At 50.6% G+C, this 57671-nt stretch carries 51 protein-coding genes, 1 rRNA gene and 1 riboswitch (1 of these 53 running past the window's edge); of the genes, 7 read left to right on the top strand and 45 right to left on the bottom strand.

The features are described from left to right. The 15 genes from ACOZB4_RS17580 to purE form a co-directional block, all read right to left on the bottom strand. Positions 1-220 carry the 5' portion of a sugar ABC transporter permease gene (locus ACOZB4_RS17580; RefSeq protein ID WP_076325595.1) on the bottom strand. The gene continues 623 nt to the left of window position 1, outside the view, so the window shows 220 of its 843 coding nt (coding positions 1-220); it begins with the start codon at positions 218-220; its stop codon lies beyond the left edge, outside the window. Beyond that, complete coding sequence (locus tag ACOZB4_RS17575) at positions 220-1533, bottom strand: sugar ABC transporter permease (RefSeq protein ID WP_339292417.1); 1314 nt, start codon at positions 1531-1533, stop codon at positions 220-222. Before ACOZB4_RS17575 ends, ACOZB4_RS17580 begins: the two co-directional genes overlap by 1 nt. Positions 1534-1630: 97 nt before the next feature. After that, positions 1631-2941 carry a sugar ABC transporter substrate-binding protein gene (locus tag ACOZB4_RS17570; protein WP_076325597.1) on the bottom strand — a complete coding sequence of 437 codons (1311 nt, stop codon included), beginning with the start codon at positions 2939-2941 and terminating at the stop codon, positions 1631-1633. A 540-nt stretch (positions 2942-3481) separates the two neighbouring features. Then, positions 3482-4750, bottom strand: coding sequence for a phosphoribosylamine--glycine ligase (gene purD, locus ACOZB4_RS17565; protein ID WP_379406742.1), 1269 nt, complete (start codon positions 4748-4750; stop codon positions 3482-3484). Positions 4751-4968: 218 nt separating this feature from the next. Continuing rightward, on the bottom strand, positions 4969-6516 hold the full coding sequence (gene purH, locus ACOZB4_RS17560) for a bifunctional phosphoribosylaminoimidazolecarboxamide formyltransferase/IMP cyclohydrolase (RefSeq protein ID WP_379406741.1): 1548 nt from the start codon (positions 6514-6516) through the stop codon (positions 4969-4971). A 151-nt stretch (positions 6517-6667) separates the two neighbouring features. Further along, positions 6668-7279 (bottom strand): phosphoribosylglycinamide formyltransferase, encoded by a 612-nt coding sequence (gene purN, locus ACOZB4_RS17555; RefSeq protein ID WP_339270486.1) that lies wholly within the window; start codon positions 7277-7279, stop codon positions 6668-6670. Continuing rightward, positions 7279-8319, bottom strand: a complete 1041-nt coding sequence (purM, locus tag ACOZB4_RS17550) for a phosphoribosylformylglycinamidine cyclo-ligase (protein ID WP_076325606.1) — start codon at positions 8317-8319, stop codon at positions 7279-7281. Before purM ends, purN begins: the two co-directional genes overlap by 1 nt. A gap of 410 nt (positions 8320-8729) precedes the next feature. Then, positions 8730-10208, bottom strand: a complete 1479-nt coding sequence (gene purF / locus ACOZB4_RS17545) for an amidophosphoribosyltransferase (RefSeq protein WP_379406740.1) — start codon at positions 10206-10208, stop codon at positions 8730-8732. After that, a complete protein-coding gene (gene purL, locus ACOZB4_RS17540; protein ID WP_379406739.1) occupies positions 10193-12436 on the bottom strand; it encodes a phosphoribosylformylglycinamidine synthase subunit PurL in 2244 nt (747 codons plus the stop codon). The genes purF and purL overlap by 16 nt, the downstream gene beginning before the upstream one ends. Further along, positions 12414-13103 (bottom strand): phosphoribosylformylglycinamidine synthase subunit PurQ, encoded by a 690-nt coding sequence (gene purQ, locus ACOZB4_RS17535; protein ID WP_076325609.1) that lies wholly within the window; start codon positions 13101-13103, stop codon positions 12414-12416. The genes purL and purQ overlap by 23 nt, the downstream gene beginning before the upstream one ends. Before the next feature lie 4 nt (positions 13104-13107). Further along, a complete protein-coding gene (gene purS / locus ACOZB4_RS17530; RefSeq protein WP_006208285.1) occupies positions 13108-13353 on the bottom strand; it encodes a phosphoribosylformylglycinamidine synthase subunit PurS in 246 nt (81 codons plus the stop codon). 50 nt (positions 13354-13403) lie between these two features. Continuing rightward, on the bottom strand, positions 13404-14294 hold the full coding sequence (locus ACOZB4_RS17525; protein ID WP_379406738.1) for a phosphoribosylaminoimidazolesuccinocarboxamide synthase: 891 nt from the start codon (positions 14292-14294) through the stop codon (positions 13404-13406). Between the two features lie 266 nt (positions 14295-14560). Beyond that, entirely contained in the window at positions 14561-15856 is a 1296-nt protein-coding gene (gene purB / locus ACOZB4_RS17520) for an adenylosuccinate lyase (RefSeq protein WP_098742011.1), read from the bottom strand. 3 nt (positions 15857-15859) lie between these two features. Then, complete coding sequence (gene purK / locus ACOZB4_RS17515; protein ID WP_379406737.1) at positions 15860-17047, bottom strand: 5-(carboxyamino)imidazole ribonucleotide synthase; 1188 nt, start codon at positions 17045-17047, stop codon at positions 15860-15862. Next, positions 17044-17529, bottom strand: a complete 486-nt coding sequence (gene purE / locus ACOZB4_RS17510) for a 5-(carboxyamino)imidazole ribonucleotide mutase (protein WP_009592351.1) — start codon at positions 17527-17529, stop codon at positions 17044-17046. Before purE ends, purK begins: the two co-directional genes overlap by 4 nt. Before the next feature lie 196 nt (positions 17530-17725). Further along, positions 17726-17827: riboswitch (purine riboswitch) on the bottom strand. A gap of 600 nt (positions 17828-18427) precedes the next feature. Between purE and ACOZB4_RS17505 the strand changes: the two genes are divergently transcribed. Next, the gene (locus ACOZB4_RS17505) at positions 18428-19039 is read left to right on the top strand and encodes a histidine phosphatase family protein (protein ID WP_379406735.1); all 612 of its coding nucleotides are present in this window, start codon (positions 18428-18430) and stop codon (positions 19037-19039) included. Positions 19040-19073: 34 nt separating this feature from the next. On the opposite strand, the gene ACOZB4_RS17500 is transcribed toward ACOZB4_RS17505, so the two are convergent. The 9 genes from ACOZB4_RS17500 to ACOZB4_RS17460 form a co-directional block, all read right to left on the bottom strand. Then, positions 19074-19352 carry a hypothetical protein gene (locus tag ACOZB4_RS17500; protein ID WP_379406734.1) on the bottom strand — a complete coding sequence of 93 codons (279 nt, stop codon included), beginning with the start codon at positions 19350-19352 and terminating at the stop codon, positions 19074-19076. Between the two features lie 188 nt (positions 19353-19540). Continuing rightward, positions 19541-19975: a universal stress protein gene (locus tag ACOZB4_RS17495; RefSeq protein WP_076325615.1), complete on the bottom strand. Its 435-nt coding sequence runs from the start codon at positions 19973-19975 to the stop codon at positions 19541-19543. A 120-nt stretch (positions 19976-20095) separates the two neighbouring features. Next, positions 20096-20359 (bottom strand): DUF1294 domain-containing protein, encoded by a 264-nt coding sequence (locus tag ACOZB4_RS17490; protein WP_076325616.1) that lies wholly within the window; start codon positions 20357-20359, stop codon positions 20096-20098. Between the two features lie 235 nt (positions 20360-20594). Continuing rightward, positions 20595-20732, bottom strand: a complete 138-nt coding sequence (locus tag ACOZB4_RS17485; protein ID WP_012819087.1) for a hypothetical protein — start codon at positions 20730-20732, stop codon at positions 20595-20597. Between the two features lie 139 nt (positions 20733-20871). After that, the gene (locus ACOZB4_RS17480; protein WP_379406733.1) at positions 20872-23007 is read right to left on the bottom strand and encodes a DNA topoisomerase III; all 2136 of its coding nucleotides are present in this window, start codon (positions 23005-23007) and stop codon (positions 20872-20874) included. A 62-nt stretch (positions 23008-23069) separates the two neighbouring features. Beyond that, a complete protein-coding gene (locus tag ACOZB4_RS17475; RefSeq protein ID WP_379406732.1) occupies positions 23070-24236 on the bottom strand; it encodes a bis-aminopropyl spermidine synthase family protein in 1167 nt (388 codons plus the stop codon). 358 nt (positions 24237-24594) lie between these two features. Beyond that, entirely contained in the window at positions 24595-25020 is a 426-nt protein-coding gene (locus tag ACOZB4_RS17470; RefSeq protein WP_379406731.1) for a GNAT family N-acetyltransferase, read from the bottom strand. A gap of 26 nt (positions 25021-25046) precedes the next feature. Then, positions 25047-25730, bottom strand: coding sequence for a sigma-70 family RNA polymerase sigma factor (locus ACOZB4_RS17465; RefSeq protein ID WP_379406730.1), 684 nt, complete (start codon positions 25728-25730; stop codon positions 25047-25049). Between the two features lie 283 nt (positions 25731-26013). Beyond that, positions 26014-27030, bottom strand: coding sequence for a zinc-dependent alcohol dehydrogenase family protein (locus tag ACOZB4_RS17460; RefSeq protein ID WP_379406729.1), 1017 nt, complete (start codon positions 27028-27030; stop codon positions 26014-26016). A 196-nt stretch (positions 27031-27226) separates the two neighbouring features. Here ACOZB4_RS17460 and ACOZB4_RS17455 point away from each other — a divergent pair, with 196 nt between their 5' ends. Beyond that, positions 27227-27451: a hypothetical protein gene (locus ACOZB4_RS17455; RefSeq protein WP_379406728.1), complete on the top strand. Its 225-nt coding sequence runs from the start codon at positions 27227-27229 to the stop codon at positions 27449-27451. Positions 27452-27706: 255 nt separating this feature from the next. Then, complete coding sequence (locus ACOZB4_RS17450) at positions 27707-28162, top strand: hypothetical protein (RefSeq protein ID WP_144023514.1); 456 nt, start codon at positions 27707-27709, stop codon at positions 28160-28162. A 266-nt stretch (positions 28163-28428) separates the two neighbouring features. On the opposite strand, the gene ACOZB4_RS17445 is transcribed toward ACOZB4_RS17450, so the two are convergent. The 7 genes from ACOZB4_RS17445 to ACOZB4_RS17415 form a co-directional block, all read right to left on the bottom strand. Further along, positions 28429-29364: an NAD(P)/FAD-dependent oxidoreductase gene (locus tag ACOZB4_RS17445; RefSeq protein ID WP_379406727.1), complete on the bottom strand. Its 936-nt coding sequence runs from the start codon at positions 29362-29364 to the stop codon at positions 28429-28431. 552 nt (positions 29365-29916) lie between these two features. Then, on the bottom strand, positions 29917-30732 hold the full coding sequence (locus ACOZB4_RS17440; RefSeq protein ID WP_379406726.1) for an MBL fold metallo-hydrolase: 816 nt from the start codon (positions 30730-30732) through the stop codon (positions 29917-29919). 87 nt (positions 30733-30819) lie between these two features. Continuing rightward, positions 30820-32748, bottom strand: coding sequence for an FtsX-like permease family protein (locus tag ACOZB4_RS17435; protein ID WP_379406725.1), 1929 nt, complete (start codon positions 32746-32748; stop codon positions 30820-30822). Next, positions 32723-33493, bottom strand: coding sequence for an ABC transporter ATP-binding protein (locus tag ACOZB4_RS17430; RefSeq protein ID WP_053489936.1), 771 nt, complete (start codon positions 33491-33493; stop codon positions 32723-32725). Before ACOZB4_RS17430 ends, ACOZB4_RS17435 begins: the two co-directional genes overlap by 26 nt. 448 nt (positions 33494-33941) lie before the next feature. Beyond that, complete coding sequence (locus ACOZB4_RS17425; RefSeq protein WP_379406724.1) at positions 33942-34928, bottom strand: sensor histidine kinase; 987 nt, start codon at positions 34926-34928, stop codon at positions 33942-33944. 9 nt (positions 34929-34937) lie between these two features. Beyond that, positions 34938-35630: a response regulator transcription factor gene (locus ACOZB4_RS17420; RefSeq protein WP_076325631.1), complete on the bottom strand. Its 693-nt coding sequence runs from the start codon at positions 35628-35630 to the stop codon at positions 34938-34940. A gap of 62 nt (positions 35631-35692) precedes the next feature. Beyond that, complete coding sequence (locus tag ACOZB4_RS17415; RefSeq protein ID WP_379406854.1) at positions 35693-36427, bottom strand: acyl-[acyl-carrier-protein] thioesterase; 735 nt, start codon at positions 36425-36427, stop codon at positions 35693-35695. A gap of 196 nt (positions 36428-36623) precedes the next feature. On the opposite strand from ACOZB4_RS17415, the gene ACOZB4_RS17410 reads away from it, so the two are divergent. Next, a complete protein-coding gene (locus ACOZB4_RS17410) occupies positions 36624-36881 on the top strand; it encodes a GlsB/YeaQ/YmgE family stress response membrane protein (RefSeq protein ID WP_076325633.1) in 258 nt (85 codons plus the stop codon). 185 nt (positions 36882-37066) lie between these two features. Here the strand turns inward: ACOZB4_RS17410 and ACOZB4_RS17405 are convergent, their stop codons facing one another. Next, the gene (locus tag ACOZB4_RS17405; protein WP_379406723.1) at positions 37067-37960 is read right to left on the bottom strand and encodes an SDR family oxidoreductase; all 894 of its coding nucleotides are present in this window, start codon (positions 37958-37960) and stop codon (positions 37067-37069) included. Positions 37961-38090: 130 nt separating this feature from the next. On the opposite strand from ACOZB4_RS17405, the gene ACOZB4_RS17400 reads away from it, so the two are divergent. Beyond that, positions 38091-39044, top strand: a complete 954-nt coding sequence (locus ACOZB4_RS17400; RefSeq protein ID WP_379406722.1) for a helix-turn-helix transcriptional regulator — start codon at positions 38091-38093, stop codon at positions 39042-39044. 229 nt (positions 39045-39273) lie between these two features. On the opposite strand, the gene ACOZB4_RS17395 is transcribed toward ACOZB4_RS17400, so the two are convergent. The 12 genes from ACOZB4_RS17395 to ACOZB4_RS17340 all read right to left on the bottom strand — a co-directional run bounded on the left by ACOZB4_RS17395 (position 39274) and on the right by ACOZB4_RS17340 (position 55164). Further along, the gene (locus tag ACOZB4_RS17395; protein ID WP_379406721.1) at positions 39274-40245 is read right to left on the bottom strand and encodes a ring-cleaving dioxygenase; all 972 of its coding nucleotides are present in this window, start codon (positions 40243-40245) and stop codon (positions 39274-39276) included. Positions 40246-40562: 317 nt separating this feature from the next. After that, positions 40563-42161 (bottom strand): response regulator, encoded by a 1599-nt coding sequence (locus ACOZB4_RS17390; RefSeq protein WP_379406720.1) that lies wholly within the window; start codon positions 42159-42161, stop codon positions 40563-40565. A 24-nt stretch (positions 42162-42185) separates the two neighbouring features. Further along, positions 42186-43529, bottom strand: a complete 1344-nt coding sequence (locus tag ACOZB4_RS17385) for an ABC transporter substrate-binding protein (protein WP_379406719.1) — start codon at positions 43527-43529, stop codon at positions 42186-42188. Between the two features lie 16 nt (positions 43530-43545). Beyond that, positions 43546-45267: a cache domain-containing sensor histidine kinase gene (locus tag ACOZB4_RS17380; protein ID WP_379406718.1), complete on the bottom strand. Its 1722-nt coding sequence runs from the start codon at positions 45265-45267 to the stop codon at positions 43546-43548. Positions 45268-45347: 80 nt separating this feature from the next. After that, the gene (locus ACOZB4_RS17375) at positions 45348-46211 is read right to left on the bottom strand and encodes a carbohydrate ABC transporter permease (RefSeq protein ID WP_379406717.1); all 864 of its coding nucleotides are present in this window, start codon (positions 46209-46211) and stop codon (positions 45348-45350) included. Then, the gene (locus tag ACOZB4_RS17370; RefSeq protein ID WP_098741984.1) at positions 46208-47164 is read right to left on the bottom strand and encodes a carbohydrate ABC transporter permease; all 957 of its coding nucleotides are present in this window, start codon (positions 47162-47164) and stop codon (positions 46208-46210) included. The genes ACOZB4_RS17375 and ACOZB4_RS17370 overlap by 4 nt, the downstream gene beginning before the upstream one ends. 115 nt (positions 47165-47279) lie before the next feature. After that, positions 47280-48632 carry an ABC transporter substrate-binding protein gene (locus ACOZB4_RS17365; protein WP_379406716.1) on the bottom strand — a complete coding sequence of 451 codons (1353 nt, stop codon included), beginning with the start codon at positions 48630-48632 and terminating at the stop codon, positions 47280-47282. Between the two features lie 211 nt (positions 48633-48843). Continuing rightward, positions 48844-49824: a ketoacyl-ACP synthase III gene (locus ACOZB4_RS17360; protein WP_179090724.1), complete on the bottom strand. Its 981-nt coding sequence runs from the start codon at positions 49822-49824 to the stop codon at positions 48844-48846. Positions 49825-49999: 175 nt separating this feature from the next. Continuing rightward, positions 50000-51310: an MBL fold metallo-hydrolase gene (locus ACOZB4_RS17355; RefSeq protein WP_379406715.1), complete on the bottom strand. Its 1311-nt coding sequence runs from the start codon at positions 51308-51310 to the stop codon at positions 50000-50002. Continuing rightward, positions 51307-52950: an ABC transporter permease gene (locus tag ACOZB4_RS17350; protein WP_379406853.1), complete on the bottom strand. Its 1644-nt coding sequence runs from the start codon at positions 52948-52950 to the stop codon at positions 51307-51309. The genes ACOZB4_RS17355 and ACOZB4_RS17350 overlap by 4 nt, the downstream gene beginning before the upstream one ends. Before the next feature lie 86 nt (positions 52951-53036). Then, positions 53037-54104 carry an ABC transporter substrate-binding protein gene (locus tag ACOZB4_RS17345; RefSeq protein ID WP_076325645.1) on the bottom strand — a complete coding sequence of 356 codons (1068 nt, stop codon included), beginning with the start codon at positions 54102-54104 and terminating at the stop codon, positions 53037-53039. 22 nt (positions 54105-54126) lie between these two features. Continuing rightward, a complete protein-coding gene (locus ACOZB4_RS17340; protein ID WP_379406714.1) occupies positions 54127-55164 on the bottom strand; it encodes an ABC transporter ATP-binding protein in 1038 nt (345 codons plus the stop codon). 173 nt (positions 55165-55337) lie between these two features. Here ACOZB4_RS17340 and ACOZB4_RS17335 point away from each other — a divergent pair, with 173 nt between their 5' ends. Beyond that, positions 55338-56243 (top strand): LysR family transcriptional regulator, encoded by a 906-nt coding sequence (locus ACOZB4_RS17335; RefSeq protein WP_379406713.1) that lies wholly within the window; start codon positions 55338-55340, stop codon positions 56241-56243. Positions 56244-56400: 157 nt separating this feature from the next. Further along, entirely contained in the window at positions 56401-57273 is an 873-nt protein-coding gene (locus tag ACOZB4_RS17330) for a hypothetical protein (protein WP_379406712.1), read from the top strand. 167 nt (positions 57274-57440) lie between these two features. Here ACOZB4_RS17330 and rrf read toward each other — a convergent pair. Beyond that, positions 57441-57557, bottom strand: a 5S ribosomal RNA gene (rrf, locus tag ACOZB4_RS17325). Positions 57558-57671 lie beyond the last annotated feature (114 nt).

Below are 57671 nucleotides of genomic sequence, written 5' to 3'. Positions count from 1 at the left end.
TATACCACGTGCCAAACAGAAAGCTTTGGGACGTAAACAATTCTTTATAATGACTGAGCGTAAAAGATTCTGGAATCAAGGATTTGCTGTACAACGACTTTCCGGGACGGAAAGAGGCCAGAATAATCCAGAGCGCCGGGTAAATACAACCGATCGCGATGATGACAAGCGTGATATAACTTGCCGTCAGACGAATCGCATTTCTCATTTTAATTCCCATTATTGGATCATATCCTCCTCTTTAAAGGATCTGGTTCTGCGATAATTGTAAATCGAGAAGGTCGCAATAATCATGAAGATGATAATACCGATGGCCGATGCCATGCTGTAGCGCTGCTGATCCAGCGTCAGTTTATAGAGCCAGGTTACCAGCAGGTCCGTCGCGCCCGCGTATTGATAGTCACCCACAACCGGGTTACCGTTCGTCAGGAGGAAAATCAAGTTAAAGTTATTGATATTACCGGCAAACTGCGTAATCAGAACCGGTGCCGTCGAGAACATAATCATCGGCAGGGTGATGATCTTGAATTTCTGGAATCCAGTTGCCCCATCTACATCGGCCGCTTCATAGAGATCTTTCGGAATCGTAGTCAGGACACTCATGACAAGAAGCATGGATACCGGGATACCTACCCACATATTAACGATAATAACGGTCACTTTGGCCCAGACCGGATCGGTCAGCCATGGCAGGCCTTCCAAACCGAAATATCTTAAATACTGGTTGATCGGTCCGAATTGCCCGTTAAACATATTACGCATCACTAGCAAAGAAATCAGCTGCGGAATCGCATATGGAATGATCAGAATGACACGCCATACGCCTTTGAAACGAATTCCCTTTTGTTGAATAAGCAGTGCAACAAGCACACCGCCAAAATACGTCGTTACTGTTGCCAGCACCGCCCAGATGATCGTCCAGGTCAGGACGCCGAAGAAGGTGTGGCTCCATGATTTCAATGCAACGAGATTGGTAAAGGTTTTGAAACCAACCCAGTCAACCAGATTCGCCGGCGGCAGATTGTTTGGAGCGGAATAGTTGGTAAACGCCAGCATGACCATGAAGATAATCGGCATGACCGTAAAAAACAAAATACCGATCGCCGGCAGTGTCAGGAAAGATTGCGCGAATTTCCATTCAAAAATATAATAAAGGGTCTGTCTGAAATTGTTGGGTTTTCCACCCTGTTCCCTTAGTTTTCCAGCGTTATATGCGTTTTTGATATTGGCATAATATCCGATAAGAAAAATCGCAAACATAATCATGGTGATAAGTCCTTCAATCAGGAGATTGATGGAATGGTCACCTGCTACCATTTGGGTTAAACCGTTGACTTTCTCTAAATGGCTTCCCTGTTCCCCCAAAGTTGTCATTCCCCAGATGGCATCACCCAGGTTGTTGATGAAGTAATACAGACTGAATATACCTACGATAAGTAAAAGAACGCCTTTGATCCATTGTCGGTTGTAAAGCTGACCCAGACCCATACAGATGGCTGATAATACGGCTGCTGTCGTACGATGTTGACGCATGCTCCCTCCATTCTCCTCTCCATATAATCGAGGAATCACCCGCCGGTTGTTCGGCGGGTGAACTTCTTCATCTTTCTCGTATTATATAAGAACGTAATTACTCGCTAGCTCCACCACTGTTGAGATCTTTCACTTGATTTACAGCTTTATCAAGCGTTTCTTTTACGTCTTTGTTGTTATCCCAGATCTCAGCCAATGCAGCACCTACAGGAGACCATACGTTAGCCATTTCAGGAACGGATGGCATCGGTTGGGAAGATTTGAATTGCTCTGTGAATGCGGATACATACTCGTCATTCTTGATTTGATCGTCTTCTTGAGCTTCATTGTTTGTCGGAACCGATCCAACCAATGCGCTCAGTTTCAATTGAGCTTCTTTGCTTGTTGCAAAGTCCGCGAACAAGCGAGCGGCTTGCGGGTATTTCGTGAACGAGCTTACGTACCAAGCTTTGATACCGGAGAACGATACAGCAGGCTGGCCGCCGATGGTTGGGATTGGAGCAACGCCAAGCTTGTCGCCAAGCGCTTCTTTATATCCGCCAAGCTCCCAAGGTCCGTTAATGTCCATAGCCAGATCGCCGGATGTGAACAGTCCGCGTTTAATATCAGGCGTAATGTCGCCGGATTTAACAGGAAGGATTTCTTTCAGGCTTGCGTAAACTTCCATACTCTTGACTGCGCCTTCATTGTTGAGGCCGATATCGTTGACATCTGCGCCGCCGTTACCAAAGATGTAGCCGCCATTGGAAGCAAGGAATGGATAGGCGAAGTACAGGTTACCTGTTTCGAACATGAATCCATATTTGTTCTTGGATTTATCTGTGAAAGTTTTGCTGAACTCAATAACTTCTTCCATCGTTGTTGGAACTTCTTTTACCAAGTCTTTGTTGTAGTACATCAGGTATGTTTCAGCAGCGCGCGGGTATCCATACAGAACGCCGTCATAACTTACGCCTTGGATAGCGGCTTCCGTGTTGCTGCTCTTCGTTTTTTCTTCGAAGTAATCATTTGGCAGAACCAGGTTTGTAGCTACGGCTTTACCCAGGTTATCGTGAGGGAACAATACAACGTCAGCACCCAATCCGGATGGTCCGTCTTGTTGAAGCTTGGTCACTTGGTCGGTTGGAGACAATTCTTCGATCGTTACTTCAACACCGTATTTTTCGGTAAATTCTTTAGCAACCGCATCCGTGTAGGCTCTTTCGTCTCTACTTTCCCATACGATCAATTTAGCGCCTTCCTCTGGCTTAAGTTCCGGTGCTTCTGTATTTTCGGCCGGCGTCTCCTGTGCCGGTGGATTCTCAGCAGGTGCCTCAGCAGCAGGAGCAGGTGAATTTCCTCCGCACGCTGTAATGGAGAACGCCAACGTGAAGGTTGCAGCTAGCGTAAGTAGTTTCTTCATCTTCATTCCATGATTACCCCTCTCAATAAATGATCAGAAAATGTTGGAAATCTGCGCAAACGATTTCAGAAATTTTCAGCGTCTCTTTTTCTATGTAGCATCTGACGAGATACTTAGGAAAAATCCCGTTGAGAAAGCGCTTCATTCACTGAAAACATCATACAACATTTAATATCGAATGTAAAAACGTTTGCACAGATCATTTTTACCCGTTTTAAGCATATAATCTCTTATTACCTTCACTATTCACTCTATTTCGTAAGTTATCGTAAAAATAGTTGTGCATATGCTGTGCAATCCTGTCATTTCGCACGTTGTTTGAGACAAGAATGCATAATAAATGGTTGCTTATTGAACAAACGTTTGCACAATAATGCGAATTAGAAACGATTAAACCCAACCTACCAGGAGGCGGTCTGAAATCTTAGCTTAGTTTCCCCATGTATTTTCGATAATTGCAAAAAAGGACTACCGCTCATGATCTGTGGATACAGATCTGCGGCAGTCCTTTAATTTTTTGTATGGATGTTAGCGAATGAAGCTTGCTTATTGCAGCGCCTTCAGCGCAATATCCGTCCGGTTTTGCTTGCCTTCAAATGCAATCGCTTCTGCCCGTTCATAGGCTTTCGCACGTGCTGAAGCGATATCAGCCCCTAAACCGACAACGCCGAGGACACGTCCTCCATTCGTTCTCCACGTCCCATCAGCATTGCGAGAAGTGCCCGCATGAAATACAATCGTCCCGTCCTGCTCATTCTCCAGCCCAGTGATCGCAATTCCTTTCGGATACGATGCAGGATAACCGCCAGAAGCCAGAATGACACATACAGCCGCTTCGTCACTCCACTCCAGCTCAAGATCAGCCAGGTTTCCATTTACGGCAGCAAGGAAAACGTCAAGCAGGTCGGTCTTCAGACGCGGCAATACAACCTGCGTTTCCGGGTCGCCGAATCTGGCGTTAAATTCGATGGTCTTCGGTTTGCCGTCCGGCGTGATCATCAATCCGGCGAACAGAACGCCCCGGAACGGACGCCCTTCGGCTACCATCGCTTTTGCCGTAGGCTTGATGATCGTCTCAATCGCCTCTTCGATGATGGATGGCTGAATATGAGGCAATGGCGAATACGTTCCCATCCCTCCCGTGTTCGGTCCCTGGTCTCCATCATAAGCCGGTTTATGATCCTGTGCCGCCGACATCGGCTTCACGGTTTCACCATCCACAAAGGCGAGGATCGACATTTCCTGGCCTTCCAGGAACTCCTCGATGACCACCCGGCTTCCGGCATCGCCAAACACCTTCGATTGCATAATGTCGCTAAGCGCCTGCTCGGCTTCCTCGATCGTCCTTGCAACGGTAACGCCTTTGCCGGCTGCGAGCCCGTCCGCTTTCACGACAATCGGCGCGCCTTGCTGGCGCAAGTAAGCAAGCGCCTCCTCATAATTGTCGAACTTCGCGTAAGCTGCCGTCGGAATGCCGTATTTATGGAGCAGATCCTTCATGAAGGTTTTGCTGCCCTCGATTTCGGCTGCATTTTTACGCGGACCAAATACCGGGATGCCTGTAACGTCAAACGCGTCTACGATACCGTCAGCCAGCGGATCATCCGGACCGACGACAATGAGTCCCACTTGCTTCTCCACTGCGAATGCTGCCAGCTTATCAAACTCTGATACCGCAATCGGCACGCACTCGGCCAGCTGTCCAATGCCAGCATTGCCAGGTGCACAGTAAATCTTATCCGCTTTTGGGCTCTTTGCCAGTGCCCATACGATGGCATGCTCTCTTCCGCCGCCTCCGATAACTAAAATATCCATGGTTTTGCCTCCCGATTCATTTCAATTTACCGATAAAATTTCATAACATAAATGATTTACAGGGCGAAGCGTGAGGTAGCCTTTACCTTCTTGTCCCTTTAAACTTAAAGGCGGCGCGCTCGAAAGAGCGGCGTCGCCTCTATATGTTGCTGGATGAAAGGTGATCCTTCAGCTGCAGCCTGACGGATGTAGCGAAGCTCCCATTTTATGCTTATGAATTAGTGCTTAAAATGTCTCACGCCAGTGAACACCATGGCAATACCGTATTCGTTGGCAGCCTTGATGGATTCCTCATCCTTAATGGAGCCGCCCGGCTGAATGATGGCGGTAATGCCGGCTTTCGCTGCAAGCTCTACGGTATCTCCCATCGGGAAGAACGCATCGGAAGCAAGAACGGCGCCCTTGGCTTTCTCTCCTGCCTGTTCCACCGCAATGCGCGCCGAGCCGACACGGTTCATCTGACCTGCGCCAACGCCAACGGTCATGTCGTCTGCTGCCAATACGATCGCATTGGACTTCACATGCTTTACAACCTTCCAGCCGAAGAGCAGCTGCTTTAGCTCCTCTTCCGTTGGTTTGCGATCTGTTGCAACTTGCAGGTCAGCGGCATCCAGGGAATGCACATCGCTTTCCTGCACAATCATGCCGCCTTCGATAGTTGTCACGGCAAGCGTGCTTTGGCGCTCCTTGGCCGAGCCGAACTCGCCCATCTTCAGAAGACGGATGTTCTTCTTCTTCGTCAGAATCTCCAGCGCCTCCGGCGTGAAGTCCGGTGCCAGGATAATTTCAAGGAAGATATCCTTCAGCAGATCCGCCGTCGGAGCATCAATCGTCCGGTTCGCTGCCACGATGCCGCCAAAGATGGATGTCGGGTCGGCGTTATAAGCCTTTTGATAAGCTTCCAGCACATTCGTCCCGATGCCAACGCCGCAAGGGTTCATATGCTTCACGGCCACCACGGTCGACTCGTCAAACTCCTTCACGATCTGCAGGGCTGCGTTCGCATCATTGATATTGTTGTAGGAGAGCTCTTTGCCATGCAGCTGCTCCGCTGTCGTCAAGGTACCCGCAGGTGCCAGCGGTTTACGGTAAAAGGCCGCTTTTTGATGCGGATTCTCGCCGTAACGAAGGTCCTGAATCTTCTCGTAAGTCACGCTAAAGCGCTCAGGAAGCGGATCACCCGTTACATTCGACAAATAGTCGGAAATCAACGTATCGTAGGCTGCCGTATGACGGAACACCTTGGCTGCAAGACGTTTACGGGTTTCCAAGGTCGTGTCGCCGCCGCCGCGGATTTCCTCAATCACGCTGCCATAATCCGCAGCATCGACAACCACGCTCACAAAAGCATGGTTTTTCGCAGCCGAACGCAGCATCGTTGGACCGCCAATGTCGATATTTTCGATTGCATCCTCATACTCGACATCCGGCTTCGCAATCGTTTCCTGGAATGGGTACAGGTTAACCACGACCATATCGATATAATCGAGGCCCAGCTCCTGCATCTGACGCTGATGCTCTTCGCTGTCACGAATGGCAAGCAGACCGCTGTGCACGGCTGGATGAAGGGTTTTGACGCGTCCGTCCAGAATCTCCGGGAATCCGGTCACATCGGAAATGCCGATGACAGGAACTCCTTCTTTGGCGAGGAGGTTCTTCGTTCCTCCTGTCGAAATGATCTCTACACCCAATGAAGACAACTCGCGGCAAAATTCCACGATGCCGGTTTTATCCGAAACGCTGACCAAAGCTCTTTTGATACCCACGTTCATACCCCCTATTTTGAATGAAAATCAACTAAGTAGACCTGTCTTGATTCCGTATATGCTGTCGAAGATCCATAATTGCAAATTATTTCCCGAGAAATATCGAACATGTCGATTAACAGAAAAACCTTGTCCGCTTTATTACAATAGCTTATTCGGTAATCGTCACATTCCGCCCGTTCAGCGAAATCCGCCCCTGGGCAAACCAGGAAACGACTTCGGAGTATAGCTTCTGCTCCACCGCGTGAATACGCTGTGCCAGCAATTCCGCCGTATCGCCTTCCTTGATCTCTACAGCTTTCTGAGCAATAACCGGTCCGGTATCCATGCCGCCATCAACGAAATGAACCGTGACACCGGTCATCTTCACGCCATAATCCAGCGCTTGGCCAATCGCGTCTTTACCAGGAAAAGCAGGCAGCAGCGAAGGATGAATGTTAATAATCCGGCCGCTATAGAACTCGACAAAGGACGGACTCAACAACCGCATATATCCTGCAAGGACAATTAATTCGACACCACGCTGCTGAAGCTCTACCGCAATTTCACGTTCGTAATCTTCCTTCGTAGCATATTCCTTCGGCTGAAACGCGAATACATCCACATTCGCCGCTTGAGCCAGCTCCACGACGGGAGCCTGCGGCTTATCGCATACCAGAATGCTGATTACGCCGCCCAAAGCCCCCCTGTGCTGCGCGTCTGCCAAAGCCTGAAAGTTGCTGCCTCTGCCGGAAGCGAAAACCGCAATCCGAAACGGTCTCATTACACCTCAGCTCCCGTGAAGGTTACGAGACGCTCGCCTTCGGTCACGCGGCCGATCACATAAGCCTCTTCGCCTGCGGAGCGGAGGTATTGAAGCACCCCGTCTGCATCCTGTTCCTTAACGACAAGCACCATCCCGATTCCCATATTAAATGTCGTAAACATATCCTTGTTCGAAATGTTGCCTTTTTCCTGCATCAGCTTAAAGATCGGCAGAATCGGCCAAGAGCCGTATTCGATGTCGACATTGACGCCATCCGGCAGCATGCGCGGAATGTTCTCGATGAATCCGCCGCCCGTAATATGCGCCATGCCCTTTACTTCGATCTCTTTCAACAGTCCAAGCAGCGGCTTGACATAAATTTTTGTTGGTGCGAGCAGCACGTCCCCAAGACGTCCGCCCAGTTCCGGAAGCTCTTGCTGCAGGGAGTAGCCGGCATCCTCCAGAAGCAGCTTGCGGACAAGCGAGAAGCCATTGCTGTGCACACCGCTGGATGCTAGACCAATCACCGTGTCGCCTGCCGCGATATTCGACCCGTTGATCATTTTGCTTTTGTCGACAATGCCTACGGTAAAGCCCGCGATGTCATACTCGCCTTCGCTGTACATGCCTGGCATTTCCGCCGTCTCTCCGCCGATCAAGGAACAGCCTGCTTGATTGCATCCGTCAGCGATCCCTTTGACAATGGACTCGATTTTGGCCGGAATGACCTTATCACACGCTAAATAATCGAGAAAAAAGAGCGGTTCTGCGCCTTGCACCACAATATCGTTCACGCACATCGCTACCGCATCAATGCCGATGGTATCATGTTGGTCCATCGCGAATGCGAGCTTCAGCTTTGTGCCGACGCCATCCGTGCCTGAGACGAGTACCGGCTCTTCATATTGGTCTTTATTCAGCTTGAATAGTGCGCCAAAACCCCCGAGGTCGGTCATGACTTCCGGTCTGAAAGTCGTTTTGACATGCTTTTTCATCCGCTCTACCGCTTCGTTGCCTGCAGCGATATCCACGCCTGCTTGTTTGTAAGTATCCGACACGCGCTCAACACTCCTTTTTCGTTATGACGAAAGTATCCGTTCACATATCATTTATGGGCTTAATCAATAATCAGCTTAAAGAGGTTGTTCAAAAAGCTCTCTTTTGATAAGAAAACCAATCGAGGCAATCAAGGATGAGCAACCGCGATTCAAAGGTAGGTTTTCTTGCGATATAGAATTTCATCAGCTCTGCTGATAACGAATAAATTCTATATCTAACACGAAGTGAATCAGGAAGCCACTCCGCATCGAATCTTAAATTCAACCGGGCCTCCAGGTGCTCACGTACCAAACGTACGATCCGCTCCTGACGTCCCTGCTTCATCCAACCTTCTCGGTGCTGAAAACCGACCTTTTTGAACATTCACTTAAAGGATAAAACCTAGAAAAAATGGCTGTCCACTGCAGAATCAGCAGCTGCAGCCCATCTTCTCTTCCCCGTTAAAATCAATCTGCGTCGGGTAATCATTGTCAAAGCAGGCCATGCACAAGCCGCCTTTAGGGCTGTGCTCATCATAACCGCCAATGGCGGATATGAGTCCTTCCGGGCTCAGGAACGATAAGGAATCCGCGTTGATCTCCCGGCAGATTTCCTCGATGCTTTTCTCGGAGGCGATCAGCTCCCTGCGGTCCGGCGTATCGATGCCGTAGAAGCAGGGATTCTTGAACGGCGGTGACGTAATCCGTACATGCACTTCGGTCGCGCCCGCTTCGCGAAGCAGATTGACGATCCGACGGGACGTGGTTCCCCGTACAATGGAGTCATCAATCATGACCACCCGTTTGCCTTCGACCACACGCCGTACCGCGCTCAGCTTCATCTTCACGCCCTGCTCGCGCAGCTCCTGGCTCGGCTGAATGAACGTCCGGCCCGTGTATTTATTCTTGATCAATCCCAGCTCATAAGGAATGCCCGTTTGCTCGGCATAACCGATAGCGGCCGAGATGCTGGAATCCGGTACGCCCGTAACCACATCCGCATCCACGAACGATTCCAGTGCCATCTTGCTGCCCATCCGTTTGCGGGCCGAATGCAGGTTGGAGCCGTTCAGATCGCTGTCTGGACGGGAGAAATAAATATATTCCATCGCACACAACGCTTTGCGTCCCGCTTCCGTATACCGCTCTTCCCGAAGCCCGTTCCGATCGAGAATCAGCAGCTCCCCGGGAGCGACATCGCGGATCGCTTCCGCCCCGATGACTTCAAGTGCACAGGTCTCGGAGGTTAAGATATACGCATCGCCCAGACGGCCTATCGTCAGCGGACGGAGTCCGTTCGGGTCCGAGGCGACGAGCAGCTTGTCATTGGTCATGAGCAGAAAGGCAAACCCGCCCACCAGACGCCGCAAGGCATCCTTGGCAGCCTCGACAAAGTCCTTCGGCGACCGTGCAATCAGATGCGCAATGACCTCCGTATCGCTGGTCGTCTGGAAAATGGAACCCTCCATCTCCAGCTCGCGCCGAAGCTTCGGCTCATTGACGATGTTGCCGTTCGTTGCGATTGCCAGATTGCCTTCGCGGTATTTAAAGACGAGCGGCTGCGCATTCGTCAGCCCGCTGTCCCCGCTGGTTGAATAACGAACATGCCCGATCGACATGCTGCCCTTCAGCGATTCCAGCTTGTCTTTATCAAACACTTCTTTTACCAGTCCCATACCGCGATGATAATTGAAGTTCTCGCCATCGGCCACGCAGATTCCTGCGCTTTCCTCGCCGCGGTGCTGGAGGGCGTGAAGCCCGTAATAGGAAAGGGAGGCGGCATCGGGATGCCCAAACACCCCGAATACGCCGCACTCTTCTTTTAATGTATCGAAAATATCGCTCTGACCTGTTCCCTCATTGTAGTAATCCCCTGTCCACAGTCCTTCGGGTATCAGTTCATGAGACATGGAATGGCATCCTCCCAGACGGATTTCAAAGCCTCCACGGATTCTTCCAGCGCAGAAGCACCGTTAATGTTAATGCTAAGCTTATTCCCGCCGACTACGCCAAGCGCGGTAAATGGAACACCCGCTTCTTGCAGGAGCTTCTCCAGCGCATTCTTATGATCTGGGGACACCGACAACACGATCCGGGATTGGCTCTCGCTAAAGAGCGCTACGTCGTGACGCAGATCGGTTGACCATTGTACGCTCGCCCCAACGTTGCCGCTGATACAGCTCTCCGCCAGCGCGGCTGCAAGTCCCCCCTCCGACACATCATGCGCGGATTGTACCAGACCGGATTGGATGGCCTTCAGTACGCCGCCGAGCAATTTCTTCTCAGTATCCAGGTTCAGTTCAGGCGGTCTGCCTTCCGACACCCCGTGAATGATCGCTTGGAACTCGCTGCCCCCAAGTTCCGCACGGGTATCACCCAGCACATAGATGGCATCGCCTTCCGCCTTGAAGCCTTGTGTTGTAATATGATCCGTATCATGGATCAGGCCGACCATGCCGACAACCGGCGTCGGATAAATCGCGCCTTTGGCATTCTCGTTGTAGAGGCTGACATTACCGCCGATGACCGGCGTTTCAAGCTCACGACAAGCTTCCGCCATGCCGTCCACGGCTTTTTCCATCTGCCAGAAAATTTCTGGTTTCTCCGGGCTTCCGAAGTTCAGGTTATCCGTAATCGCCAGCGGCTCGGCACCGGAGCACACGATATTGCGCGCTGCTTCGCTAACGGCGATTCTGCCGCCAAGCTCAGGGTCGAGGTAGACGTAACGTCCGTTACAGTCCGTTGTCATCGCCAGGGCTTTGCGCGTTCCATGCACCGTTACGACAGCAGCATCCGAACCCGGACGAACGGCCGTGCTGGTGCGAACCATATAATCGTATTGGTTGTATACCCATGCTTTGCTTGCAAGGCTTGGCGAACCGAGCACCTTCTTAAGGGCACCGCCCAAATCCTTCACTTCTTCATAACGAAGCGTATCCACCGCAGCCTGCTCTTTGTAATAAGCCGGTTCCTGGGATGGTTTGTTATAGATCGGGCATTCGTCGACGAGCGCTTTAACCGGCATATCGCCTACCACCTCACCGTGGTGGATTAGCTTCAGGCGGCCATCGTCCGTTACTTTGCCGACTTTAGCGCAGATAACGCCCCAGCGTTCGAAGATTTCGCGCGCTTGCGCTTCATGCTTCGGCTCAACCACGAACAGCATCCGTTCCTGGGATTCCGATAGCATCATTTCATAAGGCGTCATGCCCTCTTCGCGCTGAGGCACTTGGTCCAGGTACAACTCAAGACCGTTGCCTGCTTTACTTGCCATTTCCGCACTGGAGCAAGTCAACCCAGCCGCGCCCATATCCTGAATGCCCAGCACGATACCGGAATCAATCAGCTCGAGGCAGGATTCCATCACGAGTTTCTCCATGAAGGGATCGCCGACCTGAACGGCCGTACGGTTCGCTTCGGATTCCTCCGTCAGCTCTACGGAAGCGAAGGTCGCCCCGTGGATGCCATCGCGGCCAGTTGGAGGGCCGACATAGAAGACCGGATTGCCTACCCCTTTTGCAACGCCGCGCTGAATCTTATCATGGTCGATAACGCCGACGCACATCGCATTGACCAGCGGATTGCCTTCATAACTTTCGTCGAATACAACCTCGCCGCCTACCGTCGGGATACCGATGCAGTTGCCGTAACCGGCAATACCGGATACCACGTGTTCAAACAAATATTTAACGCGATCGCTCTCCAGCTTGCCGAACCGAAGCGAGTTGAGAATCGCTACCGGTCTTGCCCCCATGGAGAAAATATCGCGGATAATGCCGCCAACGCCCGTGGCTGCACCTTGATAAGGCTCTACAGCGGACGGATGGTTATGACTTTCGATTTTGAATACAACCGCCTGGTTGTCGCCGATATCGACGATCCCAGCGCCCTCGCCCGGTCCCATCAGGACGCGCGGGCCGCTTGTCGGGAAACGACGAAGCAGCGGCTTGGAATTTTTGTAGGCGCAATGCTCGGACCACATAACACTGAATACGCCGATTTCCGTGTAATTCGGCTTGCGTCCCATGAAGGAACAGATCAGCTCATACTCGCTGTCCGAAACTCCCATTTGCTTGTAAATCTGATGCTCTGCGATCTGTTCTGCTGTCGGTTCCTTAACGGACGTTTGCTGCGCCATGAGTATCCCTCCATGCCTGTAATATGGATGTAAACATTGCTTTACCGTCATCCGAGCCGAGCAAGCTGCTGACCGCGCGCTCCGGATGCGGCATCATGCCGATCACATTGCCGCGCTCGTTGCAGATGCCTGCGATATCCTCAATCGAGCCGTTCGGATTGTTTTGATACGTAAATACGATTTGCCGGTTGTCCCGGAGCTTTTGAAGTGTTTCTTCATCACAGTAATAGTTGCCCTCGCCATGCGCAATGGGAATGACAATCTCTTGCCCCTCCGCGTAATCGCGCGTAAACGGCGTTGTATTATTGTTCACTTTGAGCACCGTGTCATGGCAGCGGAATTTCATTGAATCATTACGGCGCAGTGCTCCCGGAAGGAGTCCGGCTTCCGTCAAAATCTGAAATCCGTTGCAGATACCAAGAATATACTTGCCCTCTTCTGCCGCCTTCGCCACTTCGCTCATAACCGGGGCGAATCGGGAAATCGCACCACACCGGAGATAATCTCCATAGGAGAATCCGCCGGGTACCAAAATGCAATCGTATGGGGAAAGATCCGTAGCCGTATGCCACACATAATCCACCGGCTGCGAGATTGCCTCCTCTACCGCCTTATAACAGTCAATATCACAATTGGAGCCAGGAAAGACCAGCACTGCAAATCTCATTGGTTTAGCCCTCCAATTCATAACGGTAGTTCTCAACCACCGTATTAGCCAGAAGCTTTTCACACATTTCTTTCACTCGCTGTTCGGCTTCCTCACGGTTGTCCGTACCCAGCTCAAGTTCCATATATTTACCGATCCGCAGACTCTCCACTTCCTTGTACCCAATCGAATGAAGTGCACCTTGCACCGCTACCCCTTGAGGGTCCAATACGCTCTGCTTAATCGTGACGTAGACCTTTGCTTTCAACATTGTATCCTGTTCCTCCTCGGTATATATGAATGAAATGGTTTATAAAAGCTTTACAGACTTGCGCCCGTGATTCGGCTGTAAATGTCGGTGTAGCGGCGCGTCGTCTCCTCCACCACGGCCTGCGGCAGGGGATCCGGCTCACTGTTCTTATCCCAATCGGACGAAGCGAGATACGTGCGTACAGGCTCCTTATCCATACTGTCAATCTCAATGTCGAGCGCATAATTCTTCTCATCCCAGAAACGGGAGGAATCCGGCGTGAAGATCTCATCGATCAGGACGATCTCTCCGTCGATCAATCCGAACTCAAACTTGCAATCGGCCAAAATAATGCCGTGCTTGCGGCAGTAATCGCGGGCAAACTTGTACAGCATCAGACTTTTGTCCTGCAGCTGCAATGCGAGCTCTTCGCCGACAAGCTCCTTCATGCGGGAAAGCGAAATGTCCTCGTCATGGCCGACATCGTTCTTGGCCGCAGGCGTGAAGATCGGCTCCGGAAAAGCCTCATTCTTACGCAGACCCTCCGGCAGCTTAATGCCGTTGACCTCTCCCGAGGATTGATACTGCCTCCAGCCTCCGCCGGTGATGTATCCGCGCACCACGCATTCGATATCGATACGCTCGGCCCTGCGGCACACCATGATTCGTCCATCCAGCAGATCCTTGTCCTTGACGGCATCCCCCAGGAGGTTCACGTCCGTATGCACGACATGGTTGCTGATGAGCTGTTCCGTTTGTTCAAACCAGAAGGCGCTCAGTTTGTTCAGCACGGTTCCTTTGGCCGGTACAGGAGGCTCCAGCACATAGTCAAAAGCGGAAATACGGTCGGTTACTACAATGAGTACATGCTCGCCCAGGTCGTACAATTCACGAACCTTGCCCTTATACAGCAGCGGTACGTTGACCAGATGAGTGGCGGTCGATAATGCCGATAATGTCATGTGTTCCTCCCCTTGGGGCGACGTATATCTCAGCCTGAGACCGTCGCTCCCTATAGTTCTGTCGGATGAAAAATAGAATGCTCTCATGTTAAAGATTTTCAACTTATTCATCACTACGAATGCGGATTATTTTTCCGATCTCTGTTGTCCCCAGATTTCTATTACATACGATTATATGGTTGAAATCCGGGGACAAAGGAGACCGCTGACGCTTCTACAAAACAATTCCGCCTTCTCCGTTGTAGAAACTTCCTATGCCAGCTAACTTACTCCAACCCCAGCTTGGCAAAAATGGTATCCACATGCTTCAGATGCCAGCTTGGATTGAAGGCATCTTCGATCTCCTCGGCGCTGAGCACCTCGGTGATCTCAGGCGTGGATTCCACGATCTCGCGGAATTGACGCTGCTCTTCCCATGCCTGCATAGCTCGCGGCTGAACGGTGTCGTACGCTTGCTCGCGGCTGAAGCCCTTGTCGATCAGCTTCGTCATGATCCGGCCGGAGAAAGGAACGCCGTATGTGCGAGCCATGTTGCGCTTCATGTTCTCCGGGAAGACTGTCAGGTTCTTCACGATGTTGCCGAAGCGGTTCAGCATGTAGTTCAGCAGCATCGTAGCGTCCGGCAGGATAATACGCTCTACCGAGGAGTGGGAAATATCCCGCTCATGCCAGAGCGACACGTTCTCGTAAGCGGAAACCATGTGGCCGCGAATGACACGCGCCAGACCCGAGATGTTCTCCGAACCGATCGGATTCCGTTTATGCGGCATCGCGGAGGAGCCTTTTTGTCCTTTGGCGAATGCCTCTTCGACCTCGCGAACCTCACTCTTCTGGAGCGCGCGTACTTCAGTAGCGAACTTCTCAAGCGAAGTACCGATCAGCGCAAGTGTTGCCATGTATTCCGCGTGACGGTCACGCTGCAGCGTCTGGGTCGAGATCGGCGCCGGCTTCGTACCGAGCTTGCGGCAGACGAATTCTTCAACCGAAGGATCGATGTTGGCATACGTTCCAACTGCGCCGGAAATTTTGCCATACTGCACGCCGTCAGCCGCATGGCGGAAACGCTCCAGGTTGCGGATCATCTCTTCATGCCACAGCGCCATTTTCAAACCGAAGGTTGTCGGCTCTGCGTGCACGCCATGCGTTCTGCCCATCATCGGGGTATGCTTGTAGGCCAGTGCCTTCTCTTTCAAAATACCGATAAAACGCAGGATGTCCTGCTCCAAAATATCGTTGGCTTGTTTGAGCAGATATCCCATCGCGGTATCAACGACATCCGTCGAAGTCAATCCGTAGTGGACCCATTTGCGCTCCTCGCCAAGACTTTCAGATACCGCGCGGGTAAAAGCGATGACATCATGGCGGGTTTCCTGCTCGATTTCATAAATCCGGTCCATATTAAAGGTCGCATTCTGGCGAAGCTTAACGGTATCTTCCTTCGGAATGACACCAAGATCGGCCCATGCCTCGCATGCGCACAATTCCACTTCCAGCCATGCTCTGAATTTGTTCTCCTCGGTCCAAATCGCCCGCATTTCCGGTCTGCTGTAACGTTCAATCATCGTTTAATCCTGCCTCCAAATATTAGTTTTCTCTACCCATTCAAGCGCTGCATCGACATCCCCGCACAAGAGATTGATATGTCCCATCTTGCGGTTAAACTTCGACTCGCTCTTGCCGTATAGATGAAGCTTAGGCACAACGCCGAGAGACTCTGCAAGCGCGTCGTGCTCTCCAAAACGCCGTACCGCTTCCTCCAGATGCTGCCCCAGGAGGTTCACCATGACGACCGGGCTCAGCAGCGTTGTGTCCCCGAGCGGCAAATCGCAGATCGCTCTCACATGCTGCTCGAATTGGGAGGTTGAGCATGCCTCCATCGTATAGTGACCCGAGTTATGCGGACGAGGTGCAAGCTCATTCACGTACAGCTCCCCATCCTCGGTCACAAACATCTCGACAGCCAGCAGGCCAACAGCTCCCATTCCTTCTGCCACGCGTTCCGCGAGCTGGCATGCTTTGCGCTTTACTTCACTCGTCACGCGAGCAGGCACGATCGACAAGTGCAAGATATTGTTGACATGCACGTTCTCTGCCGGAGGGAAGCTCTTCACGATGCCGCTGGGGGTGCGCGCCGCGATCACAGAGATCTCGCACGCAAACTTCACAAACTTCTCCAACACCAGCTCAGTCCCGCTGGCAGCCAGCTCCCTGTAGGCTGATTCCAGCTCATCTTCGCTGCGGAGAACCGCTTGCCCTTTACCATCATAACCTCCCATGGCGGTCTTAAGCACGCAGGGAAGTCCAAGTTCAGAGGCGGCGGATCGTAAATCTTCCAAGCTTGTTATTTCACGATACGGTGCAACCGGTACGCCGGCCGCTTCAATCGCGGCCTTCTCGCGCAGCCGGTGCTGCGTGGTGTACAACAGCTTGCTTCCTTGCGGAACATAAGACTGCTCCTCCAGAAGCTGAGCCACGCCCGCATCGACATTTTCGAATTCGTACGTAATGACGTCCGCTTTGACGGCAAGCTGCCGGGCAGCCTCCACATCGTCATACCGGGCCGTAACCTGCTCGGCCATTTGCCCCAGCGGGGAGTTCGGTGTCGGATCGAGGGTGACGAACGAATATCCCATCCGGATCCCGTCCAGCGCGATCATCCGTCCGAGCTGTCCCCCGCCAAGTACGCCAATGACGGAACCAGGCAGTAGCTTTTTGCCGGATACTCGCGTCTGCTGTGCTCCGTTCCCCATCATAGGTTATCGCTGCTTTCCAGCACTTCATCACGGATACGGTCTCGGCGCGCTTGCACTCTTTCGCGAATCCCTGCATCCGAAGTGCCTAAAATCTGGGCTGCGAGCAATCCGGCGTTCGTGGCTCCCGCTTTGCCTATCGCTACAGTCGCTACCGGAATGCCCCCTGGCATCTGCACGATCGACAGCAATGAATCCAACCCCTTCAGCGCTTTCGATTTCACCGGAACGCCAATAACCGGCAATACCGTCTTCGAAGCGACCATCCCGGGCAAGTGAGCGGCTCCGCCGGCTCCGGCGATTATGACGCGAAGCCCCCGGCCTTCCGCTTCCTCGGCATACCGGAACATCAAGTCCGGTGTCCGGTGAGCGGATACGACTTTTTTCTCATAAGGAATTTCAAGCTCGTCTAGCACCTGACATGCATGGGACATCGTATCCCAATCTGATTGGCTTCCCATAATGACTCCTACTTGTGCTGTCATGAGTTACCCCCGCTTTCTTCGAAATTCGACAATATCATGGTTAACTGCTGAAAAAAAAGTCCGATCCCGTAAACACAAAGTCTGTGCAGGTCTCGGACATACAAGGATTACGAACGCTGCTGCCTGCGTCAAGCAGAAGAATCTTGCGCATCCGCTCGCCTAAGAGGCAAACACGAAATCAAGCCCCTTCGTAGCCGCACCGTTTGTATTCCCTCGTAGTCCGAAAATTTACGGTTTCCGGGTAGAGACTTCCGGGCCATATCCCCGGCTTTATACGAGAAATATTAAATTTCATCAATCACGCTTCATAAGTTATTTTGAACCTCAACATCCTCAGTTTATCAATTTCCGACACCTCATGTCAACCTAAACACGAACAATCGGATTTATAGAAAATATAATGTTCGTATCTAGGGAGTAAGCATGCATCAGCAAAAACTCCCAGGAGGCTGTAAGCTTTAAAAGCCGGAGTCAACTGTCGGACATTAAGGGCCGTGAGCAGTACATGTTGAGCATTGGCAGCCGCTGCGCTGACGCATCGTGATTCCGATCGGCTGTTAAACACGGGAAACTGGATTGAACTAAATAGGGATGTTTCCCGTGTTTAAAGGCGAACGCTGGCGCTTCTCCATCCACGATTCGTCCGCTCCGCTGGAGTTTCTTCAATGAAAAATTTTTTGCTGCTGCATAGAGGGTAAGGGAAAAGTGTTATCGCAGAATTAAATAAGACCGTATTCTGCTCTTTACTGTAATTACTTACAAGGAAGATAAAGGCGAATGTCGAATTCTTAACAGCTGCACTAGTATTAAATACAACAAAACAACTAATCCGACATTTATACCAGTTGGGTTAGTCTGTTTAAATGCTACAAACAGAATCTATTCTTAGGAGGCGCCTATGGCTATTTATCTCGTTAGGCATGGTCAAGATGAAGAAGGGTACCGCGGAGGGTGGAGCCAGCGCGGGCTCATAAACGAAGGGATCGGGCAAGCGGAGAAGCTGGGGCAATACTTGAATGAACACAAGCATGTTTATAATATCCACCGGATCGTGTGTAGCGATCTGCAGAGGGCTTATCAGACTGCGGCCATCATTGCCGATAAGCTTGGCCTTCCCTTTCAAGCTTTTGAGGATTGGCGGGAGATGAATAATGGTCTGCTCGCCGGAATGCCCAACCCTATAGCAGAGGAGAGGTATCCAGGTTTGTATTTCTCCAGTTTACGGATGGACGAAAAATACCCTGGCGGTGAGAGCCCCCAGGAGAATTTTGTGCGGATTAAGGAAACCTTCACCAGACTATGCCAAGATCAGGTATCGGCGAATAATCATGAGAACGTACTGGTTGTCACTCACGGTGGAGTTATCAATATCATTTATCATCTGATGAAGGATATAAGATGGAGCAATAAGAATCCGTTCTTTCCCGTTGCGAACACTGGGCTGCACAAGATCGAATACCGCGATGGACGTTGGGAGCTTACCCTGGAGAATGCAACACCTCATCTATAACTGAAAAAAAACTGCGTTTCATCTCACGCCCGTTCTACTGCTCACCATGCTTCATGGCATCTACATATTGTTTGGCTTCCACCAAAGACAATCCTAATTCTTCTCGTACGATTTTAATCGCTTTAATCTCCTGCCCCTCCTCCAGCAACCTTTTGGCTTCCTCATGTACCGGCGGCTCGGGTATGCCTAATTGGTTTGCAATTTGTTTTAACGTGTTCTGCTGCAGTTTCATTCGCTTCTCCATTGCCGACATTCGACTGGACACCATAAGACAGACCAAAACAACCAAGACTATAAGTAGAATAATTTCCATATGAACCTCCGCTTTTAAAAAAACTATCACCCTAACGGACCGCTGTTAGATCGAAGACGCAGAATATCGTGTACGATAAGAATGAAGCGGTACCTGCGGATGCAAAACCGAAGAACGTTTGAATCCCAGAAAAACGTCATCGACGTACTTTCTCAGAAAAAAGGGACGCCTCAGCGTCCCCAACAACATTATTTCACTACCAGTACCGGGATCTTTGCATGCTGCACTACGTTATGGCTGACACTGCCGAGTACAAACTCGCGAATTCCGCCAAGACCGCGGCTGCCGATGACAATAAGATCACTGCCGTTCTGATTCGCGTACTCCAGAATAACTTCAGCCGGAGGACCCTGGATCATCTCCACTTGACCGGTAACGCCTGAGTTCTCAATCCGCTCGCGGATTTCCTCTGTCGTCTGCACGGCAAGATCGTAGACATCTTTATTAAGTGAAGCTGGAATCGGGGCAAGCCCTTCCCCAACGAAGAAACGCGGAAAATCGTAAGCATGAATGACATCCAGCGTAGCTCCCGGTGTTACCTTAGCAAGTTCAACCGCACGTCCGAGCGCTTTATTCGCTGCTTTGGAGCCGTCGTAAGCTAGAAGAATTTTAGTAAAAAGCATACAGGCCACCTCTTTCTATAGTTAAAAGACCTACTACTTATTATTAAACAACTTCATACCGATATGAAACGAGCTTGCTGACTTGCTGTAATATTCCTATGTAATTCAGATGAATCCGACTTATCCCCAGAAGTACGTGTATAGCGCAACATTCACGACTAACAACAGCGGCACGCCCAGTTTAAAAGATAAATGCCTCGTTTTATGACGTTTGCGGTACATGGCAATCCATACACCCAAGGCCCCTCCGATGGCAGCCAGCAGAAATAGTGTTCGCTCCGGAACCCGATCCCGTCCCATTCGGGCACGCCGCTTATCCTCGGACATGACCAGATAGGCTACCGCATTGATAAAAATAAACCAAACGATCAGTGCAGGTCTCACGTTGGTTCACGCACCCCCATTCCAACTGATCGATCTTGCCCAATCAGCCATTTGCTTTGCGTTCTACTGTTATTATAGAACTGCAGGCTAATGAAGACAATGTCAGTTAAACAATCTTAGCCCATAGGCAAGCCATCTATGAACGCCATTATTAGGACACGGCCGACGTCATAAATCGGAGCGGACCCGTGTCCGGCATAATGACAACCAGACCATACTCAACCACTACGAAAACTTATGATTCATTCTTGGATATTTCGTTAAGGCTCGGAACATAGTCTGCAGCCTTTTTCGGTTTGAGGGTCTTGCTCTCCTCAAGAATGCTTGATTTGTTCTGCTGGTTTTCGGTTTTTCTTGCTTTATGATTCGGCATGCAATTCACCCCCTGTCCGTAGAATGAGCCATTGCACCCGAGGTTATGCTAACAACGGTAAGAAAAACGCATTACAAGCCTTGGAAGATGCACATCGTGGGACTACAGCAGCACCCCTCGGCAGACTCACCATTGCAGATTATTCCTTCCCCTTCTGCTCAAGGGCCGCCTTTAATAGGTCGCCCAGGTTCGAACCAATCGACTCCGGCTTGCTGTATTGCTGCACGAGCTTCCGCTCCTCGCGTTTGTTCACATGCTTGGCGTCTTTCTTCAGCGTTTCCGTAATGCCGCAGCCCAGGCACTGCACGAACAGCCCCGCCTTGCCTTCTTTCATCTCCATCTTCTTGTGGCACTGCGGGCAGCGGCGGTTGGACAGACGCTTCTCGCCTGAACGCTTATATCCGCAGTCGTCACTCGGGCAGACTAACAGCTTGCCGCGCTTGGTCTTCTTCTCCAGCAGTCTTGTCCCGCAATCCGGACAGTGGCTGTTCGAGACATTATGCGGTTTATACTCCGCTTCGCTTCCCTTCACATCCGTGACCAGCTTCTTGGTCATGTCCCGTATTCCGCGCAAGAATGGTTCCGGCTTGCCTTGCCCCTTCGCAATCCGTTCGAGCTCGGCCTCCCAGCGCGCCGTGAGCTCCGGTGTTCTCAGCTCTGGAGCGACAAGCTCAATCAACTGCTTGCCTTTGCCTGTCGGATGGAGGGATTGCCCCTGCCGTTCAATCGTGTCCGAGCTAACCAGCTTCTCGATGATATCAGCCCGGGTCGCGGGGGTTCCAAGTCCGTGCTTCTCCATCTGGGAGAGCAGCGCCGCTTCGTTATAACGCTTTGGCGGCTGGGTACGTCCCGGTTTCAGCACACAGCGGACCACCTTCACCGACTCTCCTTCTCGCAGCTCCGGCAGGAGCTTGCCTGAAGACTGACCCTGAGCATCATCCTGCTCGTCGTCAGCGTCATCATCATAATCGCCGCCGTATACCTCACGCCAGCCGCTATCCTTGATCGTAGTCCCTTTCGCGTAAAGCTGCTCCCCCTCAATCTGAACTGTAACCGATACGTTATCGTAACGGGCAGGAGGATAGAACAAGCTGATGAACCGGCGTACGATAAGATCGTACAGCTTGCGTTCATCGACAGATAACTGATTCAGCAGCACGGTTTGTTCGGTTGGAATGATGGCATGGTGATCCGTAACCTTGCTGTCATCCACGACCCGTTTGCCTGGCGATAAGTTCTTACGCAGCAACGGACGAGCAATGGACGCATAAGGCCCGATGGCAATGCTCGACAGCCTTTCCTTCAACGTTCCGACCATATCGGATGTCAGGTAACGGCTGTCCGTACGCGGATAGGTGACCAGCTTATGCTGCTCATACAGGCGCTGCAGCACATTCGAGGTCTGCTTGGCCGAGAACCCGAATCGGCGGTTGGCATCCCGCTGCAGTTCGGTCAAATCGTATGCCAGCGGATGCGGTTCGGTTTTTTCGCTCTTTTTCACGCTGACGATTTTTCCGGTGCTGCCCTCCAGCTTCTGCTTCAGCTTGGCCGCCTTATCCTTCTCGAATAGACGACCGTCTCCGCCGGCCGGACGCCACGATACCTCAAAGCTCCCCAGATCCGCCTGCAGCGTCTCATATTCCTGGGAGCGGAAAATCACGATCTCCTTCTCCCGGTCCATGATCATTCCGAGCGTTGGCGTCTGAACCCGGCCTGCCGACAGCTGTGCATTAAATTTGGTCGTCAGCGCACGCGTCACATTCAGTCCAACCATCCAATCCGCTTCCGCCCGGCAGCGTGCGGACTCATACAGCCTGTCGAACTGCTGCCCCGGCTTGAGTGATGCAAAACCTTCCTTGATCGCCTTATCCGTCTGGGAAGAAATCCACAGCCGTTTGAACGGCTTGTTCCACTTCGCCATTTTGAGGATCCAGCGCGCAAGCAGCTCCCCTTCACGGGCAGCATCGGTGGCAATAATCATCTCGCCGACATCCGGGCGCTTCATCAGATGCTGGACCGTCTTGAACTGGTGACTTGTTTCCTTCAACACCTTAAGCCTTGTGTTATCCGGCAGGATCGGCAAATCCTCCAGAACCCAGGTCTGGTACTTCTTATCATAGTCCTCGGGTTCGGCAAGTCCTACCAAATGTCCAAGCGCCCAGGTCACAATATATTTTGGTCCTTCAAAATAATTCTTCTGCTTCTCACGGCTGCCCATTACTCTCGCAATTTCCTTCGCAACGGACGGCTTCTCAGCCAATACTAATACTTTCATAGCCCTCCCCTTCCTCTATTCCCCTATTATAACCTTCCCTCGATTGTTTCCACAAAGATAAGTCAGATCGTTTTCTTAGCCAGCCATGTGAACGTATGATTGACGCATACCGGACAGCCCTGCTTCTTCAAATCCTCGATCGTGGAAAAATCACCCTGCACGCCCACCTGCAGCTCCCCCTGACATTGGATGCATCTGTAGGTTCGAACGGTTCGCCTAACTTCGCCTGTGTAGAGCTCATCCTCGAAAGAATCTGTAACACGCGGCGCCGTAAATTCCGTCGTTGTTAACACGATCATCTGACCGCTATTACCGATCATCTGCGCTCCAATATATTGATTGAAATGAAGCAGGACCTGCTTTGCCGATAAACCCATACGGACGAATTCACGCTGCATGGACCATGTAAAATCGGGAGATTTGTGGGCGAAGGAGAGAAAAATGGGGCATCCCTTCTGGCGTTTCAGCGCGCTAATGCCTCTGGATAAGAACAGAGTCAGCCCTTGTAGCGTGTACGGCGGATCCGTGAAGAAGCAATCATATTGCCCGTTCAAGCCCTCAGGCAAAGGCTGCCTGAGATCGATATGCCTGCATGTAACCGATAAACCTTCTTTTGCAGCCGCGCCCTGGATAAATCGCAGGAATCGCTCATCGATATCCATAACCGTAATGGCGGCTCTTTGGTCCTTCGCGTGCGGGAACAGCCGTTTAAGCAGCAGACCGAGCGAGATGCTCACCAGGTCGTCATCGCCAACACACAGAATGTTCTTCCCGATCAGACAGTGCTCCCTCAGACAAAGAATCGCCCTCCGCAGACTCGTCTCTACCGTGCATTGGGATTGGTCAATCTGTACATCGACTTGCGGACGCATCTCCAGAATCTCCGTGAGCCTCGCTAGTACATCAGAAAGCTCCTCCTGCCAATCGACTTCGCCGGCCAGAAGCTTCTGATACAGATCTATATCGATGCCTCCGTACCCCAGCTCGTGTTCAATATAGGACTTCCCGGAATCGGTGCAGCGCACCCCCCGGTCTTGAATGAGAGCCCCTGCCTTGATGAGCTCCTTCTTGATCGCCGAAGCAACCGGAACCGGCAGATACGTATGACGTGCCAGCTCTTTGGTTGATATACCGGGCCGCATATAACTCGCTACCAGCAACTGTTCGATCACCTGGACGCCTTCCTGCAGACGAACCTTGGTTTTCACTTCTTCTATATAATGGATCATGTGAAATCACGCTCTTTTCCTGAATATGAGTTTGTTATTACCCCTGGAAAAGAACACACGTGACCCCCATACGTGCTGCAGTAATGAAAAAAAGGGACAGAAGTCCATGAACCATCGTCCATCTTCTGTCCCCCAAGCGGGAAGCCGTGCCCAGAGCACGGCTGTACAGTCAATATATAAGGGATGGCTGTTGTGTTCTTAACCAGGTGGACTCAGAACCATCGCGCATGACAAATAAAACTCACATAAAGTGGGTTTTTTCGCAATGCACAAGCCAAAGTCCTATAAAATTTGGTTAGTTAAGAACACACACCGACATCAAGACAGCTCCCTATTTTTTCAATATAAATTCCGCCGACTAAAATCTGTTGGCCATAAAAATAATATCCTTCTTCACTTCAAAACCATGTTTCCGATAAAAATCTTCCGCCGGAAGATCCTTTTCCGTTAGCAGCACCATGCAATGAATGTGAATTGAACTTAAGTATGCCTTCATTCCATTCATTAATGCCGAGCCTAATCCGCTGCCCTGCCTACCGGTATCGATATAATATTCCTGGATATGATATTCCTTACCGCTATACCAGCTCTTCGTATGACCAAAAGAGGCACCGAGGATCTTACCATCCTGTTCGATAACAAACCCCAGAAATACCGGATTGTCCATAAATTCCGTGAGGTATTGCTGCACATGCTGTACGGAGTCCCACTGGTCGTACCAGGGTTCGCCGCTAAAGACCTTGAGCATTAGCTCGGAGCATGCTCCAAGGTCGGTTTTGTCCATCAATCTGACGTTCGGATTCGTTCCCATTAAACCGCCACGCCCCATGATCTGTGAATGATATCGTAATCCCCGGCAAACCTAGCCGTCCAGATCGATTTGGCTGGCAGAAGTACAACACTACCAGGCTGTAGGATAGGAGCAAAGTCATCCCGACTCGACTCCTTACCTACTATCGGGTCATGGCTCACGCTCCTTTCCGTGGAGGGATCCAATCTTTCCGCCAAAATGGCGCGGGCTCGGTACAACCGGGATTTTACCGTTCCTTGCGGTATTCCTACGATCTTGGCGATACGGCTAACCGGCATATCCCGGTAATAGTGAAGCTGAATGACCTTGCGTAAATCATCATCCAGGTGAGTCACGGCTTCGTTGAGTTCGATCGCTTCATACGGCAGTGAATCGGCACCGCCATTGGCAAGTTCAACCGTGCGCAGCCGCTGCTGGGAACGCAGCAGTTGCAGGCATTCATGAATGAGAATACGGGACAGCCATGTTTTGAAATAAGCAGGCTCCTTTAAGGTAGGCATAGCTGCGAAGGATTTATAAATCGCTTCCTGTACAGCATCCGCACAATCCTCTTCCCGCTTCAGGTACAAACGGGCTAAGCCGTACAAATTACGCTCGTAAGCGTGGATCAGTCTGCTAAAGGCTTCCCGATCCCCATGCTTGGCAAGCTGAACATCGTGCTCTATATTTGATTTCTTATTCACATTGGGAGACCTCCTCTGCAACACTTTCTTGGCCTTACATATGTTAGATGCATCAGAACGTGTTCAGGTTCACGTCAGCTCATCATTTTTTTAAAAAGCCGGATTGCCATCACCTTCATTTTCGCACCAATCCGTTCCTCATTTCCATATTGAATATTCGTCATGACGCATTATCAATCAAAGTGCGACAATTCTTCCATGAAGGCTTCGTGAGCGAACTTCCAGCCTAGTACATTTACGAGGCCGGTTATAACTCTTAATGCGAACGAAGACCATTAGCGCGTTAGTTGAATAAAAATGGTTCCAAAATCACCTTCCCTATGTGACCACTTTGTTGGGTTTCTATAATTGCTTTCTCATATTCCCGTAGACTAAAACGCGTTCTTGGTGCTTGAATAGTCAATTCCCCATCTATCACCAATTTGAATACATCACCAAAAGTTTCATGCCACCGAACATCGGAGATACCTTCAATCCATCTTTTAAGCCAATATGGCTTCACTCTGATATTAGAATGTTTTTGGTGTATCTGAGCCCAATTCATTTGGGTTCCTGACATAAGACCAATACTTAAGACTGTGCCACCTGGACGGATACACTCAATCAGGTCGTTTCCATCTTGCCCGCCAATGCTATCAATACCGGCCGTTGCCCCCATCCCACAGGTCAATTCCAAAACTCGATGGACAAGCAATTCTTTAGACGTGTCAATTACCGCCCAAGCACCAAGCGAATGCAGTTCCTGGGTATGTCTATCATTTCTTACCACCGCAATCAATCTGTATCCAAACACCTTTGAAAACTGTGCAAAAATACGTCCTATTGCAGAACCGCAAGCATTTACAATTAACACATCATCAGACTTTAACCGCAATTCTTCTGTACAAATAAGCCACGCTGTCATAGGGTTAATGTACATTTGGCTTGCTGTATCGTTATTGATTTCAACGGGAACTCGAATTGCAAAATTGGCTTTTGTTTTCACGTACTGTTGCCAAGTTCCCTCACCACGTAGAGGCAGTACTCGTTTACCTAAAAGGGATGTTGTTACGGATGAACCAACAGCTTCAACAACACCAACCCCTTCATATCCTGGTACTGCTGGCAGCTGAATTCGATGTTTATAGGCACCTCGAATCGGAATTAGGTCAGAAGGATTGATTGGACTAAGAATCATTCGAACCACTATTTCGTCGTGCTGAAGTTGTATATCGTCTACTCGTTGTTCTAATTCCAACACCTCAAGAGGATTTCCAAACTTCTTATACTGTAAAGAAATAAACTCCTTAATGCGTCTCACTCCTTACTGAATTATCCTTGCAGCCCGTTAGATTAATGGAATAGCTGTCGAATTGTAATTAGCATAAAAATGACGATGGACACCCTCTTTTTGTTTTATCAGCTTGTTCACCTAAGCTGTAAAAGAAAACCATGTATAAAATTAGTTTTATAGGGAATTTTAATTCAATTCGTATACAAAGGAGTTGAAGTAAAGTATGATCCACCCCAAAGACGACTACGAGGTATTAGGTAATAAAATCGAAGTTGATTCAGATGTGAACGAGGATCGTGATCGAGAGGAGCAGTTGGATGACTCTTTTGAGGCCTGGTATGGGAATATCAATGACCAAGTGAAGCTAAAGCTAGATCTCACGAAAGTTCCGCAGGACAGTGTATTTGATTCAGGCGTCGGCATGGATGAGGATCCAGCCCAGGATTAAGAGCTCAACAACCATAAACAAGAGGCTACCGCTGAATGAAGTTCCCCCGTCAAGTAGACATCTAAAAAAATCCTCTAAGCCACAGCCTACGTTCGATATTCTACTGGGCTGAGGTGAAAAAGGACAGGGATTCTCGACAATATGAAGCCCTTGCAGACCCTGTATTCTGTATTTTTCCTATATTGGAATGGTCAAGTATCATGTTTTATTAGTTCTGAATAAGCTACAATCATCGATCAGATTGGAGGCTTATTAATGATAATTAACCCATATTTATGCTCATATCGTCAATCCCCTCAACCATCTTATTATCCGTATCCTGCACCATATTATGGCGTTTATCCTTCTAATAGCAATCATTTCGAACATGGCATTGGTGTTCATGCTGGTGGACAGCTTGGGGGTGATTATGGAGCAGGTATGTTTGTCGGTGGTCATCTCGGGAGTGGCCATGGAATAGGAGCTCATGCTGGGAGCCATCTCGGCGGTGACTATGGAGTAGGAGTTCATGCTGGCGGCCAACTCGGTGGTGGTCATGGGATGGGAGTTCATGCAGGTGGATATCTTGGTGGAAAATATGGTGTCGGTGGTTATACCGGTGCACATCTTGGTGGGGGACATGGTTTTGGCTTCGATGCCGGGGGCCATTTAGGCGGTTATAGTGGTCAATTCGGTTTCCAGTTTGGCGGACACAAGGATGAGTTCCGGTAATAGAAAACGGTTTTTAAAAGGAAAAATCGGAAATAGATTTGATTTCGCAATACCCTAATATAGAAAAAGCATCGTTCAAGCTTTTACAGAGGCTTAAGCGATGCTTTTATCTTTTTATTTGTTTGTGTCGCAGCACTGTATTCACATAGTTAGAGACTCGATTAATTTCACCATTGATGCGTGGTCCATGTCTCCAAAATACGCAGCCATCAGCCGATTCACCGTCAGCGCTGGGCGCGCGAAAAAGAAATTTCGGTCATCGGTGCCTATTCTTTCTTCTTCGGATTCAGGGATGTTTCAAGCAAATAGTCAACGACCCAAGGTCCAATATTCGCACCGGAGGCGGCTGAATGAACGAGATGGGCAAGCTGATCCGTAGCATTCCCGATCGCCCATACTCCTGGTCGGCTCGTTCTTCCGTACGTATCGGTAACTGCGAAACCGGCTTCGTCTACTTCACAGAGAGAGGCAGCCAGTTCAGACGCAGCTTTGAAAGGGGCCGCCACAAAAACTGCTTCACATGGCACTTCCGTGCCGCTCGCTGTGGCGATGGAGACGAGTTGGTCCCCTTCCGTTACCAGACCGGTCACCTCGTCTTGAACGGTTTTAACTCCGAATCCATCAAGCCTTGTCAGCGTTTCGGAGTCGAACTCGTGTGGGCTTACGACCGTTACGTCTGAAGACCACGCGGTCAGGAACTTTCCAAGCTGGGCAAGGCGCTCCGGTAGTCCAAAGGCTACGAAAGGTTTGTCCCGAACTTCATATCCGCTGAAGCATGGGCACAGATGAACGTACTTGCCCAACCCCTCTTTTAAGCCAGGCACCATGGGGAGCACATCGACTAGCCCTGTGGCCAGCACTACGGCCCGAGCCGTGATCTTCATCTTGCTGCCCCAGACATCAAAGAACCCATCGGGCCTTGCTTCGATCTTCAATACGGTCTCACTGCGAATTTCTCCGCCGTAGCTTACCACCTCGGAACGCCCACGTTCCAGGAATTCGGCCGGTGTACTTCCTTCATACCCAAGGTATTCATGAATCTTAGAGATCATTGAATTACGAACGGGTCCTCCGTCATAAATGACTGTTCGGCGACGAGCTCGAGTGAGAAACAGTGCTGCACTTAGCCCTGCAGCTCCTGCCCCTACCACCGCCACATCGAAGATATCATCATGGTCTTCTGAAGTATTGCGATTCATCATGTTCTTTCCTCCTTATAACGATCTATTAGTGAAATGAGTACGATTATATAATGGATATTATAGGTCTATAATAACTGTAAATAATGAAAGCTGTCAAGAATGTTTTTCTTTAAGGGGTAGCGTCAGGCAAACGACGGATAACTTTAGAGTGTATGGGAGCGGAGCTAACATCGTTCATGAAAATAACACTTACCGCAATAATAGAAATACGGGATACACATGGCAAACGTTTAATCCTGATGTGAATGTTACCACAACAATTTCAGAGAGAATAAAGGCAGATATTATGAATGGGAGATTACTAACTGAGCAAAACTCAGTAAACATCTCAGAATTCATTAAAGATGGAGTGGAAGACATGTATCCGTGGCTGAATAAAATAGTTCATATAATATGGACTCATTTAATGTGTATCAAGTTAATATAGACACTTCATATTACAATCTGCCTCATATTAAAAAACACCGCAAGGTCATCGCCCTCACGGTGTCTCGTTTAGCTTATAAATCGTTCATATCATGAAACGGATAATTAGATCCGTTCTCATTCAATTCATTCCTTATCCACATATCGGCCTTGCTCGGGAACGGCCAAACGATCAAAGTCCCGGGCCAGCCGTGCAAGTGAAGCCGTAAGCTCCTCACCCCGCATCGAAACCCCGTGTCCCGTGATCAGAACCTCGGGATTCAGGCTTGCCAGGCGGCGAACCGATTCCCGCGCGAGATCCCAATCCGGCGTAAAATACATCGGCGGACCATGCAGCTCCTTCTCCTGCCCGATGACGGCTAGCGCCGACTCTTGCTTCACCGTAATCACCGCGTCTCCCGCTACGAGGACTCGGTCCCGTTCGCGGAACAGAGAGATGTGGCCGGGGCTATGGCCCGGTGTCGGCAGCCATTTGAATTCAGGAAGACCCGGCACGCTGCCGTCCTCCGGCAGAGGTTGTATCCTGGAGCCCAGATCGATGGCTTTGTTCGGATACATCGGAGCAACGCGGGCCATCAATCCTCCGCCTACGCTTGAATCTCCTGGTGGATAGTCTTCTTTTCCCGTAAGAAACGCCAGTTCGCTCGGATGAGCGTAGACAGGTACGCTCCAGCGGTCCGCCAATGCCTTCACATTCCCGACATGGTCAAAATGGCCGTGCGTAAGCACGATGCAAACCGGCGGCTTTCCGAATCTTTTCTCCGCTTCTTCTACAATGGAGCCTTCAAAATTTCCGAGTCCCGTATCAATCAGTACCCAATCTCCCGTTCCAGGCGTACCGATCATCTGGACGTTCACCATTACAGTACGCAAAGATAGAATATCCGGTGTAATCTCTTCAGTCTCTACGGCACCCGTCTTTAACATGCTGTGATCATTCATTATGGAATCGCCCCCACTTCTCGTTGTAAGTGCTTCTTGTAATAAGATACCCGTTTTGGCACTTTTCAACGAAGAAATGGCGATTTTTTACTGAATGATTTTGTTAAGACGATCCAGATAACGCCAGCGAGTGATAAAGAAATAAATGACCTGGATGCTCAGGAAGAAGATAAAGATCTTCAAACTGTGCCCTACAATCGAGAAGTCTACCAGCTGCTGCAGGGCTATGAAGGCAACGCCGCTATGAATGAGTGCGATTAGCATCGGCAGAAAGAACATAATGACAAGCTGCTTGGTAATGATTGTGCCAAGCTCCTTTTTACTAAGGCCGACCTTAGCAATCATGCGATACTGCTGTTCGTCCCGAGCAAGATCCGCATACAGTCGGAAATAAACAAAGCTTGCCGCGAAGGTGAAGAAGACAATGCCGACCAGGCCGCTAACCATAAGCAGAATGCCGTTTTGCTGCTGGGCGCTTTTCCACTCCAAGTACAATGATTTTAGATAATAGCTGTAGTCTTCATTCTCGTTGAGACGATCCAAAATCGCTCTAGACACATCCCCTGTATTCTTCCAATCCTGTACGTAATACGTATGGTATGCCGCATAACCGTACTCCTGATCCTGTTGTGCCTGGAACGCATCCTCGTACAAACGGTCGGATACGACCAGCGTCTCGCCGTAGGTTGCCGGTACAGCAATGAACGTTTCAGCTTTGAGCACTTTTACGGTTTCCGATTTCTTGCCGATTAATACTTCGAACTGATCATTCAAGGGACCATCGATTCGGTAGCTGTTCTTCTCCGAGACCGTTCCCGGAGTCAAGATCCCTTCAAGATCGCTCAATGTTTCTGCTGGGTAACCCAGCGACTGAATGAGACTGTTATATTCGCTCAGCTTAATCAGCTTCACCCCGTTATCCGAGAAAATCGGGGTAACCTCCGCTTCCTTGTAATCGAATCCGCCCTTTTTAAGCTCCTCCTTGATGATATCCAGATGTCGATTCCCTTTGTCCGCATCCTCTTCATACATCGAATACGTATAGGCATAAGGGTTCTCCATGGCCGACAGTCCCGGATCCCCGATCGCGAGCGTAGTCCCGATCCCTGTAAAGGCAGATGCCGAAATGACCGAAACGAGGAAGAACATCACCGCATTGTCCTTGATTCTGTACAGCAGCTCCGATACCGTCAGCAGATTGGTTCGACGGAAGAAAAATCTCTCCTTCTTCTGCAAATACCGCATAAAATAAACGCTGAATTGGGTGAAGAGAAAATACGTACCCATGATAACGAGTACAACCCCTCCAAACAGCAGAATAAAATTAAAGATTTGGAGAATCGCAAAAGCCATAACCATGCCGTATCCGGCACCAATCAACAGAACAGCCAGCACGGCCAACCAAGGTGATGCCTTCGGCTGCGGTTTGGGACTTTCCTCCGCTTTCACGAGCGCAAGCAGTGTACCCTTCCGCAGCATGAACGACGAGCACAGGGCAATCAGCAGGAACAGGACGGCATAAGCCGCTGCCGTGATGATCAGCGCTTTGAGCGGAACATAAAACGGAAGTCCGTTCTCCACGGCCAGCAGTTTCGCACTGATTAACAGAATCAGCTTCGAGAACAGCACACCTGTCCCGATCCCGGCTACGATTGCCGCAACGCCAATCAGTATATTTTCGATAAACAGCATCCGGTTCAGCTGCTTGCGAGACATCCCGAGAATCAGGAGAATACCGAATTCCTTCTTTCGGACTTTGATAAAGGCTCCCACCGAATACAGAAGGAAAAAGAACGAAAAGACAAACACAATGTACTGGGATACTGTCATGCCCATCGTACCCAAAAAGGACATGGTATCGCTGGAGGAGACCAGGCCGTCCTTCAGCTGCGGGTGAAACGAGAGCAACCCGTAGGTAAAGAAAATCATGACCGAGAAGGCACTGCTCAGAAAATGGGCGATATATGTCCGCTTGCTGCGCAGGACATTGTTAATGGCGAACTGGCGAAAATTCATGTCCCGAACCTCCCAGCAGCGATAACACATTGATGATTTTTTGATAAAAGGCCGACTGGCTCTCACCGTACGTGATTTCGTTGTACAATTGACCGTCCTTGATAAACACCACCCGATTGCAGTAGCTTGCGGCAACCGGATCATGGGTGACCAGCAGCATCGTCACTTTGTCTTCTTTGTTTCTCCGGTCCATCATCTCCATGACGTCGCGCGCCGATTTGGAGTCCAGGTTCCCCGTCGGTTCATCTGCCAAGACCAGCTTCGGTACATGGATCATCGCCCGTGCAACGGCCGTCCGCTGCGCCTGTCCCCCCGAGATTTCATAAGTCCGCTTATTCAGTATCGATGTAATGCCTAGCTTCTCGGCCAATATGCCCACCCTGCGGTTCATCTCATCCAAATCCACGCCATCCAGTGCCAATGGCAGCAGGATGTTCTCCTTCACCGTCAGCGTATTCAGCAGGTTGAAGGACTGAAAGACAAACCCGAGCTCACGGCGGCGAAACATCGCGAGTTTATCCTGGGATAAACGGAACGGATCTTCCCCGCCAATGTGGATCTCTCCGGATGTGGGACGGTCGATGGTGGAGATCATGTTGAGCAGCGTTGTTTTTCCGCTGCCGGATGGTCCCATAATGCCAACGAATTCCCCTTCGTTGATGCTCAAATTGATATTGGAAAGCGCCTCGTGGGACACCGCGGCCTTGTAGACTTTGCCCAGATTGCGCACGTTTAGTATTTCCATCTTGTAAACCTCACCTTCGTTATCTCATATCTTGTAAGGTTAGTGTATAGCATCCCCGGAGCTTCTCCTATCGATCACTCTTTCACCAATCTTACATCGGTGTAAGATTCATATTTACTAAAAGTAAAAGAGCACCAAAAACGTCACTTATGCGCTTCTCAAGACCGCTCCGATTAGGTAACGTTCCTACGATCGCTGTTGCCCCCAAATTTTCTGAACGAATTCACTGTGGTGAAAATTCGGGTGCAAAGCCGACCGCTTCGCTTCTTCGGAATCGTTTCGTCCTCTTTCGCTTGCGCGTGCCGATACCTACTCATTATTTAAAACAAAAGAAAGAACCTTATCTCAGGGTTTCATGATGATTTCAATAACCATCGTTTATCCGAGATAAGGTGCTATCATAAAGCCATCACCAGTCAGACGCTAACAGGACTACTTGTCCCGAGTCTCACCCCGAGAAAATCAACCTCACGGTCGTTCCTCTCCCCGGCTCGGATTCCAGCTCGATTTGGTGGTTCATTTTATGGACGACCTCCCTAACGAGATACAAGCCCATGCCGGTGGATTCCTTCAGTTTGCGTCCGTTTTCCCCGGTATAAAACGGGTCGAACACCCGCTTCATATCGGATTTGGGTATGCCCATCCCCCGGTCCGTGATCTCCAGCACGACATGGCGGTGATCCTCGCTCCGGTGGGCTTGGATCGTCACCTTAAGTCCGGTACCGGCGGAATATTTGATGGCGTTGGACAGCAGCTGCAGCAGGATGAACCGAAGCCACTTGGCATCCGTCTGGACGGTGAGATCCGAATCAATCCGGACTTCCGGATACACATGACTGTGAATAAAATAACGCTTATTCTCGTGGACTGCATCGACTGCCGCCTGATGCAGCTTCACGGGCTCCACACTGAAATCCTGCTCAAAGGTTTCGAGCCTGGACATGTAGAGCACCATCTCCAGCCCGCGCCGAATCCGGTCTGACTCTTCGGATATACTCTTGAAGGAGTCGTTATCATCCTCTTGCATGATCATCTCAATGACGGACAGCGGCGTTTTCATCTGATGCACCCATTGATTCATGAAGATCATATGCTCTTTCCGCCGGCGCTCCCATTCTTCCATGACCGTTCGGTATTGACGGTATTGCTCTTCCATCAGCTCGCTAAGGGCCGTAGGCAGCGGGGCCGATTCATTATGCTTGATCGATTCCTCCAGCGACCTGATGGGCTGTGACAGCCGCTCGTAGAAATCCCGGTGCGTGAAGTACCGGAATGCCAAGTATCCGCCCAGAATGGTCAGACCGAGGAAAACGGCATAAGCCGCTGTCACCGGATGATCATAACCGTCATACCAGAATACGAGCAGCACGACGAACAACTCGGCGACCGTAAATAAAATCAGGGGCAGTTGCTCACGCCAAAACAGCTTTTTCATAGCCTTCCCTTACCTCTTCCAAACCGTGTGCAGCCGATACCCGGAGCCACGGATCGTTTCCAGCGCATTCTCAATCCCTAACTCCGCAAGCCGTTTTCGTACCCGGTTAATATTCACGCTCAGCGTATTATCGTCAACGAACGTATCATCCCACAGCTTCTCCAGAATCGTCTCGCGTGTGACCAGCCGGGGGCTCCGGCTCAGCAGCGTCTCCAGGAGGATTGTTTCTTTTTTCGTGAGTAAGGATGTCCGATCCTCGAGAATCAGCTCCATCCGTTCGGGATACAGGACCAGCCCGTCCTTCTCAACCGTACGCTCGGCGGATGCTGCTGCATAATCGCCATATACGCGACGCAGCTGGCTGTGGATTTTGGCGATGACGATATCGTAAGCAAACGGCTTGGTGATATAATCATCCGCTCCGTTCTCCAGTGCCCTTAACTGATCGGGCGTCCCGTTCCGAGCGGATATGAAAATAATCGGACAGGTGGATACCGACCTGATCTGGCGACACCAATAATATCCGTCAAAGCTTGGCAGATTCACATCGAGCAGAACGATATGCGGCTTTATCTCGTGGAATTGCTCCAGCACATGATCGAAATCCTCGATGATTTTCCCATCATTTCCGTACCGTTCGATATGCGATTGCAGCATCCCCGCCAGCTTCGGGTCATCCTCAACAATCATGATTTTGTACATCCGTTCACCCTCCATGAAGCGTCAGGCCGCTCTTTCCCATTCCGAAAGAATTCGTCTGATGGTTATGACTCCCTAACGATAGCCGCTTCAAAAAAGTTGATTCCGTCCGGCGATGCGCCCTGCACATACACCCGATTGTTCTCTTCGACCGAACGCTTGATCAGCATCGTATCCTTCAGTCTGGCCTCGTGATGATATGTAATCTTGAAGCCGGTCACTTGCCCTTCCCGAAGCTCCTGCTCATCTAACACGTCAAAGCACAGATCTGCATAACGGGCATTATTCAAATGACCATTCGTATCGATTCCGCTGTACCGGACCGTATAGGTATACGCCTCATCCAGCTGTACCCCTTCCGGCAAAACGGCTTTGCTTGGCAGGTCTCCAACCGTTTCCTGACCGATCGGCACCTCGTATGGAAACATGGACGGACGCAAAATTTTCCGTTTATGAATATCCACCAGCGCCCATACCGAGCGGCCCTCGCCCAGCAATTCTCCATCGCCGTTCTTTATCCGATAATCCCGATGCCACAGCGCCCCTTTGGCCCCGCGGCTCCAGGTGTCCACATATACGGTTTCCATATCCCTTGGCATGCGCCGCATATCAAGCTCCAGCGTAATCAGCATCCAACCCATGCCCCGCTCGATCATCTCCTCGCGACTGATCCCGAGCGCCTCAATATGCCGGTCAGCCGCTCTTTGCAAAATACTGAGCAGCGATGACCAACGGCAATCCCCTTTAAAATCTGCATCAACCGATTGAATCGTATATTCTTCTGTCCATTGTTCAACCATAAGTCCCATGCCAGCTCCTTTATTATTTTCAGACTAACCCTATTTCAAGCATAATCAAATACCCGGCGTTTATCAAAGCATCACACCGTATTTCGTCTGCTGGAAAAAAGTGATTTTGTCATCATCCGGTTTAAAAATCACGTCTTTGGTTAATAGTAAGGCACAAACAACTATAACTTATACGAGGTGATAAACAATGAGTTTTCTTTGGTCATTAATCGTTGGTGGTATCATTGGTTGGATTGCAGGCTTGATTATGGGCAGAGACATCCCCGGCGGTATCATCGGTAACATCATTGCCGGTTTTGTCGGTGCTTGGCTGGGTGGACTTCTGCTCGGGTCTTGGGGACCGGAAATGGGAGGATTCTACATCCTGCCTGCTCTGATCGGTGCCGTCGTGCTTGTCTTTATCGTCAGCCTGATCATGGGTTCGATGAGACGCGGCCGTTCCTAACTTGATTGAACCTAACTTGATTCAAATGGATTTTTGGATTTCATGGTGTGACTCACCGGCAACTGCACGATCCAGATTACGCAGCGGTATTCGCGAATGAACGAATGAAAATCCACAACAAAACAGGGTGACCTATTCGCTATCATGGCGGTAGGTCACCCTGTTTTACATGCTCCCCTTTCTTTTTAAGAAAGAGGAAGTCCTTGCTTCTTCGCATAATTGCCCCAATGCGGCCTGCGTCCATCGATGTCGCTAAACCCGTATTCATCCGATAAATCCCAGCTAGTTAGCGCTTTGCCGCTCTTGTCGGCAACATTGGGATCGGCCGCAAGCGCCGCAATGCCCTGTCCCAGGAAATACGGGGTCTCCGACTCTATGAAATGCGGCTCTTGCGCTGCGGCATCCTGCCAATTCTCTTCCGTAACACCAAAGTGATCCAGCATTTGTTCGGAACGCAGAAATCCTGGTGTAACGGACAGAGCGGTTACCTGATATGGACGTAACTCTTCCGCCATGGCTGCAGCAAGGTGAATCGCCGAAATTTTTGCCAGGCTGTAATACAAGTTCCCGCGATACCGATACGTAGATCCATCCGTAACTTCAATAACCAGTCCCCTACCGTTCTCAACCATCAGCGGAACACCGTAATAACTTGTGATCATGTGTGTGGTGACAGCTCGCTCCTGCATTAGCAATCCATCGGATAGAAACTGTTCCCAGAACGGGATGTTCCAGTGCGTGAGGTTCTCGCCTCCCCATATATCATTGACGAGGATGTCCAGTCGTCCTTGCTGGTCCTCGCGAATCCGTTCAAACAATGATTTTACTTGCTCTTCCACGGTATGGTCACATTGCACGGCTATGCCGATCCCGCCTCGCGCTGTGACCATATCCGCCGTGTCATCAATGGTCTCGGTACGCTTGATATCCGATATCTGCCCCCGTACGCTCCGTCCTGTGCAATACACCGTTGCCCCAGAGGTACCCAGCATCACCGCAATGGCGCGGCCAGCCCCTCGGGTCGCTCCGGCAACGACGGCTACTTTACCTTGTAATGGCTTGTGCTCATTCTTATTCATAGCGTAACCTCCTACCTGTATACTGAATTTTCTCAACATCCTTATCGTATCAGTCATATATGACATCCCTTGTCTTATATCCGTGCTACAATACAATTATCTTCTACAGATATTAAAGAGGTGACATGACTTGAGGGCGGATCGTCTATTGTCCATTATGCTGATGCTCCAGAACGGAGGTAAGAAGAACACCCGTTATTTAGCGGAGCAGCTCGAGGTATCGGAACGAACCATCATACGAGATATGGAAAGTCTAAGCTCGGCCGGTATTCCCGTCTATGCGGAAAGAGGCTCCTTCGGCGGTTGGGTGCTGGAGGAGAGCTATCGAACGAACCTGACCGGAATGACGCCTGACGAGCTTATCTCCCTGCTGGTCTCCAGTCATAGTCCGCTCGTCGGAGATTTAGGAATCCGCAAACAGTTTGATGCGGCTTATCAGAAATTATTGGCCTCTTCCCCCCGCTCCATTCGGCAGGACGCCGAAATCATTCGGGAGAAAATCCATATTGATGGCGCAGGCTGGCACTCCTACCGTGAATCGCATCCGTATCTTACCGTGCTTCAGGAGGCACTATGGCTGGATCGTATCACCCGTATTCAATATATGAAGGGAGAGGAGCGGGTCGAAAGAATCATTCATCCGCTCGGCCTAGTTGCCAAACGCAGCACCTGGTATGTGGTCGCGGAATCCGAAGGCGATATGCGAACCTACCGTGTATCGAGAATCGTGGATGCCGTCATGTCCGAGGATACCTTCGAGCGCCCGGCCGATTTTAATCTATCCGAGTATTGGGAGGAGTCGCTGGCACGGTTCATGCAGAATCTTCCGCAGTATCCGGCACAGGTTCGAATGACCGTCTCTCTGATCAAGCGCTTTGAGCGCGAGCGATACGTAAAAATAATCCGATGCGACATGGAAAGCCAGCACGACGGATGGATAGCAGCCGATTTGGAATTCAACACCTTAGAATCGGCCTCAGCATTTCTTCTAAGCTGCGGAGCGGAAATCGAGGTGATGGCCCCGCAGGAGCTGCGTGAGCATGTCAGCACAGCCGCAAAAGCCATTTCACGGCTATATGAATAGATCATAAGAAAAACGCCTATCGACGTACCTTCACAGATGCCAGACCGCAGTTAGATGAAGTTTTTCTTGCGATATCAGGAGGTCACAAGCTTAAAGTTTATACTTTCTGATATCTATAAGTAAAACGCCTAACGACATACTTTCTTTCTGCTATCTAAAAAAGCATCAGGCAAATGCCTCAAAAGGGAGGCTTGCCCGGTGCTTTTTGCTGCGCATATATGCGCCCTCATTATTGAATGGTATGGAGAGGCTTTAGGTTGGCTTCAATCTGTTCCCGCTTCTCCTCAAGGAACGGTGGCAGCGCAAGGGATTCGCCGAGATGATCGATATGCTCATCCGTGTCAAAACCCGGGCCATCAGTAGCCACCTCGAACAAAATACCGTTAGGCTCTCTGAAATACAAGGAACGGAAGTAGAAACGATCAACAAACCCCGAATTCGAAAATCCTACATCGCCAATCCGGTTGATCCATGCTCGGAGCTCCTCCTCGTCCTCTACGCGGAATGCAACGTGATGAACGCCGCCCCGACCAAGCCGCTCCTGCGGAAGGTCCGTTCTTTCTTCAACGTGCACTTCCGCTCCCGTGCCGCCTTCTCCTGTTTCAAAAACAAGGATGTCCGCCTGCCCATCTACTGGCGAGGCATACTGACCTTTGTAACGGAAGCCCATCAGCTCCGTCAATACCTTCACGGTCTGTACTGGATTAGGTACAGTCAGCTGCACCGGACCTAATCCGATGATAGCGTATTCCGCAGGAACCGGTCCCTTTTCCCAAGGGATGCCCCCAGGAACTCCCTCATTATGTTCATCCGAGACCAGAATGATGCGCTGGCCCTCGAAATCTCTGAAGAGAAGCGTCAATCGGCCGGCACGTTCCTTGATCTCCTCGCGTTCTACCCCATGTTCATCCAGCCGCTGGGTCCAATATTCCAAAGCGCGGTCACTAGGTACGCGGAGGGATGTTGCCGAGATGCTGTTGTTTCCCTCGCGGGTCCGGCCTGCCATCGGAATTTCGAAGAAGGTCAGCTCCGTCCCAGGGTTTCCTTTTTCATCGCCATAAAACAGATGGTATACCGATACATCGTCCTGGTTCACCGTTTTCTTGACCAGCCGCATGCCAAGAACCTTCGTATAAAATTCGAAGTTCCGCGAAGCCGCAGCCGTTAACGCCGATACGTGATGAATTCCTTTAAACTTCATGACTTCAACCTCCATCTATATTTGATTTATTCTTCATTAACAAAACACTATCTCCTTATTCAAAAAGCACCTTAATCAAAAAGCACCTTCACCCTTGCTTCTTCAACTTATCGTGTACATCTGGCGCTTAATCTCAGTTTAGTATTTAACTCAGGAATCGTCAAGTCTTAATATTAAGATATTTAAAATAAAAATAACAGAACTCCTTTTTCCCTGATCAAACCCGGAAAAAATAGATCTGTTATTCATTCCCTGCTATGCTGAAGGCTATCCTCACATGATTGGCCCAGTAACACCACGAACGAATCATCGCCTCTTTATGTATTGGATATCGCCTCTTCGCGATACTCGGAGGGCGTTTTCCCTGTTATTTTCTTGAATACTTGCGTGAAATATCGAGGGTCCTGATACCCTACCAGCGGCGCTACCTGGTATACCTTCACATCCGTATTCAGCAAAATGCTTTTGGCCTTCTCGATCCGGCATTCCGTCAAGTACTCCAGAAACGTATATCCCGTTGTTGCCTTAAACAGGGTGCAGAAATGGCTGATGCTCAAATCCGCCAGCTCCGAAACCTCTTCAATGCTGAGATCCTTCTGATAATTTTCCGCGATATAATCCTTGGCCTTACCCATAACGGCCTGGACATTGTCCTTGGCCTGCCCGGACCGGCTCTCGGCAATCCACTTGCTGAAATGGCTCTTGATGACATCCATCAGCTGCTGAAGGGTGCCGGAAGCATGAAGCTCCTGCAGCAGTTCCTCCAGCGACCACTCAAACAGCACCTTCATATGCTCAAACTGCCGATACAGCACAACGCTCATCTCCAGCAGCACCCGCTCGGTCATCTCCCGACTAAAGGCATGCTCCTCGATGTAAGCCTTGGTCTCATCAAAAAGTTCCAGCAGCCGTTCCTTGTGAAGCGTGCGGATGCTTTCCACCATGAGCGACTCGAGATGCTTCGGATACTTTGCTTCGCTGGCCGTTTCCATAATGGAATCGGGAGTCCCGAGGAACACCCCCTCTTCCCCGGAATAGAACCGCTGGTATAAGGCGCGGACGGCCGTCTCGTAAGCCGTTCCCAAGCGGTCAATCCCGGCCATGCTGGGGCTGAAGCCGACCGAGCAGGATAGCTTCGTATTCCGCTTGATCAATTGCACCAGATCCCTGCCAATATCCTCCTGTCGCTCTTTCGTCAGGTTCGGAAACAGCAGCACCCATTCACCGCTGCGGAAAGGGAATACCGTCAGTCCGCCATGCTGCAAAGACCATTCCTCGAGGACGTTCCGTACCGCAAAGAGCCACAGGCGCTTCTCATCCATGCTCCACAACTCGTTAAGCCGCAAGTAATGATCCAATTGAATGACGGCCATCGTGTATCCATGCTCCAGCTCGCTGTCTTCCAGCCACTGCATATGCTGCAAGGGGCTTCGATTTCCCTCGATAAATTCCGTCAGCATCCTCTCCCGGGCCAGCAGCGATAAAACCTTGATCGAGTGCATCATATGGTCATCCGCAATCTGCTTCTCCAGGGTTCTGGCTGCCTTGGCTATCGTTTCCGTCAGCTCATCGTGATCGATCGGCTTCAGCAAGTAATCGAAAGCCCCTTCGCGCAGCGCTTCTCTTGCGTATTCGAACTCTCCGTACCCGCTAATGAAAATAATGATCCGCCGTGCCTGATCTGCCTTCAGCTCCTTCATGAGCGTAATGCCATCCATTCCCGGCATCCGAATATCGCTGATGATCATATGCGGCGACACTTCACGCGCCAGCTTGAGAGCGCTGTCCCCTGTCTTGGCCTCCCCTACGACTTCCAGATCCAGCTCATCCCAGGGAATGGCTGCCCTTAGACTGCGCAGAATGATCGGCTCATCATCAACCAGAATGACTCTGAATTTTCCATCCGATCCGCCCATGACGTTCCCCCTTGTCTCTTTTGGTTACTCCGGCACCGTGTTTCGCCTTAGCTGCCAATAGCGCACCGAGGACTTCTGTATCTGTTCCAGTGCGCCGGCCGCTTGCGTCCGTCCTCCAATCATATCCTCGATCACTTTGAGGAATAAACGGTTCACCTCAGGTGACAGCTTGTTGTCATATGGCAGAAAGGTACTCGTGGATTCCTCCATCAATTCCGTGACCTGAGCAAACACCGGCCCGGTTTTCTTCGAATCATAGGCAACTTTCATCGAAGGGACGCGGAGCCCTTCATACACCAGCCGCGTCTGCACCTCTGGGGTATAGAACATGCCCAGCAGCTCCAAAGCCGCTTGCTTCTTCGACTCATCCATATCCGATGACAGCCCGATGCCAATGGTGTATCCGCCTGCCAAGGATCGTTCTTCACCGGGAAGAAGGGACGGAAAGGGAATGACGCCTACCTCGTTCTGAAAATCCGGATGATCCTCATTCCGGAACAGCGTAATATCCCAGCTGCCGTTCAAATACATCGCTGCTTTCCCTTCAGTGAACTGGGCTATCGCTTCTTCAGTGGAAATATCATTCGCGTTCGGACTGAACGCCCCTTCGTTGATCCACGACTCCAGCTGCTCAAACGCCTCCAAATATGACTCATGCACAAAGCTGACCTGATCCTCTCCTTCAACCAGCCGGTCAATCAGCTCCGGCCCCGCGTATCGATCCATGAAATAATGCGCAAAAATCCCTGCCGGCCAGCGGTCTTCATTCCCAAGCGCAAAGGGAATGATATCGTTCTCGCGAAGCTTACGAATCACCTCATTCAGCTCTGCCAGCGTCTTCGGAGGCTCCAGATTCAGCTTCCGGAATAAAGCCCGGTTATAATAGATCGGCTCCGCGTGCCCCTCAAAGGGCAGGCCGTAGATCCGATTGTCGAAGGTCCAATGGTGGAGATCCTTGAATTGCTCCTTCAGACCGGTATCCTGCAAAAAATCCGTTAAATCCATCAGCCGGTTGGATCTGGCATACGGCATAATCTCGGCTCCTCCGAACAGGACAAACATATCCGGCGGCGTACCCGTGACCATCTCGCTTTTCAGCTTTTGCTCCCGATGAATCGTCTGATCGATGCTCTCAAAGTTCACCTTTACATTGGGATGCGCTTTCTCATACGTGCGGACAATACTCTCGAATATGGCCAGCACCGGTTTGTCATGCTCCTTGTTCCAGAAATGCCGGAACGTCAGCGTAATTTTCTCCGGCTGTTCCTCCTGGGCCGGTCCTTGACTCTGCACCGTAACCCACGCGACAGACAGCGTTAGCAGCGCGGCATATCCGACAATCCAGCCCCAATTCCAAAACCACCTCACGCTGCAGCACCCCCTGTCATGTCAGTATTTTCGGTATTCGGATTCGTATCAAAGAGCCGTAACCGGGCGAGGAACAGATCATCAATCCGTAACGACTGCCAAACCGGATCCGCAGCCTTTCATGCACATTCTTCAGGCCGACTCCATTCTCGCGATACTTCTTCAGTTGTCCCTGGTCCGTATTCCACAGTTTGATCAGCGTCTCCGGATCAAAACCCGGACCGTTGTCCTCCACATCAATCACGATATCCTCGCCGTCTTCGGACACCCTGATCGAGATCAATCCGCTTTCCTCCATCGGCTCAATCCCGTGATATAAAGCGTTCTCAACAATCGGCTGAACAATCAGCTTTTGCGTAACGTAGTGCTTAAGCGCATTCGGAAGCTCTATGCCGTAATCAAACTTTTCTTCAAACCGGAATTTCTGTATCCGCATATAATGCTGGACATGCTCCAGCTCCATACTCAGCGGTATGAGCTCATGATGCTCGCTGATGCTGATGCGAAGCAGCTTTCCAAGGGAGACCACCATCTTGCTGATATCCTTGTTTCCCTGAAGCACGGCCATCGAATTAATCGATTCCAATGAATTGTATATAAAATGCGGATTGATTTGAGCGACCAGCGCCTGCAGCTCCGCTTCCTTTTTCCGGGCTTGTTCCGTCTCGACCTGTCCGATCAGCTCCTGGATCTGCGTGCTCATCCGGTTAAAGCCGTCAATTAACAGATCCGTCTCGTCCTCCGCCACTTTATGCGATGGGATCGGGACGAAGATCCCCTGCTTGACGCGCTTCATTCCGTTAACCGCACTGATGATGCTGCGCACCATTCTGCGCACAAAAAAACGGTCGAACAGAAACGCCGACACGAGCGAGATCAATCCCAGAATCAAGGCCAGATTACGAATCGAGACCGATTCGGCCGAGATAAGTTTGCTTGGCGTGATAGCGACCAGAAACCATTCTTTATTATGCGAAGGAGAATACGTGATCAGCGATTTTTCATCGGCATATTGATCGATATAATAGCCTTTTCCATTCGTATAGCCATCCGACAGAAACGGGAACGCCGTCCGCTCCCCGATATGTCCGCCCGACTTGCTGAATACGATCCGACCCTGCTTATTGACCAGCAAAATATCTCCCTGCTTCAGCGTTGCCGCCTCCCAGAATACCTGATCGAGCAGATCCGGCTTCACATAAATCACGACAGTCCCAATATCCTCCAGCGAGTAATAATCCTTAATGACTCTGGATTGGATCAAAACGGGAGAACCGGATGCCGCAGAGCCGTTCTCGCCGGGACCGACCCATACAGGGCGCCCTTCCCCCTCCTCCACCGCTTCATACCATTCCTGTTGTCTCAGCTCCTGAAGCTCCATTCCGCCATTCGTATGATAAAGCAATTGGTCGTTGGAATAAAAGGCAAACGACGCAATCATCGGATGATTGATCAAATTGTTGATCTCCTGACGCTGCTCGTAGGTAACCGCGTATTCCGGCTGTTTCAACATCTGCTGAACCGACTGCTGGGTGATCGCCGAGTTCGATATCGTCGTGATTTCATTCAAGGCGAACTTCAGCTTCCGATCCGTTTCCAGAAGCGAAATCCAGTAGAAATCATTCGACTTCTTCTCCATCGCTTCTGAAAAGCTGTAATAGGATACCCCGCCCAGCGCGATGACCGGAATGAAGACCAGAAGAATAATAGCGAGCAATATCTTTCGGCGGAGTTTCATGGATCCTTCCTCCCTCCACTCTACTATGTCTATTATTCTTCATGACAGTCCGCATTCCTTGTAAGACATCACCCCGCATGTTAACTTTTTATCGCGCCTGATGTCAGACCCGCGATGACATAGCGGCTGAACAATAGAAACACAATGAGAAGCGGCAGCGTCGCCGTGAAGGTGGCCGACATGATCATTCCGAAATCAAGGCCGTCTTTATTGGTGAACAATTGCTGCAGCGCAATTTGAATGGTGTAATTCTCTCTGTTTTTCAATACGACGAGCGGCCAGAAGAAATCATTCCACACATTCATGAAATTCAGAATCCCCAGTGTAGCCATCGCCGGTGTTACGACAGGAATGGCTATGTTCCAGAAAATCCGGAAATGTCCGCCGCCATCAATCCGCCCCGCTTCGATCAGCTCGGTATGAACGGCAGAAGCAATGTACTGCCGCATCCAGAAAATGCCGAAGGCATTGACCATGGCGGGCACGATCAGCGCTTTGTAGCTGTCGATCCAGTGCAACTTGGCCATGATGACGTACTGTGGAAGCACGCCCAGCTGAGCAGGCACAAGCATCGTGGCAATGACAAAAACAAACAGCGTCTTCTTCAAAGGAAACTCATACTTGGCAAAGGCATAACCCGCAAGCGTACAGAGGAACACAACGGACAATGTAACGGCTGAAGACACAACGACCGAGTTCATCAACGCCCTGAAAAAATCCGTTCGCTCCAGCACGCGCGAGAAGTTATCCAGAAACTCCGTTCCGGGCGTAAGGAGCGGCGGAATATGAAATGCCGCATCCTTGTCATTCGTAGCCACGACAAACATCCAGTAGAACGGGAAGATCGAGACCAGCGCGCCAAGGATCACGAAGAGGTAGAAGAAGAATTTTGCGACAACACCAGGTTCATCCGGTTTTTTCCGGCTTATGGCGACTGTGCTCATGCTTTTTTACCTCCCGTATCTTTACCTTCGCGGCCCACCATCATATTCAATACCGAGAACAGAATAGTGGCGATAAACAAAAGCACCGCCGTTGCCGCAGCCGTACCGAAAAATCCGTTCTTAAATGCTTCATTATACAGATAAGTGACCATCGTTACCCCTTCCTGACGCGTAGAGCCCGTGCCGGACTGACCGAGGAATACATATGGCTCCGTAAACAATTGGAGCGCGCCGATCGTCGATACCAAGGTCACGAACAGAATGAATGGCCGAAGAAGCGGCAGCGTGATATAGAGCAGCTGCTGGCCTCGGGTGGCGCCGTCGATTTTGGCCGCTTCATAAATATCGGTCGGAATGCTCTGCAGACCCGACAGAAAAATAATGGCGTTATAGCCCATCCACCGCCACATCACCATGGTCGAAATCGCGATTTTAACACCCCACCAGCCGGAGTTGAACGGTACGCTTTCCGCGCCGAAGGTGTTCAGCATCCAGTTAACCATCCCGTTGTTGCCAAACATCGTACTGAACACCAGCGTCACGGCAACGATGGAGGTGATGTTCGGCATGAAATACAGAATGCGGAATGTGTTCTTGAATTTGTTCAAGGCCGAGCCCAGCATAACCGCAACAAATAATGCCACAATCAGCTGCGGCACGGTTCCCATCAAAGCCATAATGAGTGTGTTGCTAAAAGCGATCCAGAAGGTCGGGTCGCTTGTAATCAACTCGTAGTTCTTGAAGCCGACGTATTTCATCGGTCCGAGCGCGTCCCATTTGAAGAAGGACAAATAGATGGTAAAAAGAATCGGATACAGTCCAAAAATTGCGAACAAGATGAAGAAAGGCGATATGAACGTATACGCCGTAAACCGGCTTCGCACGGTCTCCGTCAACAAACGCCGCCTCGGGGGCACCGGTTGCGGTGACTCTGCTGTAGCTGTGTCTGCCATGAATGCACCTCCAGGTAGGTAAGGATAAATCCGAATCCGAGCGAAGAGAGCTTCCTCCCTACTCGGATTCGGACGGATTACGGGCTGAACGGGCTAGCGAGGAATGATCCTTTTCCTAGCTGCGATCAACCAGCGTCTTGATTTGTTTCATTGCGCTTTCCCATTCTTTTTGCGGGTCGGCCTTTTTCTCCAGCACGTTTTTGAGCGCGTTCTTGATAATCGTGTCGGTCTGGTCGTGAAGCGGTCCGTAGTAAACCGGCTTGATGCGTTCCGCCGATTTGGCATATGCTTCGGAAATGACCTGGCCGCCGAAGAATTCATCCTTCTCCTCCGTGAATGAAGGCTCGCTGTAAACCGCCGGGATAGATGGGAACAAGCCGCTGTCCTTGAACGATTTTAGCTGATTCTCCTTGTTGAGCACCCACGAGATAAATTCGTAGGCTTCCTTAGAATGCTTGCCTTCCTTCGGCAAGGTCAGGAACGAACCGCCCCAGTTGCCTGCTCCTTCAGGAAGCTGGGCAATCTGCCATTTGCCTGCGGTATCCTTGGCATTGCGGATCGTGCCGGCAATCCAAGCCGGGCCGAGCATGACGCCAAAGTCTCCATCATTAATCGCTTTTTGCCATTCAGGAGACCACAGTATCCAGTTGCCGATCCAGCCTTCCTGAATTCCTTTTACCGTAAAGTCGTAAGCTTTTCTCACTTGCGGATTCGTATCTCCGATAAAGGAGCCGTCCTCTTTGTTGAAGTAGATTTGATCCGGGGACTGGTCGCGCACCCCGTTATATACCAGGTCCGTCAAGTCCGCGAACGGTTTTCCTGTTTTGCTTGTGAAGTCCTTGGCTACGCTGGCGAATTTATCCCATGAATCAATCGCTGCGCTAAACCCGTCCGGATCCGTCGGCAATCCGGCTTGCTCAGCCAGATCCGTACGGTAATATACGACCGTAGGACCGATGTCTGTAGGCAGACCGAGTTGGAAGGAGCCGTCAACCGATGTGGCCTGCTTCCATTTCCACTCCAAGTAGTTGCCTTCTAAGTCTTTGGCGCCAAGATCGTACAGATTGTAGAATTTATCCTGGTTGTTGATAAAACGCTCCATAAAGGCGATTTCTAATTGGAAAATGTCAGGCGCGCCGGAACCTGCGGACAACGCTGTCGTCAGATTGTTGTGATGTGCGGTTTGGTCCGACGTATTCTGGAATTTGAACGTGATGTTCGGATGCTCCTTCGTATATTCCTTTGCCAGATCCTCATAGTTGGTCGTTCCCAGCGACCAGAAGGAGAGCTCGATTTTCTCTGTGGACTCGGTTCCTTCTTTGATATTGTCCGTCTCTTCGTTGCTGCTGCCTCCCCCCGGAGATTCAGCCGTACTGCTTCCGTTACCGCCTCCGCCTCCACATGCGGCCAGTGTGAACACCATGATGATACTCAGGAGCAGCATGCTCCATGACTTAAACCTTTTCATCGTTCTACCCCTCTTCCATGAAACGTATTTTTCTTCTTTAGTCTAATGAAAGCGGCGCCAAATTTTGAGGTGGTAAACTTTCGAATTTGAGTTGAATTTATTACGATTCAGGTTCGTTTATCCAAAAATTGCAGCACAAAAAAACCGCATATCGAATGTCGATAGCGGTCTTATAGATTTCATGATGTTCCATCGTTTTCATGTAACGAATTTATATCGTCCATTTTACGATGGAGCCGGCATAGGTCATTCCCCCGCCAAACCCGTAGAGTAAGACGTGGTCTCCCGCTTTTAGCCGTCCTTCATCCACCGCCAGCTGAAGTGCAAGCGGAATGGAGGCTGCCGACGTATTCCCGCGGTACTCGACGCTGGTTAAGGTGCGGTCCATTGTAAATGGCCCCCGCTCGTTAATCGCTTCGATCATGCGAAGATTGGCGCTATGCGGGACAAACCAATCCACTTCGGCTGGGGTCATGCCCCCTTTAGCCAAAAGAGCGCGAACGCCGTCCGGAATGTTCCGAATGGCCCACTTATAAATTTCCCGGCCATTTTGAACAAGACAGCCGCTCTTTAATTCCGTGCCGTCCATTTGCTCGGAGAGCGCTGTTTTATACAGATGAATGCCGCCTTCGCCAAAGGTTCCCGATACAGACGCTATGACACTTGGCGAATCCTCATCTTTCTCCAGCAATACGGCACCGGCGCCGTCCCCAAACAATACGCATGTCGTCCGGTCGGTGTAATCCGTAATCTTCGATAAGGTTTCCGCCCCGATAACCAGGATCTTACGGTAGGCTCCCCCGGATATTAATCCGTCAGCCATCTGGAGCGCATATACAAATCCCGCACAGGCGGCATTCAGATCCAGCGCACCCGTGCTCGCAATGCCCAGCTTCGATTGCACCCGGGAGGCTGTACTTGGAAAAGAATACTCCGGAGTGCTTGTGGCCACAAGAATCATATCCGCATCCTGCACGGTAACGCCGTACCGATCAACCATATCCTCCACAGCTTTAATGGCAAGATCCGACACGTACTCGTGTGGGGCGGCAATCCGGCGTTCCCGCATGCCTGTTCGCTGGACAATCCACTCATCACTCGTTTCAACCATCTTCTCTAAATCCGTATTGGTTAATATCCGTTCAGGAACATAGGTCCCGATTGCCGTAATTCTTGACTTTGATTGGCTCATCATTCACACCTCCAAGTTTATATCTATTATATCACCAAGTACTAGTACTTGGTACTAATTTATTTTTATATATGTTCATTACAGCCTTCACCAACTTCACCTACATCTAAACACATAACAGCCATTCCACAAAAAAACCTTTATCGCGAAAGCGATAAAGGTTCTCTAAGCACGACTAGAAATAGACTTCCTCACCGACCGACATGGAATAAATGTGAAGGTTCGGTGCTTCCTCTGTCAGACGGGCTCGTAACCGGTCCGTTTCTCGTTTGTCTGCATGGACGAGTACGGTATGCAGTGCCGGAACGCCGGTTATCATCTGGCGCACGTCCGTCAGGCCCTGGTGTACCTTATACCTGATTTTTGTTACTGAGCAGGCACCGTATGACGCCGGATGTTGAAGGAGACGATGTCCAAAAGTCCCCTGGGAAACATGACCCGTGAGCAGGACCAGATTCCGGGTATCGCTGGACATCTGGCTATAATACCACTGCGCAAGATTCGACTGCATCATCCCATCGGTTACGAACCATAGCGATGCCCCGTGCTTCTGGAGCAAGGACTCGCGTTCTACCTCGCTAGCCGGTATGATCCAATCGTTCCGATTCAGTAATAACTCCAGCTGATCTCTCATTCCTTGATCCGATTCCTGGCTGCGAAGCCACTCCGAACGCTCGAGCAGTCGCTTCATCCCCTCGATCAGCGGCGCTTCGATCACGATCGGCACGTTTCCCCAGTTCCTGTATGCCCATAGGATCATTTCCTGCCCTCGGCCGGCAGCCGGCACCGGTAATAATACCTTCCCGCCGGTTTGCAGCGTGCTCTCAATCTTTTGTTCCAATTGCTTCAGTTTATCGGCCTGTGAATTAGCGTCGGTCCCGTACGCCGCATCCACGATAGCCAGATCCAGCAGCATGGAAGAGGGCTTGTCTACCAGCGCAGGGCTGTCATCCTCAAGCAGCAGCGATTCGGATGTATAGTCTCCTGAATAAAAGATCCGTTTTCCTTCAGCCTGTACCAAAAACCAGACAGCCCCCACCATATGTCCGCTTCGCCCCCACATGACCTCTACGCCGGGAAGCGCTTCAAACCATGTCAACTTCTCAGCCTCTTCCTCCAGGTACCGGTAGCGGATCGCCAGCTGATCCTCCTCCATATAAGGAAGCTCTACGCCTGCCCTTGTCGTGTACTCTCTCCAAGAGGCAAAGTAGGTCGTTAACTGCGCTGCCGTCTCACGGGTGGTCCACACCTCTCCTTGATAGCCAAGCCGGTACAGGAGCGGAATCGCCACCGAGTGATCCTCATGGGCATGCGATAGAAACACGGCATCCAGCTTCGGCACCTGTTCTTGCTGGATCATGGGATAGTCTCCCGATCCTTCCTTCTTGACGCCACAATCCAGGAGTAAATGAACCTGGCTGCCACTTAGTAAATAGGCGGAACGGCCATGCTCGCCTGCACCGCCCCACACCGTCAGTTTCATCATGATGCATTCCACTTTCTTTTAGAATTCATAGCTTCGACCAGCAGTAACAGCAGCACCGTCATACCGACGGAGACGACGGCCATCGCCATCCCGAGAGACACCTGTCCCTGCTCAAACTGCGCAAAGATATATGTAGCTGATGTCTGCATCGATGGAGGCAAAATGAGCAGTGACCCGACCAGCTCCCGTGACGCAATCGTGAAGGTCATGATCCATCCTGCCAGCATGCCGGGCATAATCAGCGGCAGCAGAATCCGCCGCAATATAAGCAGAGGACCGCCTCCAAATACCTGCCCCGCCTGAAACAGGGTACCGTCAATCTGCGTAAAGCTGGCCTTCACATATTGCACCGTGTATGGGAGGAACAGCACGACGTACGTCAACACCACCATCCCATAGGTATTGTAGAGCGTAACCGGCATCCATGGTGCATTCCAGAGCAGGATCAAACCGACCACCATCACAATGCCGGGGACCGTATTCGGCAAAAGACTTAACAGATCGATGACCCGCTGCATCCGTGCCTGGGACTTACCGATCGTTAGGGCAAAACCGGTACCGAGTAGAACAGCAACCGTAGATGCTGCAAGCGACAGACCCAGACTGTTACTAATCGCTTTCTGGCTGACCGATCCCCAGGACAGCAATTCCTTGTAATGATCAAGCGTCAGATTATCTAAGGACAATCCGGCTCCGCGGAGCTTCATCAGGGATGCCGCAATGATTGAAAAATAAGGAATGCCGACAGACAATATCAGCAGCAAACCGATGTATAAAGCGCAGACGGCGCCTTTGCTGCCGCGCAGCGAATATCTTTTGGAGCGCTGACCTTTGCCGCCGACAAGACGGTAGGTAAACCTCCGGCTGATCGTAGACTGCATGTACCACATCACCAGACAAACCGACAGCAGGACTGATGCCAGCGAGGTCGCTTTACCGAAATCGATGGGCCAGCTAGAAATATATTTGTGGATTTCCGAGGTCATCACATAATAGCCGATGCGGCGACCAAACGTTGCCGGCGTGCCGAATTCCGCAATGGTTTTTACGAACACCAGCATCGCACCCATGCCGTAAGAGGATAACAGCAACGGCATTATGATTCTTCTAAACCGGTATCCTGCGCTTGCGCCGTGAACCGCTCCGGCCTCCTCAAGATTACCGCCGATGCGGATCAGAGCGTCCCGCAGCAGCAGGTATAGAAACGGGAACAAGTGCAGACTCATGATCAGCACCATGCCTCCGAAGCTGAAGAAGGAATCACTCCACCTCGCTGCTCCCGGCAGCCACTGCTGTAAATATCCGCCCTTTTGCATAAATAGAATCCAGCCCATCGAACCGATATACGGCGGGGTCATGAACGGAATCATCAAGATCACGTCCACCCACCGATGCTGTCCCAACCGGGTTTTGGCCATCATCCAGGCAAGCGGCAGCGCAAACAGTGTCGATCCTGCCACCACGCATACCCCTAGCCAGATGGTTTGCAGCAAAATACCGGACAGCTCATGACCGGCTATCGTTCGTATCGGCGCCAGCCAATCGAAGTGCTGATCCGGGTATACACTTTGCCAGAAAATAAGCAGCAATGGCACACCAATGCCTATAATGAGAAGAAAAAGGGCGAGAACAACGCCCATTTTCCTTAAAAATCGCTGACTGTCCATGATGACAGGTCTCACTGCGGTTCACCTCACATTGCCTTCCTGTGGTTCCTCTTATGCACTTACTTGAATACTTCGGAAAAACGTGCTGCCGTCTCGTCCCCATGGTCATTCATCCAAGCCCAATCCACTTTAAACACCGGAATATCTTTCAGATTGGTCCGGCCTTCGGCCTCCACATCCTCACGACCCGGAATCAGATAGGCATCCGCCACCAGTTTCTGCGCTTCGTCAGACAGCAAGTAGTCGATGAAAGCCTTGGCATTATCTACGTTCGGACTGGATTTCAAAATCGCAGCCGGTCTCGGACTCACGACAGTTCCTTCCTCCGGGTATACAATGTCAAGCGGCTCGCCTTTGGCTTTAGCCGAATAAGCCATATAATCCACGCCTGCAGCAACCAAACTCTTGGCACCGGTGATCACAGGGTCCAGCGCTTCCTGGTTCGCTCCTGCCATAGCAGTCCCATTGGCTTTATAATCCTCGAACAGTTTCCAGCCTGCGTCGCCCTTCACGCTCAAATAGCCCGTGATAAAATCCAGCGCCGATCCCGACAGCGTCGGATCCGGAATATTGACCGCATCCTTCCACTCTGGCAAGCCTAAGTCCGCCCAGCTTTGAGGCGGCGCAGAGACCAGATTGGTGTTGTATACAATCCCGAGCGCCGATGCGCTTGTGCTGAAATAGTTTCCTTCCGCGTCGGACCAATCCTTATTCAGCTTGTCCGCATTGGCAGCTTCAGGATAAGGCAATGTCAGACCATCCGCCTTGAGCGCCTGTGCGGATGGGAGGGAGGCCAGAATGACAACATCCGCGACCGGATTCGATTTTTCCGCTTCCATCCGTGCCAAAATTTTGCCCGTTGTGCCTTGGAACATCTCTACCTTCACTCCGGTCTTAGCTTCAAAACCGCTCACGATATTGTCGGCAAGCTTTTGAGGGCCAGCGCTGTAAAGGACGAGCTTACCTCCGGCTTGCGCACTCCCCGATGCAGTTTGCTTGCCTGTATCCTGTGCCGGCTTAGTAGCTGAATCCCCATTCGGCGTACTGCCGCATCCAAACAGACTTAGGCTCATAACCGATGCCAACAACAGTACCGCGCTTTTTTTCCGGAACTTCAATTGACTCATTTCTCCCCAACTCCCCTTCATCTTAGCCTGCAGCAGCAGGTGTGCGTTTTGCTATATTCTGTTGCATGCTCACGTTCTTATCATGACTTGTTCCTTCACCCATCTGGCAGATCGTATGCAGAGACACGTACAGATTCACGCGTTCTCCGACCGGAATTCTCTTGTCCAGGTAAGCGGTCCATTTGTCCAAACCATCCACCTGTAAGTGAATTTCGTATCGCTCGCCTACATAGCTCACGCTTAGCACGGTTGCCTGATAGCATGCTTCCTCCGTGCTTGTCCTGCTCCAGCTCACATGCTCCGGCCTCACCATGGAGTGATCGACCGTCAACCAATTGGACTTGCCGATAAACGAAGCCACAAAGGGATGACTGGGTGTTTCATATATCATCTCCGGGGTTCCACGCTGCAGGACTTCCCCTTTCCGCATGACCACAATTTCATCCGACATCGACATGGCTTCCACCTGATCGTGTGTGACATAAAGGGCAGTCAACCCCATATCCTTCACAAGCGACATCATTTCGATCCGCATTTCCTCCCTAAGCACCGCATCCAGCGCACTCAGAGGCTCATCGAACAGTACTAGAGCCGGACGGATCGCTACTGCTCTGGCAAATGCAACCCGCTGCTGTTGTCCACCGGACAGCTGATGCGGATAACGATCTTCCATTCCTTCTAAACGGACCAAAGCCAACGCTTCGGTTACTTTTTGCCTGAGATCCGTCTTAAGCTTGGCCGCTTTTAATCCGAAAGCAACGTTCTCGTATACCGTCATATGCGGCCAGAGGGCAAAATCCTGAAATACCATCCCGAAGTTGCGTTTGTGCGCCGGAACGTCAATCTTCTTGTGCACGGAGTAGATACACCGGTCTTCCGCATAGATTTCTCCTCCGTCCGGCTGTTCCAGCCCGGCGATCATCCGCAGCAGTGTCGTTTTGCCGCAGCCTGACGGCCCGAGCAATGTGGTGAATTGACCATGACGCAGTTTTAAATCGGTAGGAAGTAACGCGGGTGTACCCTGAAACGATTTTTGAATGCCCCTGATTTCAATATCCACTTTCGATCCCAACCTGTCTTCTTAAGCTATTTCCAGTGTAAGGGTTACGTTTAAGCGTTGTATTAGACTAATGTAAACTCAGAATTAACTTTTTGTTTGAATTCTGTTGATACTCATAGATTAAATCTATATAGAGAGCATAAATAAGAAATCATCAAGGGAGCGATATACGAATGAATCTGATGAAGCTGCAAATTGTGGAGCTGATCGACCGCCATCATCATATGACCAGCGTGGCAGAAATACTTGGCATTAAGCAGCCAACAGTTACTTTTCATATGAAGTCACTAGAAGAAGAACTGCAAGTCCGGCTGTTTGAGTCCCGAAGCGGAAAAACATTTCTCACCGAGGCTGGACAAGCTCTGCTGCATTATGCGGTAAAAATAAACGCGCTTGCCAAGGAGTCGGAGCGGGTCGTCCGCGAATACGACAGCTTATATCGGGGAACGCTGCACATTGGAGCCAGTTATGTCCCTGCCACCTATCTGCTGCCCGCGATATTGAATACCTTTGCCCGTGAGTTTCCCGGCATACGGATCTCCTTATCCGTCAAACCTTCTCCGGTTATCCGTGAGATGCTAGCGAGGCACCAGATTGATCTGGGCATTATTTCATCCGAACCCTTTACGGGGTCCAGTCTGCAGGCCGAGTCCTTGTGCAAAGATGATCTGGCCCTAATATGTTCGCCTGACCATCCGCTAGCCAAAACGGATTCGCTGCAGCCCGAGCAGATCATTCGCACTCCCTTCGCCTTGCATGGAACCGAATCCAGCACAAGGCAGCTGACCGACCTGTGGCTGGAGCAGCATGGTTTGCATATGCGGAGTCCCGTAAAGCTGGACTCGCTGGAAGCGATCAAGCAACTTGTGTTGTTGGGGGACCATGTTTCCTTTATGTCACCGATGGCGGTACAACGGGAGCAGCAGCAAGGTTTACTGCACGTTATGCCGATTCCCGGCCATCGAGCATCCCGGCACATATTCAGCGTCCATAATAAGGAACGTCTTCCTTCCGTCCAAATTCAGCGTTTTCAAGAGGTTTTGCGTGAAGTGGGCAAACAATTGGAGCAGGTCCTGTGATCTAGGTGAGTATATTCTGTAAGCTATGTGGATGGATTAACAAAAAATGTATGCTGCTATTCAATAATTCTATAAACATTTGATACAATCGCCCTCCCCCGTTAACAACTCACAATTATTCAGCGTTTAAAGTAAGCTGTGTACCTAAATCCAGCTTATGGGAGTGATTGTGTTGAGAAAATGGAAACAGCTGACGTTGTCTTTCATGGTAGGTTTCGCGACTTTAGGAAGTGGACTAACCGGTCTCCAGTCGGAGGTTTCGGCCGCCGCCAATGCCGTGCCTTCGTATGAAGTGAAGTTCCTTGCCAAACCCGAAACCGTGCTGGAATCCGGTGGGAGCCTGCGGAGCGAAGTCATTCAAGCATTCGGAATAGCCTCTGTTCCCCAAGCAATCGGTGTTGCTTATTATGATACGGACAACCTGGAACTGGATGCCGAAGGCTGGAACGTCCGTTTTCGCAAAAAAGAGGATAAAGATAACTACGAGCTTACCTATAAGAAACGGTATCCCATCGTGAATGGAGATATTAACGCGGCGCTCAGCTTGGCAAACCAGGAAGGCTTTGATGCTTCGGATGACAATTACGAGGCCGAGATTGATTGGGGCTATGGCAAACAAACACTTAGCTTCTCCAACACCAAGAAAGTAAGCACGAATACAACCGGCACAACACTTCCATCCGATCAAGACGCTTTGGCTTTACTGCTGGACAAACTACCGGGTAAGCTCAAAAAATGGTCCTCTCCGAATTGGGGTCAACAAAAGCTCACACAGTCCCGTATTCATGGACCGCTGACGTTCTACCGCTATGAAGGATCATGGAAAGGCCAGAAAATGAGCCTCGAAGTTTGGCCGATCCGCAATGCAGACGGCACAGGAACCGAGAATCTGATCGAAATCTCTTTTAAAACGTCCGATGTCTCGGTTGCTTCCCAACTCCGATCAGAGCTAATGAACACCCTAGAGTCTAACGGTTGGCTTCTTCCTATGGATGGCTTGAAGACACAGCTGATATTGGAAAGATACTAAGATAAAGATATTTAAGATAAAAAAAGATATTAAGGTAAAGAAAAGAAGGGCACCCGCTATGTGGGTGCCCTTCTTTCTGATGCTTCATGATTCTTTTCACGAGTTCGTGCGGGGGATAACAAAAAAGACCGCTATCGATTACTCGATAACGGTCTTTATGGTTGTTCGCTTGGCGACGTCCTACTCTCCCGGGACCCTTCGGTCCAAGTACCATCGGCGCTGGAAGGCTTAACGGTCGTGTTCGGTATGGGAACGCGTGGAACCCTTCCGCCATCGCCACCAAACGGTTCAGATGCTTGATCACCTGAAAACTAGATACGAAACGAATTTGCAGCACATTGAAATATGTTTTGGATAAGCCCTCGACCGATTAGTATTGGTCAGCTCCATGCATTGCT

Source organism: Paenibacillus sp. NPDC058898, from assembly GCF_049316025.1.
GTDB lineage: Bacteria > Bacillota > Bacilli > Paenibacillales > Paenibacillaceae > Paenibacillus_AQ.
The sequence above is the reverse complement of the archived record's forward strand: the minus strand, read 5'-3'. Positions and strand labels throughout refer to the sequence as shown.

What these genes read in the sequence shown, in the direction of transcription:
- ACOZB4_RS17380 (WP_379406718.1), bottom strand. Translation starts at nt 45,267, where the DNA reads ATGAAACTCCGCCGAAAGATATTGCTCGCTATTATTCTTCTGGTCTTC.
- ACOZB4_RS17360 (WP_179090724.1), bottom strand. Translation starts at nt 49,824, where the DNA reads ATGAGCCAATCAAAGTCAAGAATTACGGCAATCGGGACCTATGTTCCT.
- ACOZB4_RS17375 (WP_379406717.1), bottom strand. Translation starts at nt 46,211, where the DNA reads ATGAGCACAGTCGCCATAAGCCGGAAAAAACCGGATGAACCTGGTGTT.
- ACOZB4_RS17525 (WP_379406738.1), bottom strand. Translation starts at nt 14,294, where the DNA reads ATGACATTATCGGCATTATCGACCGCCACTCATCTGGTCAACGTACCG.
- purK (WP_379406737.1), bottom strand. Translation starts at nt 17,047, where the DNA reads ATGATGGGGAACGGAGCACAGCAGACGCGAGTATCCGGCAAAAAGCTA.
- ACOZB4_RS17395 (WP_379406721.1), bottom strand. Translation starts at nt 40,245, where the DNA reads ATGAAGTTTAAAGGAATTCATCACGTATCGGCGTTAACGGCTGCGGCT.
- ACOZB4_RS17470 (WP_379406731.1), bottom strand. Translation starts at nt 25,020, where the DNA reads ATGGACAAAACCGACCTTGGAGCATGCTCCGAGCTAATGCTCAAGGTC.
- ACOZB4_RS17410 (WP_076325633.1), top strand. Translation starts at nt 36,624, where the DNA reads ATGAGTTTTCTTTGGTCATTAATCGTTGGTGGTATCATTGGTTGGATT.
- ACOZB4_RS17570 (WP_076325597.1), bottom strand. Translation starts at nt 2,941, where the DNA reads ATGAAGATGAAGAAACTACTTACGCTAGCTGCAACCTTCACGTTGGCG.
- ACOZB4_RS17350 (WP_379406853.1), bottom strand. Translation starts at nt 52,950, where the DNA reads ATGGGCGTTGTTCTCGCCCTTTTTCTTCTCATTATAGGCATTGGTGTG.
- purS (WP_006208285.1), bottom strand. Translation starts at nt 13,353, where the DNA reads ATGTTGAAAGCAAAGGTCTACGTCACGATTAAGCAGAGCGTATTGGAC.
- ACOZB4_RS17475 (WP_379406732.1), bottom strand. Translation starts at nt 24,236, where the DNA reads ATGATCCATTATATAGAAGAAGTGAAAACCAAGGTTCGTCTGCAGGAA.
- ACOZB4_RS17505 (WP_379406735.1), top strand. Translation starts at nt 18,428, where the DNA reads ATGGCTATTTATCTCGTTAGGCATGGTCAAGATGAAGAAGGGTACCGC.
- purL (WP_379406739.1), bottom strand. Translation starts at nt 12,436, where the DNA reads ATGGCGCAGCAAACGTCCGTTAAGGAACCGACAGCAGAACAGATCGCA.
- purF (WP_379406740.1), bottom strand. Translation starts at nt 10,208, where the DNA reads ATGTCTCATGAACTGATACCCGAAGGACTGTGGACAGGGGATTACTAC.
- ACOZB4_RS17415 (WP_379406854.1), bottom strand. Translation starts at nt 36,427, where the DNA reads ATGGTTGAACAATGGACAGAAGAATATACGATTCAATCGGTTGATGCA.
- ACOZB4_RS17345 (WP_076325645.1), bottom strand. Translation starts at nt 54,104, where the DNA reads ATGAGTCAATTGAAGTTCCGGAAAAAAAGCGCGGTACTGTTGTTGGCA.
- ACOZB4_RS17370 (WP_098741984.1), bottom strand. Translation starts at nt 47,164, where the DNA reads ATGGCAGACACAGCTACAGCAGAGTCACCGCAACCGGTGCCCCCGAGG.
- ACOZB4_RS17365 (WP_379406716.1), bottom strand. Translation starts at nt 48,632, where the DNA reads ATGAAAAGGTTTAAGTCATGGAGCATGCTGCTCCTGAGTATCATCATG.
- purB (WP_098742011.1), bottom strand. Translation starts at nt 15,856, where the DNA reads ATGATTGAACGTTACAGCAGACCGGAAATGCGGGCGATTTGGACCGAG.
- purN (WP_339270486.1), bottom strand. Translation starts at nt 7,279, where the DNA reads ATGAGACCGTTTCGGATTGCGGTTTTCGCTTCCGGCAGAGGCAGCAAC.
- ACOZB4_RS17445 (WP_379406727.1), bottom strand. Translation starts at nt 29,364, where the DNA reads ATGATGAATCGCAATACTTCAGAAGACCATGATGATATCTTCGATGTG.
- ACOZB4_RS17500 (WP_379406734.1), bottom strand. Translation starts at nt 19,352, where the DNA reads ATGGAAATTATTCTACTTATAGTCTTGGTTGTTTTGGTCTGTCTTATG.
- ACOZB4_RS17485 (WP_012819087.1), bottom strand. Translation starts at nt 20,732, where the DNA reads ATGCCGAATCATAAAGCAAGAAAAACCGAAAACCAGCAGAACAAATCA.
- ACOZB4_RS17480 (WP_379406733.1), bottom strand. Translation starts at nt 23,007, where the DNA reads ATGAAAGTATTAGTATTGGCTGAGAAGCCGTCCGTTGCGAAGGAAATT.
- ACOZB4_RS17425 (WP_379406724.1), bottom strand. Translation starts at nt 34,928, where the DNA reads ATGAAAAAGCTGTTTTGGCGTGAGCAACTGCCCCTGATTTTATTTACG.
- ACOZB4_RS17330 (WP_379406712.1), top strand. Translation starts at nt 56,401, where the DNA reads ATGGGAGTGATTGTGTTGAGAAAATGGAAACAGCTGACGTTGTCTTTC.
- ACOZB4_RS17420 (WP_076325631.1), bottom strand. Translation starts at nt 35,630, where the DNA reads ATGTACAAAATCATGATTGTTGAGGATGACCCGAAGCTGGCGGGGATG.
- ACOZB4_RS17435 (WP_379406725.1), bottom strand. Translation starts at nt 32,748, where the DNA reads ATGAATTTTCGCCAGTTCGCCATTAACAATGTCCTGCGCAGCAAGCGG.
- ACOZB4_RS17430 (WP_053489936.1), bottom strand. Translation starts at nt 33,493, where the DNA reads ATGGAAATACTAAACGTGCGCAATCTGGGCAAAGTCTACAAGGCCGCG.
- ACOZB4_RS17455 (WP_379406728.1), top strand. Translation starts at nt 27,227, where the DNA reads ATGATCCACCCCAAAGACGACTACGAGGTATTAGGTAATAAAATCGAA.
- ACOZB4_RS17390 (WP_379406720.1), bottom strand. Translation starts at nt 42,161, where the DNA reads ATGGGCGGATCGGATGGAAAATTCAGAGTCATTCTGGTTGATGATGAG.
- ACOZB4_RS17495 (WP_076325615.1), bottom strand. Translation starts at nt 19,975, where the DNA reads ATGCTTTTTACTAAAATTCTTCTAGCTTACGACGGCTCCAAAGCAGCG.
- ACOZB4_RS17575 (WP_339292417.1), bottom strand. Translation starts at nt 1,533, where the DNA reads ATGCGTCAACATCGTACGACAGCAGCCGTATTATCAGCCATCTGTATG.
- purE (WP_009592351.1), bottom strand. Translation starts at nt 17,529, where the DNA reads ATGACAGCACAAGTAGGAGTCATTATGGGAAGCCAATCAGATTGGGAT.
- purD (WP_379406742.1), bottom strand. Translation starts at nt 4,750, where the DNA reads ATGGATATTTTAGTTATCGGAGGCGGCGGAAGAGAGCATGCCATCGTA.
- ACOZB4_RS17335 (WP_379406713.1), top strand. Translation starts at nt 55,338, where the DNA reads ATGAATCTGATGAAGCTGCAAATTGTGGAGCTGATCGACCGCCATCAT.
- purQ (WP_076325609.1), bottom strand. Translation starts at nt 13,103, where the DNA reads ATGAGATTTGCAGTGCTGGTCTTTCCTGGCTCCAATTGTGATATTGAC.
- ACOZB4_RS17440 (WP_379406726.1), bottom strand. Translation starts at nt 30,732, where the DNA reads ATGAATGATCACAGCATGTTAAAGACGGGTGCCGTAGAGACTGAAGAG.
- ACOZB4_RS17355 (WP_379406715.1), bottom strand. Translation starts at nt 51,310, where the DNA reads ATGATGAAACTGACGGTGTGGGGCGGTGCAGGCGAGCATGGCCGTTCC.
- ACOZB4_RS17405 (WP_379406723.1), bottom strand. Translation starts at nt 37,960, where the DNA reads ATGAATAAGAATGAGCACAAGCCATTACAAGGTAAAGTAGCCGTCGTT.
- ACOZB4_RS17450 (WP_144023514.1), top strand. Translation starts at nt 27,707, where the DNA reads ATGATAATTAACCCATATTTATGCTCATATCGTCAATCCCCTCAACCA.